At 69.0% G+C, this 50,212-nt stretch carries 47 protein-coding genes (1 of these 47 cut by a window edge); 15 read left to right on the forward strand and 32 right to left on the reverse strand.

Annotated features, from left to right (window positions below):
* From ACCC97_RS06360 to ACCC97_RS06405, 10 genes are all read right to left on the reverse strand, one after another.
* Window positions 1-1,657, reverse strand: the 5' portion of a protein-coding gene (locus tag ACCC97_RS06360) for an amino acid adenylation domain-containing protein (RefSeq protein WP_413331887.1). Its footprint begins 5,840 nt before the window's first position; only the first 1,657 of its 7,497 coding nucleotides appear in the window; it begins with the start codon at window positions 1,655-1,657; its stop codon lies off the left edge, out of view.
* Between the two features lie 279 nt (window positions 1,658-1,936).
* Window positions 1,937-3,667, reverse strand: coding sequence for an acetyl/propionyl/methylcrotonyl-CoA carboxylase subunit alpha (locus tag ACCC97_RS06365; RefSeq protein WP_413331888.1), 1,731 nt, complete (start codon window positions 3,665-3,667; stop codon window positions 1,937-1,939).
* Between the two features lie 10 nt (window positions 3,668-3,677).
* Window positions 3,678-5,270 carry a 5-oxoprolinase/urea amidolyase family protein gene (locus ACCC97_RS06370; RefSeq protein WP_413331906.1) on the reverse strand — a complete coding sequence of 531 codons (1,593 nt, stop codon included), beginning with the start codon at window positions 5,268-5,270 and terminating at the stop codon, window positions 3,678-3,680.
* A 2-nt stretch (window positions 5,271-5,272) separates the two neighbouring features.
* On the reverse strand, window positions 5,273-6,040 hold the full coding sequence (locus ACCC97_RS06375) for a LamB/YcsF family protein (protein ID WP_413331889.1): 768 nt from the start codon (window positions 6,038-6,040) through the stop codon (window positions 5,273-5,275).
* A 99-nt stretch (window positions 6,041-6,139) separates the two neighbouring features.
* On the reverse strand, window positions 6,140-7,432 hold the full coding sequence (locus ACCC97_RS06380) for an MFS transporter (RefSeq protein ID WP_009124776.1): 1,293 nt from the start codon (window positions 7,430-7,432) through the stop codon (window positions 6,140-6,142).
* A 40-nt stretch (window positions 7,433-7,472) separates the two neighbouring features.
* On the reverse strand, window positions 7,473-8,288 hold the full coding sequence (locus ACCC97_RS06385; protein ID WP_413331890.1) for a putative hydro-lyase: 816 nt from the start codon (window positions 8,286-8,288) through the stop codon (window positions 7,473-7,475).
* Between the two features lie 89 nt (window positions 8,289-8,377).
* Window positions 8,378-9,283 (reverse strand): LysR family transcriptional regulator, encoded by a 906-nt coding sequence (locus tag ACCC97_RS06390; RefSeq protein ID WP_009124771.1) that lies wholly within the window; start codon window positions 9,281-9,283, stop codon window positions 8,378-8,380.
* A 19-nt stretch (window positions 9,284-9,302) separates the two neighbouring features.
* Complete coding sequence (gene recG / locus ACCC97_RS06395; RefSeq protein ID WP_413331891.1) at window positions 9,303-11,483, reverse strand: ATP-dependent DNA helicase RecG; 2,181 nt, start codon at window positions 11,481-11,483, stop codon at window positions 9,303-9,305.
* Entirely contained in the window at window positions 11,443-12,936 is a 1,494-nt protein-coding gene (locus tag ACCC97_RS06400) for a TIGR01777 family oxidoreductase (RefSeq protein ID WP_413331893.1), read from the reverse strand. The genes recG and ACCC97_RS06400 overlap by 41 nt, the downstream gene beginning before the upstream one ends.
* Window positions 12,933-13,607 carry a DUF4166 domain-containing protein gene (locus ACCC97_RS06405; protein WP_413331894.1) on the reverse strand — a complete coding sequence of 225 codons (675 nt, stop codon included), beginning with the start codon at window positions 13,605-13,607 and terminating at the stop codon, window positions 12,933-12,935. The genes ACCC97_RS06400 and ACCC97_RS06405 overlap by 4 nt, the downstream gene beginning before the upstream one ends.
* Window positions 13,608-13,733: 126 nt before the next feature.
* Here ACCC97_RS06405 and queA point away from each other — a divergent pair, with 126 nt between their 5' ends.
* Window positions 13,734-14,777, forward strand: a complete 1,044-nt coding sequence (queA, locus tag ACCC97_RS06410; protein WP_413331895.1) for a tRNA preQ1(34) S-adenosylmethionine ribosyltransferase-isomerase QueA — start codon at window positions 13,734-13,736, stop codon at window positions 14,775-14,777.
* Between the two features lie 5 nt (window positions 14,778-14,782).
* Complete coding sequence (gene tgt / locus ACCC97_RS06415) at window positions 14,783-15,955, forward strand: tRNA guanosine(34) transglycosylase Tgt (RefSeq protein ID WP_009124762.1); 1,173 nt, start codon at window positions 14,783-14,785, stop codon at window positions 15,953-15,955.
* A gap of 9 nt (window positions 15,956-15,964) precedes the next feature.
* Here tgt and ACCC97_RS06420 read toward each other — a convergent pair whose 3' ends face one another.
* Entirely contained in the window at window positions 15,965-16,330 is a 366-nt protein-coding gene (locus ACCC97_RS06420) for a hypothetical protein (protein WP_413314022.1), read from the reverse strand.
* 137 nt (window positions 16,331-16,467) lie between these two features.
* Here ACCC97_RS06420 and ACCC97_RS06425 point away from each other — a divergent pair, with 137 nt between their 5' ends.
* On the forward strand, window positions 16,468-17,244 hold the full coding sequence (locus ACCC97_RS06425; RefSeq protein ID WP_413331896.1) for an SDR family NAD(P)-dependent oxidoreductase: 777 nt from the start codon (window positions 16,468-16,470) through the stop codon (window positions 17,242-17,244).
* Between the two features lie 132 nt (window positions 17,245-17,376).
* Here ACCC97_RS06425 and ACCC97_RS06430 read toward each other — a convergent pair whose 3' ends face one another.
* The 7 genes from ACCC97_RS06430 to ACCC97_RS06460 form a co-directional block, all read right to left on the reverse strand.
* Window positions 17,377-17,754, reverse strand: a complete 378-nt coding sequence (locus ACCC97_RS06430) for a DUF3597 domain-containing protein (RefSeq protein WP_009124759.1) — start codon at window positions 17,752-17,754, stop codon at window positions 17,377-17,379.
* Between the two features lie 92 nt (window positions 17,755-17,846).
* Window positions 17,847-18,962: a K+ transporter gene (locus ACCC97_RS06435; RefSeq protein ID WP_009124758.1), complete on the reverse strand. Its 1,116-nt coding sequence runs from the start codon at window positions 18,960-18,962 to the stop codon at window positions 17,847-17,849.
* An 18-nt stretch (window positions 18,963-18,980) separates the two neighbouring features.
* Complete coding sequence (locus tag ACCC97_RS06440; RefSeq protein WP_413331897.1) at window positions 18,981-19,772, reverse strand: DUF2145 domain-containing protein; 792 nt, start codon at window positions 19,770-19,772, stop codon at window positions 18,981-18,983.
* Window positions 19,769-20,227: a hypothetical protein gene (locus ACCC97_RS06445; protein ID WP_413314025.1), complete on the reverse strand. Its 459-nt coding sequence runs from the start codon at window positions 20,225-20,227 to the stop codon at window positions 19,769-19,771. Before ACCC97_RS06445 ends, ACCC97_RS06440 begins: the two co-directional genes overlap by 4 nt.
* A 27-nt stretch (window positions 20,228-20,254) precedes the next feature.
* A complete protein-coding gene (locus ACCC97_RS06450) occupies window positions 20,255-20,761 on the reverse strand; it encodes a YiaA/YiaB family inner membrane protein (protein ID WP_009124752.1) in 507 nt (168 codons plus the stop codon).
* Window positions 20,762-20,911: 150 nt separating this feature from the next.
* Window positions 20,912-22,867, reverse strand: a complete 1,956-nt coding sequence (locus ACCC97_RS06455; protein ID WP_413314026.1) for an MFS transporter — start codon at window positions 22,865-22,867, stop codon at window positions 20,912-20,914.
* 14 nt (window positions 22,868-22,881) lie between these two features.
* Complete coding sequence (locus ACCC97_RS06460) at window positions 22,882-23,745, reverse strand: hypothetical protein (protein ID WP_009124744.1); 864 nt, start codon at window positions 23,743-23,745, stop codon at window positions 22,882-22,884.
* 146 nt (window positions 23,746-23,891) lie between these two features.
* Between ACCC97_RS06460 and ACCC97_RS06465 the strand changes: the two genes are divergently transcribed.
* Window positions 23,892-24,626 carry a helix-turn-helix domain-containing protein gene (locus ACCC97_RS06465; protein WP_009124743.1) on the forward strand — a complete coding sequence of 245 codons (735 nt, stop codon included), beginning with the start codon at window positions 23,892-23,894 and terminating at the stop codon, window positions 24,624-24,626.
* Between the two features lie 105 nt (window positions 24,627-24,731).
* Here the strand turns inward: ACCC97_RS06465 and pyrF are convergent, their stop codons facing one another.
* The 5 genes from pyrF to ACCC97_RS06490 all read right to left on the reverse strand — a co-directional run bounded on the left by pyrF (window position 24,732) and on the right by ACCC97_RS06490 (window position 28,533).
* Window positions 24,732-25,553 (reverse strand): orotidine-5'-phosphate decarboxylase, encoded by an 822-nt coding sequence (gene pyrF, locus ACCC97_RS06470; RefSeq protein WP_009124742.1) that lies wholly within the window; start codon window positions 25,551-25,553, stop codon window positions 24,732-24,734.
* 138 nt (window positions 25,554-25,691) lie between these two features.
* Window positions 25,692-26,477, reverse strand: coding sequence for a uracil-DNA glycosylase family protein (locus tag ACCC97_RS06475; protein WP_009124741.1), 786 nt, complete (start codon window positions 26,475-26,477; stop codon window positions 25,692-25,694).
* Complete coding sequence (gene rimI, locus ACCC97_RS06480; RefSeq protein ID WP_009124740.1) at window positions 26,474-27,016, reverse strand: ribosomal protein S18-alanine N-acetyltransferase; 543 nt, start codon at window positions 27,014-27,016, stop codon at window positions 26,474-26,476. Before rimI ends, ACCC97_RS06475 begins: the two co-directional genes overlap by 4 nt.
* Before the next feature lie 4 nt (window positions 27,017-27,020).
* Window positions 27,021-27,731, reverse strand: a complete 711-nt coding sequence (tsaB, locus tag ACCC97_RS06485) for a tRNA (adenosine(37)-N6)-threonylcarbamoyltransferase complex dimerization subunit type 1 TsaB (protein WP_009124728.1) — start codon at window positions 27,729-27,731, stop codon at window positions 27,021-27,023.
* 34 nt (window positions 27,732-27,765) lie between these two features.
* Window positions 27,766-28,533, reverse strand: a complete 768-nt coding sequence (locus ACCC97_RS06490; protein WP_413314032.1) for a DeoR/GlpR family DNA-binding transcription regulator — start codon at window positions 28,531-28,533, stop codon at window positions 27,766-27,768.
* 79 nt (window positions 28,534-28,612) lie between these two features.
* On the opposite strand from ACCC97_RS06490, the gene ACCC97_RS06495 reads away from it, so the two are divergent.
* The 3 genes from ACCC97_RS06495 (at window position 28,613) to ACCC97_RS06505 (ending at window position 32,362) form a co-directional block, all read left to right on the forward strand.
* Window positions 28,613-29,200: a TrgB like protein gene (locus tag ACCC97_RS06495; RefSeq protein WP_009124720.1), complete on the forward strand. Its 588-nt coding sequence runs from the start codon at window positions 28,613-28,615 to the stop codon at window positions 29,198-29,200.
* 7 nt (window positions 29,201-29,207) lie between these two features.
* A complete protein-coding gene (gene dacB / locus ACCC97_RS06500) occupies window positions 29,208-30,629 on the forward strand; it encodes a D-alanyl-D-alanine carboxypeptidase/D-alanyl-D-alanine-endopeptidase (protein WP_413331898.1) in 1,422 nt (473 codons plus the stop codon).
* A gap of 170 nt (window positions 30,630-30,799) precedes the next feature.
* On the forward strand, window positions 30,800-32,362 hold the full coding sequence (locus ACCC97_RS06505) for an alpha/beta hydrolase family protein (protein ID WP_413331907.1): 1,563 nt from the start codon (window positions 30,800-30,802) through the stop codon (window positions 32,360-32,362).
* Window positions 32,363-32,584: 222 nt separating this feature from the next.
* On the opposite strand, the gene ACCC97_RS06510 is transcribed toward ACCC97_RS06505, so the two are convergent.
* The 3 genes from ACCC97_RS06510 to purE are packed head-to-tail and all read right to left on the reverse strand — an operon-like array spanning window position 32,585 to window position 35,333.
* Entirely contained in the window at window positions 32,585-33,586 is a 1,002-nt protein-coding gene (locus ACCC97_RS06510) for an L-threonylcarbamoyladenylate synthase (protein ID WP_413331899.1), read from the reverse strand.
* On the reverse strand, window positions 33,583-34,785 hold the full coding sequence (locus tag ACCC97_RS06515) for a 5-(carboxyamino)imidazole ribonucleotide synthase (protein WP_007829044.1): 1,203 nt from the start codon (window positions 34,783-34,785) through the stop codon (window positions 33,583-33,585). Before ACCC97_RS06515 ends, ACCC97_RS06510 begins: the two co-directional genes overlap by 4 nt.
* Window positions 34,782-35,333, reverse strand: a complete 552-nt coding sequence (gene purE / locus ACCC97_RS06520) for a 5-(carboxyamino)imidazole ribonucleotide mutase (RefSeq protein WP_007829046.1) — start codon at window positions 35,331-35,333, stop codon at window positions 34,782-34,784. Before purE ends, ACCC97_RS06515 begins: the two co-directional genes overlap by 4 nt.
* A 36-nt stretch (window positions 35,334-35,369) precedes the next feature.
* Between purE and ACCC97_RS06525 the strand changes: the two genes are divergently transcribed.
* The gene (locus ACCC97_RS06525) at window positions 35,370-36,290 is read left to right on the forward strand and encodes a tetratricopeptide repeat protein (RefSeq protein WP_007829048.1); all 921 of its coding nucleotides are present in this window, start codon (window positions 35,370-35,372) and stop codon (window positions 36,288-36,290) included.
* A 132-nt stretch (window positions 36,291-36,422) separates the two neighbouring features.
* Window positions 36,423-36,875, forward strand: coding sequence for an META domain-containing protein (locus tag ACCC97_RS06530; protein WP_007829050.1), 453 nt, complete (start codon window positions 36,423-36,425; stop codon window positions 36,873-36,875).
* Between the two features lie 19 nt (window positions 36,876-36,894).
* Here the strand turns inward: ACCC97_RS06530 and ACCC97_RS06535 are convergent, their stop codons facing one another.
* The 3 genes from ACCC97_RS06535 to ACCC97_RS06545 all read right to left on the reverse strand — a co-directional run bounded on the left by ACCC97_RS06535 (window position 36,895) and on the right by ACCC97_RS06545 (window position 39,674).
* Window positions 36,895-37,800, reverse strand: coding sequence for a phosphoribosylaminoimidazolesuccinocarboxamide synthase (locus tag ACCC97_RS06535; protein ID WP_007829052.1), 906 nt, complete (start codon window positions 37,798-37,800; stop codon window positions 36,895-36,897).
* Window positions 37,801-38,006: 206 nt separating this feature from the next.
* Complete coding sequence (gene fba / locus ACCC97_RS06540; RefSeq protein ID WP_007829054.1) at window positions 38,007-39,071, reverse strand: class II fructose-bisphosphate aldolase; 1,065 nt, start codon at window positions 39,069-39,071, stop codon at window positions 38,007-38,009.
* Between the two features lie 117 nt (window positions 39,072-39,188).
* Complete coding sequence (locus ACCC97_RS06545) at window positions 39,189-39,674, reverse strand: Lrp/AsnC family transcriptional regulator (protein WP_042672759.1); 486 nt, start codon at window positions 39,672-39,674, stop codon at window positions 39,189-39,191.
* A gap of 136 nt (window positions 39,675-39,810) precedes the next feature.
* Here ACCC97_RS06545 and ACCC97_RS06550 point away from each other — a divergent pair, with 136 nt between their 5' ends.
* Complete coding sequence (locus ACCC97_RS06550; protein WP_007829058.1) at window positions 39,811-40,827, forward strand: 1-aminocyclopropane-1-carboxylate deaminase; 1,017 nt, start codon at window positions 39,811-39,813, stop codon at window positions 40,825-40,827.
* 79 nt (window positions 40,828-40,906) lie between these two features.
* On the opposite strand, the gene pyk is transcribed toward ACCC97_RS06550, so the two are convergent.
* The 3 genes from pyk to ACCC97_RS06565 all read right to left on the reverse strand — a co-directional run bounded on the left by pyk (window position 40,907) and on the right by ACCC97_RS06565 (window position 44,634).
* Window positions 40,907-42,355, reverse strand: a complete 1,449-nt coding sequence (gene pyk, locus ACCC97_RS06555; protein WP_007829060.1) for a pyruvate kinase — start codon at window positions 42,353-42,355, stop codon at window positions 40,907-40,909.
* A gap of 88 nt (window positions 42,356-42,443) precedes the next feature.
* Window positions 42,444-43,637: a phosphoglycerate kinase gene (locus ACCC97_RS06560; protein WP_413331900.1), complete on the reverse strand. Its 1,194-nt coding sequence runs from the start codon at window positions 43,635-43,637 to the stop codon at window positions 42,444-42,446.
* Between the two features lie 91 nt (window positions 43,638-43,728).
* Window positions 43,729-44,634, reverse strand: a complete 906-nt coding sequence (locus tag ACCC97_RS06565) for a LysR family transcriptional regulator (protein WP_007829064.1) — start codon at window positions 44,632-44,634, stop codon at window positions 43,729-43,731.
* A 93-nt stretch (window positions 44,635-44,727) separates the two neighbouring features.
* Between ACCC97_RS06565 and ACCC97_RS06570 the strand changes: the two genes are divergently transcribed.
* From ACCC97_RS06570 to ACCC97_RS06590, 5 genes are all read left to right on the forward strand, one after another.
* Window positions 44,728-45,264 (forward strand): VOC family protein, encoded by a 537-nt coding sequence (locus ACCC97_RS06570; RefSeq protein WP_413331901.1) that lies wholly within the window; start codon window positions 44,728-44,730, stop codon window positions 45,262-45,264.
* Window positions 45,257-46,378, forward strand: a complete 1,122-nt coding sequence (locus ACCC97_RS06575) for an alpha/beta hydrolase family protein (RefSeq protein ID WP_413331902.1) — start codon at window positions 45,257-45,259, stop codon at window positions 46,376-46,378. Before ACCC97_RS06570 ends, ACCC97_RS06575 begins: the two co-directional genes overlap by 8 nt.
* 7 nt (window positions 46,379-46,385) lie before the next feature.
* Window positions 46,386-48,038: an FAD-dependent oxidoreductase gene (locus ACCC97_RS06580; RefSeq protein ID WP_413331903.1), complete on the forward strand. Its 1,653-nt coding sequence runs from the start codon at window positions 46,386-46,388 to the stop codon at window positions 48,036-48,038.
* Window positions 48,039-48,150: 112 nt separating this feature from the next.
* Window positions 48,151-49,116: an MBL fold metallo-hydrolase gene (locus ACCC97_RS06585; RefSeq protein WP_413331904.1), complete on the forward strand. Its 966-nt coding sequence runs from the start codon at window positions 48,151-48,153 to the stop codon at window positions 49,114-49,116.
* Window positions 49,117-49,156: 40 nt separating this feature from the next.
* A complete protein-coding gene (locus ACCC97_RS06590) occupies window positions 49,157-50,131 on the forward strand; it encodes a Bug family tripartite tricarboxylate transporter substrate binding protein (RefSeq protein WP_413331905.1) in 975 nt (324 codons plus the stop codon).
* Window positions 50,132-50,212 lie beyond the last annotated feature (81 nt).

Raw genomic sequence — 50,212 nt, forward strand, 5'->3', positions numbered from 1 at the left:
TGAAGGCGATGCGGTCCTGCGGAAAGTCCGGGTCCACCGGCAGGTAGGCCGCGCCGGTCTTCAGCGTGGCCAACAAGGCCACCATCAGCTCCATCGAACGCGGAATGGCCAGCGCCACGGTGCGCTCCGGTCCCGCGCCGCGCGCGCGCAGCAGGTGGGCGAGGCGGTTGGCGCGCCGGTTCAGCTCGTCGTTGCGCATCGCCTCGCCGTCGAAGCGCAGCGCGATGCCTTGCGGATGAGCGGCGAGCTGCGCCTCGATCAGCGCGGCGAGATTCGTGTCGGGCACCGGGCGGGCCGTGTCGTTCCACGTCACCAGCAGCTGCTCGCGCTCGCCGGCTTGCAGCAGGTCGACCTGGCCGATGGCCTGGCCAGGCTGTTGGATCACCGCCGCCATGAAGGCCAGCAGCCGGCGCTGGTGATCGGCCAGCGCCTGCGCGGTGTGCACCGCCGGGTTGGCGTCGAAGTCGATCTGCAGGTCCTGCCCGTTGCCGCGCTCGTAGAGGAAGATGCCCAGGTCCTCGGCCGTGCCGTTGGACAGGTTGCGCGGCTTGGCAGCATGCCCGGCGAAGCGGAAGTCATAGTCGAAGGGCTCGACGTTGACCACCGTGGTGAACAGCTGCCGGTTGTTCACCAGCATGTTCAGGTCGCTGCGCAGGTGCTCGTAGCGGTACGACTGGTGCCGCAGGATCTGCCGCATCTGCCGCCCGACCTCGTGGATCAGTTCCGGCACCGGCAGGTCCGCTCGCATCGCGAGCCGCAGAGGCAACGCATTCGCCACCATCGCCGGCACGCGCCGCATGCGGTCGTTGTGGCGCGCCGTGACCGGAATGCCGATCACCATGTCCTCGGTGCCGGTGGCGCGGTACAGGTAGGCCGCAGTGGTGGCGATCAGGATCTGCGGCAGCGTGGTGCCCAGTTGCTGCGCGATGCCCTGCAAGGCCCGCACGCTCGCGGCCGGCAGGTACGCGGTCTGGCGCAGCAGGCCGCCGACGTTGACCGAGCGGTGCGAGGCGAGGCTCAGCGGATCGGGCGCATCGCCGAAGCGTTCCGTCCAGTACTGGCGGTCGCGCGGAAAGCGGCCGGACTCGCGATAGGCCTTTTCTTCCTCGGCCAGCTGCGAGATGGGCGCGAGGCGCGAAGCCTCGGGCACGTCGGTGCCGGCGATGCGTGCGCTGTAGATGTCCGCGAAACGGCGCGCGATCAGCCCGCCGCCGAAACCGTCCAGCACAATGTGATGGCTGCGGTGGTACCAGATGTGGCGCTCGGGTGCGATGCGGATCAGCGCGGACAGCCACAGCGGCCCTTCCGCCAGGTCGATGTTGCGGCTGAAGTCGGCGTGCATCCAGGCCTGTGCCGCGGCGGCCGGATCTTCATCGCCGCTGAAGTCCAGGTAGGGAATCTCGCGCGTGAAAACCGGCGCGACGACCTGGCGCGCTCCCTGTGCGGTATCGACGAAGTGCAGGCGCGTGGCCTCGGCTTCCTGCGTCACCTGCTGCATGGCCGCCACGAAGACGGCGGGGTCGATCCAGCCTTCTATGTCGATGGCTTCGGCGAGATTGAAGTTGGTGTCGGGCGAGGCGAACTTCGCGCCGAGCCACATGGCCATCTGGCCGGAAGTGAGGGGAGATGCATCGCCCAGGGGATCGACCGTGCTCATGAACTTCTCCACGTCTTGAATGAATCGGCAGCGTTAACTCCGAATCAATGTACAAGCCGTTTCAACAATTTCTGAGACGGTTTTCCGGGTAAAAACATGTCGCACGAGGCATTGAGCGCGAAAGATTTCATCGGGAAGTAATCACCCGATTCGCGCTTTCTGGAATCCGAGCCCTTTCGTCGTATGGCAAGAAAAAAGCGCCACGAAAGCATGTTGCGATGCAACAACTGCGTCAGCGGCGAGTAGGGTTTTCATCGCTGCCCAAGCCGGCTCGCGATGTCAGCCGATGGTTGCAATGGCGGCGCCAGCGGCCACGTATCCACCCGCGGCGACCGAGAAAGCGATGCGCCCCGCCCGGTGCGCGAGCACCTGCATTTCCATCTTCATCGCCTCCATCACGGCGATGACGCTGCCCGCCGCGACCTCGTCGCCATCAGCCACCTTCCAGCCTTGCACCGTGCCCGATACCGGCGCGGCCACGGCGGCGGCGTCTGCCACTGCCGGTTCTGCCGTTGCGATGCCCGCACCACCAGCAGCCGCAGACGACAAACCACTCAACAGCACGGCCGGCAAGCCCAGCGACATCCGCCGCCCATCCACTTCGATCGCCGTGCGCAACAGCGCCGTGCCGGGCATCGGGTCAGGTCGCATCGCAGCGGCCTCGCCATTCGCGAAGTCGGTCTCGATCCAGCGCGTGTGCACCTTGAATGCATCGCCCGACACGAAGTCGGGGTGCGCCATCACGGCGCGGTGGAATGGCAGCACCGTGGGCAGGCCCTCGATGCGGAACTCCTTGAGCGCACGGCGCGCCCGCGCGACGGCCTGCTCGCGCGTGGCGCCGGTGACGATGAGCTTGGCCATCAGCGAATCGAAGGTGCCCGGCACCTGCGAGCCGGCATCCACACCGGCATCGACACGCACGCCGGGGCCCGAAGGCGCATCGAACACCTTGACCGGCCCGGGCGAAGGCATGAAGCCGCGCCCCACGTCCTCGGCGTTGATGCGGAACTCGAAGGCATGGCCGCGCGGCACCGGCGTCTGCCTGATCGACAAGGGCAGCCCCTCGGCAATGCGCAGCTGCTCGATCACGAGGTCGATGCCCGTGGTTTCCTCCGTCACCGGATGCTCCACCTGCAGCCGCGTGTTCACTTCGAGAAAAGAGATCGCACCGCTCGCGCTCAGCATGAACTCGACCGTGCCGGCGCCCGTGTAGCCGGCTTCCGCGCAGATGTCGCGCGCCGACTGGTGAATGCGTTCGCGCTGCTCGTCACTCAGGAAGGGCGCGGGCGCCTCTTCGACCAGCTTCTGGTTGCGCCGCTGCAGCGAGCAGTCGCGCGTGCCGAGCACCACAACGTTGCCGTGCGTGTCGGCCAGCACCTGCGCCTCGACGTGGCGCGGGCGGTCGAGGAACTGCTCGACATAGCACTCGCCGCGGCCGAACGCCGTCACCGCCTCGCGCACCGCCGATTCGTAGAGGTCTTCCACCTCGTCGAGCCGCCACGCCACCTTGATGCCGCGGCCGCCGCCGCCGAACGCGGCCTTGATCGCGACCGGCAGGCCGTGCTTCTCGGCGAAGGCGAGCACCTCGCCAGCGTTCTTCACCGGATCGGCCGTGCCCGCGACCAGCGGCGCGCCGACCTTCATCGCGAGCTTGCGGGCCTGCACCTTGTCGCCCAGCATCGCGATGGCCGCGGGCGAGGGGCCGACCCACGTGAGGCCGGCGTCGATGACGGCCTGCGCGAACGCCGCACTCTCCGAGAGAAAGCCGTAGCCCGGGTGCACCGCATCGGCGCCGCTGCGCGCGGCCACCGCGAGCAGCTTGGCGATGTTCAGGTAGGTGTCGGCGGGCTTGTTGCCATCGAGCCCGTAGGCCTCGTCGGCCATGCGCACGTGCAGCGCATTCAGGTCGGCGTCGGCATACACCGCGACCGATTGCACGCCGTGGTCGGCGCAAGCGCGTGCGATGCGCACGGCAATTTCGCCGCGGTTGGCGATCAGGAGTTTTTTCATCGGGAAGCTCTCACGGTGCAAGGGTTTCAACAAAGCCGGCGTCGGCCATCGGCTTGAAGCGGACGCGCGCATTCACGGGGATCTGCCCCGCGCGGTCCAGGTGATGGGTGGCGACGGAGGCGATCACGGGATAGCCGCCGGTCAGCGGATGGTCGGCCAGGAACAGCACGGGCTGGCCGCTGGGCGGCACCTGGATCGAGCCGCGCGCCGTGCCCTCGCTGGGCAGCTCTGCGTGATTGGCGCGTGCCAGCGGCACCTCGCCCGCGAGCCGGATGCCGACGCGGTTCGATTGCGGCGTGACCGCCCACCGCTGGCTGCACAGAAGCTCGACCGCATCGGGCGTGAACCAGTCGGTGCGCGGGCCGAACACGATGTCGAGCACGACTTCTTCCTGCACGGTGGGCAGGTCCGCCGGCGGCGTTTCGGGCGCACCGACCACGGCGCCGGTGGCGACCGCGCGCACGGGCAGCACGTCGCCCGCGGCGATGGCTGGCGGGCCGACGCGGGCCAGCGTGTCGGTCGAGAGACTGCCGAGCACGGGCGAGATGTCGAAGCCGCCGCGCACGGCGATGTAGCTGCGGATGCCGGCCTGCGGCTCGCCCAGCGCCAGCACGTCGCCATCGGCCAGCGCGATGGGCTGGTAGCGCGGCAGCGGCCACTTCGCGCCATCGGCGCGGGTCAGCGTGACGGGGCCGTCCGCGCCGGTGATGGCGACCACCGCGTCGCCACGGCATGCAAGCTGGAAGCCGCCATAGGCGATCTCCACGCAGGCCATGTCCGATGCGTTGCCGACCAGCCGGTTGGCCGCCTGCAGCGAGCGCTGATCCATCGCACCGGAGGCCGACACGCCCTGACCGGCCTGGCCGTGCCGGCCGCCATCCTGCAGCAGCGCCTGCAGCCCCGCAGCGCGAATCTCGAAGGCGCAGCCGCCATCCACAGCAGCGGGTTGCGAAGGCGCGGACGCCGTGGCCACAGGCACAGCCAGCGGCAATCCGGTGACATCCACGAAGCGCACCGCGTCGCCCGGCTGCAGCAGCGCCGGCGTCTCGCGCGCCAGGTCCCACATCGGCGCATCGGTGATGCCGATGATCTGCCAGCCGCCGGGGCTGGCCTGCGGGTAGACGCCGCTGAAGCTGCCCGCAAGGCCGACCGCGCCCGCCGGAATACGCGTGCGCGGCACCGTGCGGCGCGGCACGTTCAGGCTCGGGTGCCCGCCTGAAAGATAAGCAAAGCCCGGCGCGAAGCCGGTGAAGGCGACGGTGTAGTCGCTGCCGGTGTGGCGGCGAACCACCTCCTCGGGCGCGATGCCCAGCAGACCGGCCACCTCGGCCAGGTCTTCACCGTCGTAGCGCACGGGAATCTCGATGCGCTTGTCGATGCGCGTCTCGCGCGCGTCGAGGCTGCGCCCGCCGACCCGCCGCACGAGTTCATCGGCCGCAATCGCAGCCGGGCGGAAAGTGATCAGCAGCGTGCGCGCGGCAGGAACCAATTCTTCGATGCCCGCGATGGGTTCGGCGCGCAGCGAGGCCAGCAGCGCGAGGGTCTGCGGCAGGTCGTCGAGTTCGACCAGCACCGCATTCAGGTTGACCGGCAGGAAGCGCATCGTCATGCGGCTGAATCCACGAAGGAGCGGATCGTCACGCCTGCCTGTTCGAGCCGCGCGCGCACCTGGCGCGCCATCTCGACCGCGCCCGGGCTGTCGCCGTGCACGCAGACCGACTCGGCCTCGATGCGCACCGTGCTGCCGTCGATGGCCGTGACCACGCCGTCGGTGGCCAGCCGCAGCATGCGCGCGGCCACTTCGTCGGCATCGTGCAGCACCGCGCCGGGTTCACGGCGCGACACCAGCGTGCCCTGCGGCGTGTAGGCGCGGTCGGCAAAGGCTTCGGCCACGGCGCGCAGGCCTTCGCCGCGCGCCCAGCCCAGCAGCGGCGAACCCGCCAGCGCCACCAGACACAGGCCGGGGTCGATCTCGCGCATGGCAGCGATCACGTCGCGCGCCTGGCGCTCGTCGTGGGCGATGGTGTTGTAGAGCGCGCCATGCGGCTTCACGTAGCGCACTGTGGTGCCGGCAGCGGCGGCAAGGCCTTTGAGCGCGCCGATCTGGTAGATGACGTCGGCGCGCAGGTCGGCGCTGTCGACGTCCATGTTGCGGCGCCCGAAGCCCACGAGGTCGCGGTAGGCCACGTGGGCGCCGACGGCAACGCCGCGCTCCTTCGCCTGGCGCAGCGTGCGCAAAATGCCGGCCGGGTCGCCCGCATGGAAGCCGCAGGCCACATTGGCGCTGCTCACGAGAGAAAGCATGGCGGCGTCGTCGCCCATGCGCCATACGCCCAGGCTCTCGCCGAGGTCGCTGTTCAAGTCGATGTTCATGTTCGTCCCGGCGCGCGGTGATGCGCGCTCTCGGTTCAATGCAGGCGGCCTGCCTGCCGGGGGCAGGCGGTCACGCGAACGAAGAGGGAATGCGCCGGATCAGTTTTGGCGCAGATCGCGCCCGCGCGTCTCGGGCAGGCACAGGGCCACCAGGACCACCATGGCGTAGGCGATGGCCGCGCACACGCCGATGGCGGTACCCAGCGGCAGGTGCATGCGGTCGCTCAGCACGCCGACCAACGCGGGGAAGGTGGCGCCGATGCCGCGTCCGAAGTTGTAGCAAAAGCCCTGCCCCGAACCGCGCAGCTCGTTGGGAAACAGCTCGGCCAGGAAGGCACCCGCGCCGCTGAAGATGCCCGACATGAAGAAGCCCAGCGGAAAACCCAGCAGCAGCATCAGGCCGTCCGTAATGGGCAGCAGCGTGTAGGCATAGACCAGCGAACCGGCGCCGACGGCGAACAGGATGAAGGCGCGGCGCCGGCCAAGGCGGTCCGACAGGTAGGCACCGCACAGGTAGCCGATGAAGGCGCCCACGATGAACATGAACTGGTAGCCGCCCGAGCCCAGCACGGTGAGATGGCGCTCGTTCTTCAGGAAGGTCGGCAGCCAGACGCCGATGGCGTAGTAGCCGCCCTGCATGCCGGTGAACAGCAGGCTCGCGAGCACCGTGGTGCCGAGCATGCCGGGCTTGAAGATCGCGAGGAAATTGCCGCTGCGTTCGCCGCGCGCCACGGCAGCTCGGCTTTGCACGTAGATTTCCGGGTCGCGGATCGAGCGGCGGATGAAGACGATCAGCAGCGCCGGCAGCAGGCCCAGCAGGAACATCGCACGCCACGAGATCTCCGCAGGCAGGAACGAGAACAGCGCCATCGACACCAGCACCGCCGCTCCCCAGCCGATGGCCCAGCTGCTCTGCACCAGCCCCACGGCCTTGCCGCGGTAGGCCGGCCGGATCATCTCGGCGATGAGCACCGAGCCCACCGCCCATTCGCCGCCGAAGCCCAGGCCCTGCAGCGTGCGGGCGATCAGCAGTTCCTCGGGCGTGCGCGACAGGCCGCAGGCGAAGGTGAAGATCGCGAACACCAGGATCGTCAGCTGCAGGATGCGCACGCGGCCATACATGTCGGCCAGGATGCCCGCCACCCAGCCGCCGATGGCCGAGGCGACCAGCGTGGCGGTGCCGATCAGGCCGACCTCGGTCTTGCTCATGCCCCACAGCGACAGCAGGATCGGCGTGACCAGCGGCAGCGTGTAGTAGTCGAACGCGTCGACCGCGTAGCCGCTGAAAGACGCGGCGAGCGTGCGCTTCTCGTTGGGATTGAGCGTGCGCAGCCAGTTCTCGCCGGCAGGCGCATCGCCGGCCGCGGGGGCTGCATCGAGGGTGCTCTTCATGGTCGTGGTCTCCTGGGTCTCGGGTGAAAAAAAGGGCAGCCTAGAAGGCCGCCAGGCGGTGGTGCAGCAGGTCGGTAACGAGCATCGCGCCCGGTGCATGGGTGATCGCGAACGGCAGCCGCGCGGCCGCCAGCACGGCCTGGGGCGTCACGCCGCAGGCCCAGAACACGGGGAGCTCGTCGGGCATCACCTCCACGGCATCGCCGTAGTCCGGCACGCCGATGGCGCGGATGCCGATCAGCGCCGGATCGCCGATGTGCACCGGCGCGCCGTGCACGGCCGGAAAGCGCGAGGTGATCTGCACCGCGCGGATAGCGTCGGCCGCGCGCAGCGGTCGCATCGACACCACCATCGGCCCGTGGAACGGATCCGCCGGCACGGTCTCGATCGAGGTGCGGTACATCGCCACGTTGCGGCCCTGCGCGACGTGGCGCAGCGCGATGCCCTCGGCCATCAGCGCATGCTCGAAGGTGAAGGAGCAGCCGATCACGAAGCTCACCAGGTCGTCGCGCCAGAGCGCCCGAACGTCGGTAGGCTCGTCGACCAGTTCGCCTTCGCGCCAGACGCGGTAGCGCGGCAGGTCGGTGCGGATGTCGATGTCCTCGCCGAGCACCGGCAGCGCCGGGTCACCGGCCTCGGACACGCCCAACAGCGGACAGGGCTTGGGGTTGGCCTGGCAGAAGCGCAGGAAGTCGCCGGCATGCGACTTCGGCAGGATCACCAGGTTGCCCTGCGCGTGGGCGCTGGCGAGGCCGCTGGTGTGCGTGTTCAGCGCGCCGCTGCGGGCGGCAAGGCGCACGGCCAGCGCGCTGCTCGAGGGACCGGGTTGTTGTTCGAAGGAATGGCGGCTCGACATGGCGTTCCCGATGCGCAATGCATCGCTGTGTTGTGATGCGCCGGATTGTGGGAATGCGCGCTCACGAACGCCAACGCAAAGTTTCTCGCTCAGCTCATCGATTTTTTCGATGACCCCTGGCGGTGCGAGGCATGCACCACGGCGGAGCCGAGCGCGGCCTCCGGCAGCGGCGACGACGGGTCGTCGCGGTAGCTCGCGTAAATGGGCAGCGGCTCCAGCGTGTCTTCGCACGGCAGCACGCGCAGCGGCAGGCGCCGCGCCAGCGGCTCGACCACCGCGCGCGGCAGCGTGGCGACGCCGAAGCCCGCCTCGACCAGCTGGGCCATGGCCGAGATCGAAGAGATCGCGTGCACGCGCGGCGGCGGGCTGCCGGCCTCGCGGAACAGCTCGAGCAGCGCCACGTGCGGCTGAGAGCCGCGCTGGAAGGTCAGCAGGTCGAGCGACAGCAGGTCGGCCAGGCGGTAGCGCCGTTTCAGGTGCAGCTCGCGGTGGCCGACGAAGCACATGGGCATCGGCGGCACGGCGCGCGTGCGCACGCCGTCGCCGGCGGCGGGCAGCGCGGCGAACACCAGGTCCTGCTTGCCGCGCTGCAGCTGGTCGACCAGCACCGGCGTGGTTTCGACCGTGAGTTCGAGCTCAAAGTCCGGGTGGGTGGCCTGCATGTGCTTGAGCCAGCCGGTGAGCCAGCTGTGCACCACCGACTCGATGGCGCCGACGCGCAGCACCGTCTCGCGCGCCGCGCCCGAGCCCATCTCGGCCTTGATGTGCATCTGCATCTCGAGCAGCTTCTGCGCGAAGGCATGGAAGCGCTGCCCCGCCACGGTCAGGCGGAACTGCTTGTCGCGCCGGTCGAGCAGCAGCACGCCGAGTTCGCGCTCAAGCGCGGCGATGCGGCTGGACAGGGCCGACTGGGTCAGGTGCAGCTTCTCGGAGGCGCGCGTGATGCTCTTGAGCGCCACCGCCCAGTGGAAGGCTTCCACGAATCGAAGGTTCATTTGCGTTGCGATCCCGGAATCAGGCTTTCAGATACTCGGCCTTGGTGCCGAGCCAGCGGTCGATGTGGCGCTGGGCCAGGTCAGGGTGCTTCTGCAGCATCACCGGTGCCAGTTCGCGCGCCCAGTCGAGCAGCAGCGTATCGGTCGTCAGGTCGGCAAAACGCAGCAGCGGTGCGCCCGACTGCCGCGCGCCCAGGAACTCGCCGGGACCGCGAATCTCCAGGTCGCGCCGCGCGATCTCGAAGCCGTCGCCGGTCTCGGCCATTGCCTTGAGCCGCGCGCGCGCCGCTTCGCCAACACGGCCGCTGTCGCCCGGCGCATAGAGCAGCACGCAGGCCGAGGCCGCCGCGCCGCGCCCCACGCGGCCGCGCAGCTGGTGCAGCTGCGAAAGGCCGAAGCGCTCGGCATGCTCGATCACCATCAGCGAGGCGTTGGGCACGTCGACGCCCACCTCGATCACGGTCGTGCTCACCAGCACCTGAATCTCGTTGGCGGTGAATGCGGCCATCACCGCCTGCTTCTCGGCCGTGGGCATGCGCGAATGCAGCAGGCCGACCTGGATGGGCTCGCCGAGCGTGTCGGCCAGCTCGTCGCGCGTTTCGGTCGCGTTGCGCAGGTCGACCGCCTCGCTCTCCTCGATCAGCGGGCACACCCAGTACACCTGCCGGCCCTGCGCGATCTGTGCGTGGATGCGGTCGATGACCTCGTCGCGCCGATGGTCGGCCACCAGCTTGGTGACGATGGGCGTGCGGCCCGGCGGCAGCTCGTCGAGCGTGGAGACGTCGAGGTCGGCGTAGTAGCTCATCGCGAGCGTGCGCGGGATCGGCGTGGCGCTCATCATCAGCAGATGCGGCTCCAGGTGCCCGACGGCCTTGCCGCGCAACGCAAGACGCTGAGCCACGCCGAAGCGGTGCTGCTCGTCGATGATGGCCAGTGCGAGATTCTTGAAGCGAACCTTCTCGGAAATGACCGCGTGCGTGCCGATGACCAACGCGGCCTGGCCGCTCTCCACCGCCGCCGACATCTCGTCGCGCTCCTTCTTCTTCTGGCTGCCCGTGAGCCACGCCACGCGCAGGCCGCGCGCAGCGAGCAGCGGATCGAGCCAGCCGACCAGCTTGCCGAAGTGTTGGGCCGCGAGGATCTCGGTGGGCGCCATCAGCGCGCACTGGAAACCCGCGTCGATGCAGCGCGCCGCCGCCAGCGCCGCCACCACGGTCTTGCCCGAACCCACGTCGCCCTGCAGCAGGCGGTGCATCGGGATCTGGCGGTGCAGGTCGGCCGTGATCTCCTCGCCCACGCGCTGCTGCGCACCGGTCAGGCCGAAGGGCAGCACCGCGAGCAGCTGCGCATGCAGCGAAGTGGCGACCGCCTCGGTCGGCGCAGGCAGCACCGGCGCACGCTGGGCTGCGCGCTCCAGCCGGGCCTGCAGTTGCGACAGTTGCTGCGCCAGCAGTTCCTCAGCCTTGATGCGCTGCCATGCCGGGTGGCTGTGGTCTTCGAGTGCGGCAATAGACACGTCGGGCGTCGGGTAGTGCAGGAAGCTCAGTGCGCTGCGCAGATCCCACGCGCCGCGCAGACCGATCTGCACCGGAATGGTCTCGTCGAGCACCGCGCGCGCCAGGCCCGAACGCACCTCGCGCCGCAGCACCGGCTGCGCGAGCCCGGCCACGGTGGAGTAGACCGGCGTGAGCGCATTCGGCAATGCGGTGCCGGCCGCCTTCACGCTCGGATGCATCATCTGCCGCCCCACGAAGCCGCCGCGCACCTCGCCGCGCACCCGCACCCGCGCGCCGACCGCCAGCTGCTTCTGCTGCGAGGGATAGAAGTTGAAGAAGCGCAGCTGGCAGGTGTCGCTGCCGTCGTCGATGGTCGCCAGCAGCTGGCGGCGCGGGCGGTACACCACCTCGCATTCGGTGATCACGCCTTCGACCTGCGCCATGTCGCCGTCGCGCGTGTCGGCCAGGCGCACGATGCGCGTCTCGTCCTCGTAGCGCATCGGCAGGTAGAGCGCGAAGTCGATGTCGCGCACGAGGCCCAGCTTGCGCAAGGCGCGCTGCACCTGGCTCAGGCCGCTGCCGGGCGGGCCTGCGGGCACCGGCGCGGCGGCACTCGCGGAAGCTGCAGGGGACGGGGCTTTCTTGGGAGGCACGGACGGGCTTCTAGCGCGGGCGGCAAAGGTCCGCCAAGGCGCTGCGGGCATCGGGGAACATGAACTGGAAGCCGGTGCGCAGCAACTGCGCGGGCACCACGCGCTGGCCTTCGAGCAGCAGGTCGGCCTGCTCGCCGAGCAGCAGCCTGACGGGCGCCGCGGGAGTCGGCATCCAGCAGGGGCGGTGCAGCACGCTGGCGGCGACGCGGGTGAATTCTTCCTGGCTCAGCGCACCGGGCGCGGTGAAGTTGAAAGCCTGCGCAGTCGCGGGGGCCGCGGCCCGTTCGGCCACGCTCCACACATGCGCCATCGCGCGGACCAGGTCATGCACATGCACCCACGACAGCCATTGCCGCCCGCTGCCCAGCCGCCCGCCCATGCCGAGCCGGACCGGCATCAGCAACTGCGGCAGCGAGCCCTGGTGGCCGAGCACGAAGCCGAAACGCATGCAGGCCACGTGCACACCGTGCGTGACAGCGGCGCGTGCCGCCTGCTCCCAGCGCTGGCACAGCTGCGACATGAAGATCTCTTGCGGCGGCGCATCTTCGGCGAGTTCGGCGGCGTGGCCCTGCGGCTGGACGCCGTAGTAGCCGATGGCGGAGCCCGAGAGCAGCAGCCACGGCTTGCGTGGCCGCGTGGCGATCCATGCCACCAGCTGCTGCGTCAGCCCTTCGCGGCTCCTGAGCAGCTGCTGGCGTCGCCGTTCGCTCCAGCGCATGCCCAGGATTCGCGCGCCCGCGAGGTTGACGACCACGTCGACATCGTCGGCCGCCGGGACCTGGTGGAGCGATTGCACGCAGCGCACCGCGCCGCCGAAGTCCCAGGCGGCCGAGCGCGCATCGCGCGTCCAGACCGTCACCGCATGGCCGTCGGCCAACAGGTGGCGCACGAGGATCTGGCCGATGAAGCCGGTACCGCCCGTGACCAGCACATGCTGCGGCTTGGTGCCGAAGCGCACCGGCGCCAGGGCATCGCGCGCCTGCGCCTGCTTGTGCTGCCCGAACAGCGCGCGCGCCGCGAAGCCATCGCGCAGGCCCGAGAGACCCACGCCCACGCCGCACAACGCCAGGAACGCGCTGAGCCAGCCGTGCGGCTGCCACACCATCGCGGTCGGCTGCGCGGCCCAGCCGACCGCGCTCATCGCCAGCAGCGCGATGAACGCGCCGGCGTTGATGGCCAGCACCGTGTGCGTGACCCGTTCGGTGGGCGGCAGCAGGCGGCTGCCGTCCTCGACCACGAAGTCCCACAGCGTGAGCACGATCTCGACGCCGAACACCGCGAGCAGCACCCACGCCCACGCGCCGTGCCAGGCCCACGCCGACAGTCCGAGGAACAGCGCGCAGTAGATGGACGAGCGCGTCGCGTGGATCGCCAGCTCGCGCGCCGCCGTGCCGCGCCGCGGCAGCGCCTCTGTGCCCTCGTGGTGGTAGAGCGTGTCGAAAGCGCCCAGCACGCCCTGGGCCGCCATGAGCTGCAGGGCCAGCAGGTGCGTGTCGAGCGTCATGCGGCCACCGCCTGCGGCTCGGCCACTTCCTCGAACACGCCGACCTGCGTGAAGGTGGTGCCCATCAGCCAGTGGCGGATCTCGATGCGGATGTTGAAGCGCTCGGGCGTCTCGTTGTGGTGCCAGAGAAAGGTCTTGCCGGGCGTGAAGACACCGGGCAACGGAATGCGCCAGCCGAAAACGTCCCAGAAATAGCCGTCGCTCTGGAAATGCAGGCTGCCGTTCTCCACGCTCAGCACCAGCTTCATGCCCAGGCCCATGCCGACGTACTCCAGCACCTCGCCGCGCTCGCTCTCGCGCATGAAGCTGGTGAACTGGATCGGCTTGCGCCCGTGCAGGCGGTAGATGCGCTGCTTGTAGATGGCGGGGTCGCCGGGCTTGGCGTAGACCTGGATCTCCACGGGGAAGTGGCTGTCGCTGTAGGGGATCAGCGCGCCCTGGATCATCGGCTGCGTGAGGTGCCCCAGCAGCTTGCCGAAGCGCGAGCAGCGCAACTCGCTGAGCGCGCCCAGGTAATGCAGCGCCTTGCCGGGCGAGGGGTTCTTGTCGAAGCGCCGGCGGATGTCGGGGTGCAGTCCCATCCAGGCGCCGCCCAGGATCTTCTTGAAGAGCTCGCCTTCGGAAGGAGGAGCAGGGGCTGGCGGGACGCGCGCGACGTAGGAATCGACCATGCGTCGATTCTGCCTCGGCAACCCCCTGCCGAGCCCGTGATTCCAGCCCATGGGACAATCGCCCGCTTCCTGCATCCTTCTCTTCCCATGCCTCCTTGGCACGGGCCCGTCCGGCCCTCAAGCACCATGCGCGCCTTCACGCTTTCCGATTTCGATTTCGCCTTGCCGCCCGAGCTGGTGGCGCAACACCCGGCCACCGAACGCACCGCCTCCCGCCTGCTCGACGGCACGGGGCCCGCGCCAGTCGACCGCATCTTCAAACACCTGCCTTCGCTGCTGCGCGCGGGCGACCTGCTCGTCTTCAACGACACGCGCGTGGTCAAGGCGCGCCTGTTCGGCGAGAAGCCGACCGGCGGCAAGCTCGAGCTGCTGGTCGAGCGCGTGCTGCAGGGCCACGAGGTGGTCGCCCATATGAAGGTCAGCAAGAAGCCGCCCGTGGGCACCACGCTCGAGATGGTCGGCGGCTTTCGCGCCACGCTGCTGGGCCGCTGGCCGGACGAAGACGGCGCGCTGTTCCGCTTCGGCTTCGAGAGCGACGCGGGCGAAGACCCGTACGCGCTGATGGCCCGCTGCGGCCACGTGCCGCTGCCGCCCTACATCACGCACACCGATTCGGCCGACGACGAGAGCCGCTACCAAACCGTGTTCGCACGCGTGCCCGGCGCGGTGGCCGCGCCCACCGCCGCACTGCATTTCGACGAGGCACTGCTGGCCGAGCTCGATGCGCACGGCGTGCAGCGCGCCAGCGTCACGCTGCACGTGGGCGCCGGCACCTTCCAGCCGGTGAAGACCGAGAACATCGCCGAACACACGATGCACGCCGAGCGTTATGAGGTGCCCGAGGCCACGCAGCGCGCGATTGCCGAATGCAAGGCACGCGGCGGCCGTGTCGTTGCGGTCGGCACGACCACGGTGCGCACGCTCGAATCGTGGGCCAAGAGCGGCGAAGCCACGGGCGACACGCGCATCTTCATCACGCCGGGCTTCGTGTTCGAACACGTCGACTTGCTGGTGACGAACTTCCACTTGCCGAAGAGCACGCTGATGATGCTGGTCTCGGCCTTCGCGAGCTACGAGCACGTGATGGCGCTGTATGCCCATGCCATCGCCAACGGCTACCGCTTCTTCAGCTATGGCGACGCCATGCTGCTCGCGCGACAAACGGACTGAACGACATGCTGAACTTCGAACTCCTCAAGACCGACCCCGACAGCCACGCGCGCCGCGCCACGCTCACGCTCAACCACGGCAAGGTGCAGACGCCGATCTTCATGCCCGTGGGCACCTACGGCACCGTCAAGGGCGTGATGCCGCGCAGCCTCGAGGAGATGGGCGCGCAGATCATCCTGGGCAACACCTTCCACCTGTGGATGCGCCCCGGCCTGGACGTGATGGCGAACTTCGGCGGGCTGCACCAGTTCGAGAAGTGGGACAAGCCCATCCTCACCGACTCGGGCGGCTTCCAGGTGTGGTCGCTGGGCGCGATGCGCAAGATCAGCGAGGAAGGCGTGAAGTTCGCCTCGCCCGTCAACGGCGACAAGCTGTTCCTCACGCCCGAGGTCTCGATGCAGATCCAGACCATCCTGAACAGCGACATCGTGATGCAGTTCGACGAGTGCACGCCCTATGACACCAAGGGCCATATCACGACGGAGGCCGAGGCGCGCATCTCGATGGAGCTGAGCCTGCGCTGGGCCAGGCGCTGCCAGAGCGAATTCGCACGGCTGGAGAACCCGAACGCGCTGTTCGGCATCGTGCAGGGCGGCATGTTCGAGAACCTGCGCGAGGAGTCGCTCGCCGCGCTGGTCGACATGGACTTCCCGGGCTACGCCATCGGCGGCGTGAGCGTGGGCGAGCCCAAGGAAGAGATGCTGCACATCATGGGCCACACGCCGCACCGGCTGCCCGCGAACAAGCCGCGCTACCTGATGGGCGTGGGCACGCCCGAGGACCTGGTGCAGGGCGTGGCCGATGGCGTGGACATGTTCGACTGCGTGATGCCCACGCGCAATGCGCGCAACGGCACGCTGTTCACGCGCTTCGGCGACCTGAAGATGCGCAACGCACGCCACAAGAGCGATCCGCAGCCCATCGACCCCAGCTGCACCTGCCATGCGTGCGCCGGCACCTCGGGCGTTTCGTGGAACGACGGCGGACGCGAGGGCTTCAGCCGCGCCTACCTGCATCACCTCGACCGCTGCGGCGAAATGCTCGGGCCGATGCTCACGACCATCCACAACCTGCACTACTACCTGAACCTGATGCGCGAGATCCGCGCGTCGCTCGACGCGGGCTCGTTCACCGAGTTCCGCGCGCGCTTCAAGTCGGAGCGGGCACGAGGCGTCTGAGGCCTCTTCTTACTTCGGGGCCTGGATGGGCAGCGGGGTGGCGTAGGGCTCGATACGCAGCGCCTCGTTCTTGAAGACCACGATCTGCCTGAGCGGCGCCTGCACCAGCGCGCCGCCCGAGTCCTTGTGCGAGGCGTACTGCCACAGCGTGAGCTGGCCCTTGGCGGCCAGCTGCGCGGCCAGCCGCTCCACGGCGGGGCCGGAGCCCGCGCCGAGCAGCGCCGCGTCGGCGCCCACGATCACCTCGTCGCGCGGCGAGACCACCTTGAAGAGCTGCACGGGCGCCGGCGCCTGTGCGCGCACGGAACGCACCGCCAGGGCGGCGGGAAGAAGCGCGAGCGCCAGGACGGCGCGGCGGGGAAAGGTGTTCGTCATGGGGCAGGAGCGTAGCCACGCCCGTCGGCGCTGCCCATTCGCCGGAAGCCATACGCCGACCGGCAACCCCGGGCTCGCCGGGGGCCCGCTCATCCGCTACGCTTGCCTTCCGTTTCCACTGCTGTTGCCGCATTCCCATGACCAACGCATCTTCTCCCTACACCGCCCGCTATCCGTCGCTGGCCGGGCGCACCGTGTTCATTTCCGGCGGCGCCAGCGGCATCGGCGAATCGCTGGTGCGGGCCTTTCACGCACAGGGCGCGAAGGTCGGCTTCTGCGACCTCGACACCGCCGCCGGCAACGCGCTCGCGGCGCAGCTGCAAGGCGAGCACCCTGCGCTGTTCCAGGCCTGCGACGTGACCGACACGGCCGCGCTCGACGCCACCATCGACGCGGTGCGCCAACGCTTCGGCCCGATCGCCGTGCTGCTGAACAACGCAGCCAACGACCGCCGCCACGAGATGGCCGACGTGACCAGCGAGGACTTCGACCGCCTCGTGGCCGTCAACTTCAAGCACCAGTTCTTTGCCGCGCAGGCAGTGGCGGACGACATGCGTGCGCTGGGCGGCGGATCGATCATCAACTTCGGCTCGATCAGCTGGATGATCAAGGGCCGGGGCTATCCGGTGTACCAGGCCTGCAAGGCGGCGGCGCGCGGCCTCACGCGCTCGCTGGCGCGCGACCTGGGCAAGCAGAACATCCGCGTGAATTCGATCGTGCCGGGCTGGGTGATGACCGAACGGCAGATCAAGCTGTGGGTGAAGCCCGAATCGGGCGCGGAGATCGATGCGGCCCAGTGCCTGCCGGGCCGCGTGATGGCGGAAGACATCGCGGCAATGGCGCTGTTCCTCGCGGCCGACGATTCGCGCATGTGCACCGCACAGGACTACGTGGTGGATGCGGGCTGGACCTGAAACAGGCTCGCCCCCAGGCTACGCGCACTTCGTGTCGCTTCGCCAACCCCCTACCGGGGGCAACACCTGCGGCCCGGCGAAGCCGGTTCCGCGGTGTTTCTGGAAAAAGAAAATTCCCGGGTACCGATCTTCTTAGTCGCGCAGTTCGGCTGGCAGCGTGCCGCCATTGGCGGCGATGCGGCTCATCACCTGCTTGTGCAGGCCGATGTTCCATTCGGCCGAACCCGGCTCGCCATCGCTGTAGAGAATTTCGCTGGCCAGTTCCTTGCGCGCGGCGAGGCTGCTGTCCAGGCCCAGCAACTTGAGCAGGTCGACGATCGAGGTGCGCCAGTTCAGGCCGGCGGCACCAGGCATCGCGTCCAGGACGGCGGGCACGTCGCCCAGCGGGATCGCAGGCGGCGGTGCGGCAGCGGCCGGCGCGCCCGGTGCAGCCGCCGGCGGTGCGGCGACGACTTCAGCGGCGTTGGCCGACGGAAAAATCTTGGAAAAAATCTTGCCGAAAATGCTCATGGGTGTACTCCGTCAATGTGAATGGGAAAACCCGCGGCACGGCGTTGCGTGCCGCAGCCCTGGGGTTGTAGCACGCCCGTGCGGCGGTTCCGCTACGTGGCCGGCAGAACCGGGGCACCCGGCGTGACCGATTGCGCAGTGCCGGTCACAGGTGTGTGCGGCGACTGCGTCTGCGCGCCCGCCGAGGTTCCGCAGGCATGGCAGAACTTGGAGAACGCGCTCTTGCGCGTCTCGCACTGGCCGCAGTGGTCGAACAGGCCGATGCCGCAGTGCGGGCAGAAGTCGATCTCGTTGTTCTTCAGGTCGACCGGCCGTTCGCAGCCGGGGCATACGCTCTTGCCCAGGCGCGCCAGGGCGACGTCGTAGCTCAGCTCCTCGCGGCGCACCTGGTCGGGCTGCTGCTCGGCGAGTTTCTGGCGCGCCAGGTAGCGGTTGAGCGCGATGATCGCGTAGCGACCCACCAGCACGGTGAGCAGGATGCCCACCACGTAGCGCACATAGCCGCCGTAGCTCGGCAGGTAGGGCACCAGCTCGACGAAGAAGGCGAACAGCGCGAAGAAGATGAAGCCCCACACGAACGGCCACCAGGTGCTCTTGCGCTTCTTCACGAAGAGCCAGCCGGCCACGACGAGCAGCGGCAGCGTGAGCGCCAGCCGGTAGGCGAATACGCGCAGTTCGATGCGGCGGTACTCGGCGTCGAGCTTGAGCTGCGCGTCGCGCTCCAGCACCGACAGCGCTTCGGAGGCGCGCTGCTCGGCCTGGCGCGCGTCGAGCGCGATCTTCTGCTGCGCGTTGACCTTGCGCTGCAGCTCCTCCTCCTTCTGCTTGAAGGCGTCGAGCGCCTTGGTGCGCGCGATGAGCTCGGTGTCCTGATCGGGCTGCGCGGTGGCGCGCCGCGTGGAGATCCAGTTGCCGAAGGTCTCGCGCGCATTGGCGCTGGCCTGCTGCGCGGCGTTGAGCTGCAGGCGGATCTGGTCGAGGTCGCGCGCGGCCTGCAGCTCGGCGGCTTCCGAGGCCTTGACGGTGGCGCGCAGCGGCTCGGCCGCCGGCTTGTCGATGAAGTCGTCGATGCCGCGCACGCGCTCGACCTGGGGCAGGTCGCTCACGACGGTGCTGCCGAGCCCGATGAGGAAGCTCGCGAACACCAGCGCCACCAGCCAGAGGCCGCGGCGGAACCATTTTTCGGAAAGGCGCAAGGATTTGCTCATGTTGTTTTCTCCACGTTCTTATTGAAGCTTCAAGGTCACCGGCGCCGCGCCGAGCCCGGCACGCGGCAACCATGCGAACACAGAATCGACCGTCACGGTCTCGATGCGATCCGAGAAGCGCTTGTCGTTCGGATGGTCGTCGAAGGCCACGTTGGCCGAGCCTACGCGCCCGCCCAGCCGGGTGAGCGGGCCGAGCTTCAGCACGGTCGGCTCGTAGCCTTTGAACTGCAACCAGGCCTGCGCCTGCGCGCGGCTGCCGATGGTGGCGGGCTCCATGGCGGCGGCCAGCGTCTCGACGGCCCACTGGTTCGACTGCTGGTACTTCTGGCCCCAGGCGTAGCTCACGATGCTGTAGGGCGCGGTGTGCAGCCGCACGATGCGCGCGGGCGGTTCGTTCAGCGCGGCCAGCAGCTGCGCCTGCACCTGCGGCGTGGGCACGGCCCAGGCGGCCTCGTAGCGCCACGGGTCGTCGAGAAAGAACTCGCCGAGCCCCTGGCGGTAGACGGCGGCCACTGCGGTCCCGCACTGGTTGAGCTTGTGCACCACGCGCCACGGGCCGGCATCCGTCTTGTAGGCGATGCCCAGGTGCGAGTAGCGCAGGCCGTACTTGCTCAGGTCCTGCCCCGCGCGCGCCAGGATCACGACGCGCGCGCCGCTGGCGTCGAGCGCCTGCGAGGTGCGCTCGGCCAGTTGCATGCCCTTGACGATCACTTCAGGCGCAGGCTTGACCTGCCCGCACGAGCGGCCGGCCTGCGCCTGCATCGGCAGCAAGACCGCAAGCCCGAGCAGCAGCGGCAGTGCCCGGTTCACGACAACCTCTCGTTGTGGAGCAGCGCGCGGCCGATGGCGTTGGGCACGAAGGCCAGCACCTCGCCGGCGGCCGACAGCACCACGCCGGTGCCGATCACGCTGACGAGGACGCTGGTGCCCACGGCTTTCGACACGCCGTCAGCCGCGCGGCCCGCGACCTTGATGCTGGCGCGCGCGCCGTCCGAAGCGCGTTCGAGCAGGTACACCGTGCCGTCGGCAGAGGCTTCGACCGCGATCACGGTGAGCGTCGAGCCGCCCACAGACAGCGCGGCAGGCACGGCGACCGCCGCGGTGGCCGAGGCCCCCACCGCAGAGGCGGCGACCACCACCGATGCCACAGGCATCAGCGAGAGGGCGACCGAGGCGTCGCTCTGCGCCTGGGCACGCAGGGGAGCCGAGATGCCCGCGAAGGCGGTGCAGGCGGCGACGAGAACGGCGGCAATCGACTTTTTCATGATGGGCTTTCGTTGATTGGACGCGGGTTATTCGGCAGCAGAAGCAGCAGCTTCGGCACGGGCCATGCGGCGGCCCTGCAGGCGGGCTTCGGCCATGTCGGCTTCATGGCGGTCGCGCAGCGTCTTGGCCAGCGTGAAGGCCGAGCTGATCAGGAACAGCCAGCTCACGCCCAGGAAGGCCTTGTAGGCCTCGTTGATCTCCATGCGCACGAGGCCCCAGCCGGTCAGGCCCATCGCGGTGAAGAAGCTGCCCCAGACGACCAGCTTCCACATGGGCACGTCGCGCGTCGCTTCGGCGCTGCGCTCGGCGGCCTGCTGGCTGTCGCGCACGAACTTGGCCAGCATGAAGGCGGTGCTCAGGCAGAACACGTAGCCCATCACCATGAACGCCCGGTCCAGCGCCTCCCCCGGCAGCCAGCTCAGGCCGGTGGCGCACAGGAAGACGGCGATCGCGAACGAAGCCCAGGCCTGGAACTGCCAGGCCCGCGTGTCGCGCTGGATGAAGACGGTCGTGGTCGATGAGAGGGGTTGCATGTGTGCCTCGCGGCGTAGTGAAGGTGGGCGAATGATGGTTCGCTCCCGCACCGCGGGGCTTGAATGCTTGCACCAGTTGCGGTTTTCAGCGCCGCCGGTATCTGCAACCGATACTTTCCGGCGCCTTGCGCGCCGGAAAGGAGCTGCGCCTCAGGCGGCCAGCAGGGCGCTCACACGCTGGCGCAGCGACTCGGGCTGCACTTCCACCGGCGGCACAGGACCGCCGACGTTAAGCCCCACGCGGCTGAAGAAGCCGCGGCGAAACGGCTTGGCCATGGCCACGCGCTCGCCGCCGCGCAGCTCGATGCGGCTGAAGTACGAGCCCCAGAGATTGGTCAGCGCCATCGGGATCACCGGCGGCTCGATGCCCTGGGCGCGCGCGCCTTCAAGGATCTTCATCACGCCGCCCTTGAACGGCTGCAGCTCGCCGTCGCGCGTGATCGCGCCCTCGGGGAAGATCGCGAGCAGGTCGCCCTCGCGCAGCACGCCGATCGCCTTGGCAAAAGCCGCTTCGTAGGCCGCGGGGTCTTCCTTCTGCGGCGCGATCGGAATGGCCTTGGCCAGCTTGAACAGCCAGCCCAGCACCGGCACCTTGAAGATGCGGTGGTCCATGATGAAGCGGATCGGCCGCGGGCTTGCCGCCATCAGCAGCACCGCGTCTATGAAGCTCACGTGGTTGCACACCAGCACGGCCGCGCCCTCGGTGGGAATGTGCGACTCGCCCTTGATGTCGAAGCGGTAGACGAAGCGCGACAGCACCCAGGCCACGAAGCGCAGCAGGTACTCGGGCACCAGCATGAAGATGTAGAACGCCACCACCGCGTTGGCGATGCCGGTGAACAAGAAGATCTGCGGAATGGTGAAGCCCGCGCCCAGCAGCGCGCCCGCGATGACCGAGCTGCCGATCATGAACAGTGCATTGAGGATGTTGTTCGCCGCGATGATGCGCGCGCGGTGCGTGGGCTGGCTGCGCAACTGGATCAGCGCGTACATCGGCACGCTGTAGAGGCCCGCGAACAGCGACAGCAGCGCCAGGTCGGCCATCACGCGCCAGTGGGCGCCCTGGCGCACGAAGGCGCCGATGCCCATCTCGGGCACGGCTGGCAGGCCGCGCGACGCAAAGTAAAGGTCGACGGCGAACACGCTCATGCCGATGGCGCCCAGCGGCACCAGGCCGATTTCCACCTGCCGGCGGCTCAGCGTCTCGCACAGCAGCGAGCCGACGCCGATGCCCACCGAGAACACCACCAGCAGCAGCGAGGCCACCTGCTCGTCGCCGTGCAGCACTTCCTTCGCGAAGCTCGGGAACTGGCTCAGGAACACCGCCCCGAAGAACCACATCCACGAGATGCCCAGCAGCGAGCGGAACACCACCACGTTCTGGTTCGCGAGCTTGAGGTTGCGCCAGGTTTCGCTGATCGGGTTCCAATTGATGACCAGCCCCGGGTCGGTGGCCGGCGCCTTGGGTATGGCCTGCGCCACGCCCCGGCCGACCAGCGCCAGCAGCACGCAGCCCACGGCCACGCTCATGTGGCCGATCTGCGGCACCGCCACCAGCAGCCCGCCCGCCACCTGCCCGAGCAGGATGGCGACGAAGGTGCCCATCTCGACCATGCCATTGCCGCCCGTGAGTTCGCGCGCGTCGAGCACCTGCGGCAGGTAGGCGAACTTGACCGGCCCGAACAGCGTGGAGTGCAGGCCCATGAGGAACACGCAGCCCAGCAACACCACCGCGTCGGCCCGCACGAAGCCCCAGGCCGCGAGCACCATGATCGCAATCTCGAGGTTCTTGACGAAGCGGATCATCTTCGTCTTGTCGAACTTGTCGGTGAGCTGGCCGGCCGTGGCAGAGAACAGCAGGAACGGCAGGATGAACAGCGCGCCGATCACCAGCCCCGCCATGGCCGGCGGCATCCAGCCCAGCTGCAGCTGGTAGGTCACCATGACGGTGAAGGCGAACTTGAACAGGTTGTCGTTCGCCGCACCCGCGAACTGGGTCCAGAAGAAAGGCGCGAAGCGCCGCTGCTTGAGGAGGGCGAACTGGTTGGCGTGGGCGTTCGCTTCGTGGGCCACGGGTGTGGCTGCGGCAGCGGCGGGATTTGTCATTCGAAGAGTGCTCCTCAGGCGGCCACGGCGGCGGCGCCCGGATTGTGCCGTAGTGCGGCTTCCCAGCGCATTTCGAGCTTGTGGAGCGCGAGCACCACGGGCAGCCCGGCGAGCGAGGCCGTCAGATGCTTCAGCGTATGGCCCGAAACCGTGTGCCGCGTGAATTCATAAATCTGGTGGTCGGCCAGTTCGAGAGCCTTGGCCAGCACGTAGAAGAAGATGACCCAGCCCAGCTTCAGCCCGACCGACTTGCGCATCGGCGTGGCCAGCGCCAGCGTCACCACCAGCGCCATGCCGCCGAACTGCACCAGCGCCCAGGGCATGACGTTGCCGGTCTCCTGGAACACCTCGGCCGAGAGCAGGCCGGCCGTCAGCGCGAACCAGGCGGCGGGCCAGCCGGCGCGCTGGCTCACCCGCTCGCAGACCGCCACGCCGATCAGCCCGGCGAAGGCCACCGCCATGCCGGCGCGGTCCGCGGCGAGCCGGGGGGCGTCGGGCACGAGGTGGAAGAAGGCCGAGCCCGCGGCGGTGGCGATCAGGCCGGCGAAGAAGAGCCAGGCGCAGTCGAGCGTGTTGTCCGGCGGATCGCTGGCGGGCGGGGCCAGCGGGAACTGCGACAGCGCCTCCTGGTGCGAGCGGTCGATGCGGTTGAGCCGGTACAGGCCCCACAGGCCGATCACGACGAAGGGGATGTTGCTCAGCACGTCCATGGCGTTGGGCAGTCCGTGCCAGGCGCGGTTGTCGGCGAACACCGAGGCGATGGCAACCTCGGCGGCGGGCAGCGCGGGGCCGAAGAAGGCGACCAGAGTGAGCAGCGCGAAAGTGAAAAGCAATCCGCGTTCGCGGCGGCTGAGTCGGCTGGCAAGAGACAGGAGCATGGCGGTCCTCGGTGGGTGGGTCGGTACGGGCCGCAAATTTAGGCGCGGGCCGCTCCACAGGCATCGAGAATCGATACGAGGCACTAATTCACTCCTACCGGTATCTCCAATTGATACTTGCAGGCGCCCGTGTACGCTTCCGGGCCATGAGCACCACCGTCGATCTCGTCCAAGCCCTCAAGAACGAACTCAAGAGCGCCCGCATGACCTACGCCGACCTGGCGCGGTCGCTCGACATGGCCGAATCCAGCGTCAAGCGGATGCTGGCCAAGAGCGACATGCCGTTGTCGCGCGTGGACGCCATCTGCCGCGCGCTGAAGATCGACTTCGCCGAACTGGCGCGCCGCGTGGCCGACGCCCAGCCGCTGCTGAAGGAGCTGACGCACGAGCAGGAAAAGGCCGTGGTCAGGGACAAGAAGCTGCTGCTGGTGGCCATCAGCGTGCTGAGCCAGTGGACGCTGGAGCAGATCGTGGCCGCCTACCGCGTGAGCGAGGCCGAATGCATCGGCTTCCTGGCCCAGCTGGACCGCATCGGCATCATCGAGCTGCGCCCGCTCAACCGGTATCGCCTGAAGCTCGCCAAGACCTTCCGCTGGCGGCCGCATGGCCCAGTGATGGAGTTCTTCCGCGAGAACGTGGTGCTCGACTACTACAAGGGCGGCTTCGACGGCCCGGCCGAGGGCCTGCTGCTGGTGCACGGCCAGATCAGCCGCTCGCTGGCGCCGGCCTTCCTGGAACGCCTGCAGCGCGTGGCGCAGGACTTCGCCCAGCAGCACCAGACCGACCAGAAGCTGGCCGCCAAGGACCGCGAGGGCTACACGCTGCTGCTGGGGATGCGGAACTGGGAGTTCGAAGCCTTTACCCGCCTCCGCCGAGCCTGAGGCTCAATCCAGGAACACCGAGGAACCGGCTTTGCCGGGCCTCAGGTGTTGCCCCCGGTAGGGGGTTGGCGAAGCGACACGAAGTGCGCGGCCTGGGGGCGAGCCTTACTTGGCGGCTTCGAGCGTGTCGCGCATCGTGCGCGCGGCGCTCTTCGCCGCATCGGCGAAGTCATCGCCCGACGACGCGTAGATGATCGCCCGCGACGAGTTCACGATGATCGGCGCATCGGCGCGCCAGCCGGCGCGCACGGTGGCGACCGCATCGCCGCCCTGGGCGCCGACGCCCGGAATCAGCAGCGGCACGGTTGGCGCGAGTTCGCGCACACGCTCGATTTCCGCCGGGTAGGTCGCGCCTACCACCAGTCCGAGTTGGCCGTTGAGGTTCCACGGGCCTTGCGCCAGGCGAGCAACGTGTTCGTACAGGAAGGGCTGCCCCTCGACATCCGCCAGCCGCTGGCCCTGCAGGTCGGAACCGCCGGGGTTGCTGGTGCGGCACAGCAGGAACGCGCCCTTGCCCTCGTGCTTGAGATACGGCGCCACCGAGTCGAAGCCCATGAAGGGCGACAGCGTCACCGCATCGGCGCCGTAGCGCTCGAAGGCCTCCAGGGCGTACTGCTCGGCGGTGGAGCCGATGTCGCCGCGCTTGGCGTCGAGGATCACGGGCACGTGGGGCGCATTGCGGCGCATGTGCTCCATCAGCTGCTCGAGCTGGGCTTCGGCGCGGTGCGCCGCGAAGTAGGCGATCTGCGGCTTGAAGGCGATGACCAGGTCGGCCGTCGCGTCGACGATGCGCGCACAGAAGTCATAGATGCGGCTGGCGTCGCCCTTGAGATGCCCCGGGAACTTGGCCGGCTCCGGATCGAGCCCCACGCAGAGCAAGGAACCGTTTTTTTGCTGTGCGGCGGCCAGCTTGTCGAGGAAAGTCATGGGGTCCGATTTTAAGGATGCCCGCGCACTCGCCCGCCACCTGCCTGCGAACACCGCGGAACCGGCTTCGCCGGGCCGCAGGTGTTGCCCCCTGCAAGGGGGTTGGCGAAGCGACACGAAATGCGCGAAGCCTGGGGGTTAGCCCTGTTCAGCGGCCAGGCAGAGGTCGGCCCAGGCGCGTGCCTTGTCGGCGGGATTGCGCAGCAGGTAGGCGGGGTGGTAGGTCGCCACCACCGATGCGCCGCCGGCGGAAGCCAGCGGCACGGCACGGCCGCGCAGCTTGCCCAGCGGGTCGCCGCTGCGCATCAGGCTTTGCGCGGCCAGCGGGCCCATTGCCAGCACGATGCGCGGTGCGAGCGCCGCGGCATGCTCGTCGAAGGCCTCGTCCATGGCGCGCGGGCTGCCGGGCTGGCCGGCGGCCACGCCGCGGTGGGTGCGCATGAGGTGCACGGGGGTCTTGCCGTCGTGCAGCTTCAGCGCACGCAGCATGTTGTCGAGCAGGCGGCCGGCGTCGCCCGCAAAGGGTTCGCCGTGGCGGCCGTCGGCCTCGGGCGGCATGTCGGCCACGACCAGCCAGCCGCCCTGCGTCGATTCGGCGCCGGCGTCGGCATAGAGACGGCAGGGCGCCTCTACCAGCACGGCGGCGCCTCCGGACAGTGGCGCAGCGGCCGGGCGAACGACCGGTGCGGGGGGCGGCACGGGTGCCGCGACGGACCGGGCCGCGGGCGGCGGCGGTGCGGCCACCGGCATTTCAGCCTGCACGCGCTCGCGGACGACCGCCGCCACCTCTTCGGTGGCTGCTGCGGAAGCCGTTCCAGGCGCCGCCTCGGCGGCCTCGGGCACCGGCCACCAGACCTTCACGCCCATCTCGTCGAGCATCGCGCGCTGGCGGGCGTCGAGCTTCAATGTCTGCACCGCGCTCATCGCAAGGCTCCCCAGGCGCTGCCTGTTTCATTCAAGCGCAGGCTCATGACGACCGCGTCCTCGCGCTTGCCGTCGTGCGCCGGGTAGTAGCCCTTGCGTACGCCGACGCTGCGAAAACCGTTGCGCAGGTAGATGTCGAGAGCGCGCTGGTTGCTGCGGCGCACTTCGAGCCAGAGCCACTGCGCGCCCTCGGCCCGCGACCAGCCGCCCAATGCCTCGAGCATGAGCGGCGCCCAGCCCTGGCGCTGGAAGGCCGGCGCCACGGTGATGTTCAGCAGGTGCACTTCATCGACGCCCTTCATGGCGACGAAGTAGCCGATCAGCGTCTCGCCCAGTTGGGTGAGCGGCGAGCTCACGCCGGGTGCCATGCCGGGCGCCAGCAGGCACTGGCAGTGGTAGCCCACGGCCATGGAGTCGGTGAAGTTGGCGCGCGTCCACGGATGGCTGTAGGCCGTCTGCTCGACCGCGCAGACGGCATCGATCCGCTCGACGGTGAGCGGTTCGAGGCGGGCTTCGACGGGCTGGAGGACGGCACTCATGCGATCAATGGGCTGCGGCTGCGGCCGCCTTGATGGCGGCGCGCTCTTCGGTGGTTTGCGCCACTTTATCGCGAACATAGAGCGGCCAGGCCTGTGCCGCCGGCACGGTGCGCCCGGCCGCGAGCAGCGCGGGGGCGAGCCGCAGCATCGCGGTGGCGCTCGGCAGCGCGTCGTGGCGGGCGGCGGCCGGGGCCAGGCGCGGGCCGTAGGCGGCGAAGGCGTTGCCGGCGAGCGCCCAGCCGGCGGGCACTTCAAGTGCCTCGGGCGACAGCAGCAGGGGCTCGTCGTTTCCGCCAAGCGGGCCGTCGGCCTCGAAGTCGTAGCGCGCGGCGTAAAGCTGGTCCATGCGCGCATCGAGCACGGCGACCACCTGCTTCGCGCCGAAGGCGTGGCGCGCTTCTTCGGCCACGGCGAGCAGCGTGTCGACTGGCAGCAGCGGCACGTTGGCGCCGAAGGCCAGCCCCTGCGCCACGGAGCAGGCGGTGCGCAGGCCGGTGAAAGAGCCGGGGCCCCGGCCGAAGACGATGGCATCGAGTTCGCCCAGCGCGAGCCCGGCTTCGCCCAGCAGTTGCTGGATCAGCGGCAGCAGGGTGGTCGATGCTTGCGCGCCGCCCACGCCGTTGTGGGCGTGCAGCGTGTCGCCGTGCAGCACGGCCACCGACAGGTGCTCGGTGCTGGTGTCGAAGGCGAGCAGCTTGGGCAAGGCGAGGGGCATCCGCCGATTATCGAGGGGCGGCCAATTCCCGGGCTCACGCGCCGTTATCGCTGCGCAGAATCGCCAGCCCCGCCTTGCGCAGCGGCGCCAGCGCCCGGGCCGGCACGTCCGGCGACACCAGCAGGCTGGTGGCCGAGGCCACCGGGTTGACCACCCACGCCGAAGCCGCCCCGATCTTTTCGGACGAGGCCAGCACCACCGTCTCGGCCGCCGACGCCATCAGCGCGCGCTTGATCTCGGCCTCTTCCAGGTCGCCCGTGGTCAGCCCCGCCTCGGCGTGCACGCCGGTGACACCCATGAAGTACGTGTCGGCATGGATGCGCGCAATGGCCGCCATTGCCGCCGAGCCGACCGCCACCACCGAATGCTTGAAGAGGCGCCCGCCGATCAGCACCACCTCGATGCCGGCATGCGCCACCAGCTCGACGGCCACCGACGGGCTGTGCGTGACCACGGTGGCCTGCAGGCTCGCCGGCAGGTGGCGCGCGAGCTGCACGGCGGTGGTGCCGCCGTCGATGAACACCACCTGCCCCGGCTTCACGAGGCGCGCGGCCGCGCGGCCGATGGCCACCTTTTCGTCGGGCGCGAGCTGCTGGCGCCGCGCGAAGTCGGCTTCGGCCGCCGCGACCGGCAACGCACCGCCGTGCACGCGCTGCAGCAAACCTTCGGCCGCCAGCTCGCGCAGGTCGCGGCGGATGGTGTCTTCCGACAGGCCGAGTTCGTCGCTGAGCGCCTTCGCGACGACGTTGCCGTCGCGCTTCAGGACCCAAAGGATGTGTTGCTTGCGCTGGCTGGTGAGCATTGCCCGATGGTACCGGCGTGGCCGATGGACTGCACGTTTTTCATTGTTTTTGCACGAATACGCACGTATGCTCGCAGCCATGACCATCCAAGACCGCGTCCGGGTGCACGAAGTCACCCTCCTTTCCGACAACTGGTACACGCTGCGCACCACCGCCTTCGACTGGCGGCGCAACGACGGCCAGTGGCAGCGCATGCACCGCGAGACCTACGACCGCGGCAACGGCGCCACGCTGCTGCCCTACAACCTCGCGCAGCGCAGCGTGCTGCTGACGCGGCAGTTCCGCTACCCGGCCTTCGTCAACGGCCACGACGGCCTGCTGATCGAAGCCGCGGCCGGCCTGCTGGACAACGCCGCGCCCGAGGAGCGCATCCGCGCGGAGGTCGAGGAAGAGCTCGGCTACCGCCTCGGCGCGGTGCAGAAGATCTTCGAGAGCTTCATGAGCCCGGGCTCGGTCACCGAGAAGCTGCACTTCTTCGTCGCGCCGTACGAGTCCTCGATGCGCATCGGCGCAGGCGGCGGGCTGGCGGAAGAGGGCGAGGACATCGAGGTGCTGGAGCTCGGCATCGACGAGGCGCTGGCCATGGTGGCCGACGGCCGCATCGCCGACGCCAAGACGGTCATGCTGCTGTACCACGCGAAGCTGCACCTGTTCCCGCCGGGATAATCGGCGGATGCCTTTTGCCTTCCGCCGCGCCGCCCTCGCACTGACCCTCGCAACGCTGGCCTCGGCCGGCGCATCCGCCCAGCAGGCCCTCCCGACCCAGGTCGACGCCGCCCTCGCCCGCGCCAAGGTGCCGCGCGAATCCGTGACCATGCTGGTGGCCGAGGCCGACGGCACACGCCCGCCGCGGCTGGCCTGGCGCACGCAGGCGCCGGTGAATCCGGCGTCGATCATGAAGCTGGTGACCACCTACGCCGCGCTGGACCTGCTCGGCGCGGCCTACAGCTGGACCACGCCGGTCTATGTCGACGGCACGGTGAACAACGGCGTGCTCAACGGCAACCTGTACATCAAGGGCCAGGGCGACCCCAAGCTGGTGCTGGAGCGCGTGTGGCTGCTGCTGCGCCACGTGCAGGGGCTGGGCATCACCACGGTGAGCGGCGACATCGTGATCGACCGCGGCGCGTTCGAGACTACGGTCGAGGGCGACCCGTCGGCCTTCGACGGCGAGCCGCTGCGGCCCTACAACGCCTCGCCCGATGCGCTGCTCGTGAACTTCAAGTCGGTCAACATGAGCTTCGCGCCCGACCGCACGGGCCAGATCGCGCGCGTGAGCTACGAGCCCCCGCTCGCGAGCGTGGCGATGCCGCCGACCGTGGCGCTCGTGCCCGGCGAATGCGGCGACTGGCGCGCCGCGCTGCGGCCCGACTTCAGCGACGTGAACCGCATCCGCTTCAACGGCGGCTTTCCGGCCGCCTGCGGCGAGAAGAACTGGGCCGTGGCCTACGGCGACCCGCGCACCTACGCCATGCGGGCCATCGGCGGCATGTGGGCCGAGATGGGCGGGCGCGTAGGCGGGCAGATGCGCGAAGGGCGCGCGCCGGCGGGGCTGAAGCCGGCCTTCGAGTTCGAGTCGCCGCCGCTGGCCGAAGTGATCCGCGACATCAACAAGTACAGCAACAACGTGATGGCGCAGCAGCTGTTCCTCACGATCGGGCTCACGCAAAAGAACCGCGGCACCTTCGAGGCTTCGCGCGCGGCGCTGGGCCAGTGGTGGCGCGAGCGCATCGGCACGGGCGAGGCGCAGCCCGTGTTCGAGAACGGCTCGGGCCTGTCGCGCGACGAGCGCATCAGCGCGGCTGCGCTCGGCAAGATGCTGCAGGTGGCATGGCGTTCGCCGGTGATGCCGGAGCTGATGTCCTCGCTGCCCGCCATGGGCGTGGACGGCACGCTGAAGAAGCGCACGCTGCGCTCGGGCGGCTCGGCCCACCTGAAGACGGGCACGCTGCGCGATGCCTCCGGCGTGGCCGGCTACGTGGACGGTGCGAGCGGCCGGCGCTACGTGCTGGTGGCCATCGCCAACGGCGAGAACGCGGGGGCGGCGCGCGCCGCGTTCGACGCACTGGTCGACTGGGCCTCGCAGGACAACTGACGGCAGGTGGCGGGCCTGCGCGACCCTGCCAGGTACTGAAATCTTCTGATGGCAAATGCCGCTTGCGCGCGGCCATGGCACTGCACAGAATCGGACGGCCGTTCTATTCAGTACAAATCCAACGCAGGAGACATGCCTTGACCAAGCCACGCCCCCACTCGTTCGTCCTGATGCGCAAGACAGCCGCCTGGACGGCGCTCGCAAGCGCAACCTTGCTGCTGCTGTCCGCCTGCGGCGGCGGGGATGGTGGCGGAGTAGGCATCGGCGTTGGCTTTCCGCCGCCCGTAGCCGACACCGGCCGGGGCTCGGTGGTCACCAACCCGCCCGAGCAGACGGCCAAGCTGACCGCCGACCAGTTCAAGGCCAACCTCCAGGCCAGCGACCAGGGCAGGTCGGTGCTGCAGGTGGCCGGCACGCCCAAGTGCGGCATCGACGTGCGCTACCTCGAATACCGCACCATCGGCGCGAAGAACGAGGCGACCAACGCCACCGCCGCGATCATGGTGCCCACGGGCACCGACGTGGCCTGCGGCGGCCAGCGGCCCGTGGTGCTCTATGCCCACGGCACCACCGCCGCCAAGGCCTACAACCTCGCCAAGTGGACCGACAGCACGCAGCCGGCCGCAGGCGAGGGCCTGATGATTGCCGCCATGTTCGCGGCGCAGGGCTACATCGTGGTGGCGCCCAACTACGCGGGCTACGACAAGTCGACGCTGCCCTACCACCCGTACCTCGACGGCGACCAGCAGGGCAAGGACATGGTCGACGCGCTCACGGCCGCGCGCAAGACCTTCTCGGGCATCGATGCGAACGACGCCGGCTCGCTGTTCATCACCGGCTACTCGCAGGGCGGCTATGTCGCGATGGCGGCGCACCGGGAGATGCAGGCGACGGGCAAGACGGTGACGGCCTCGGCACCGCTGTCGGCGCCCTCGGCCATCAGCCTGTTGTCCGACTACACCTACCTGGGCTGGCCGGCGCTGGGCTCCACGCTGTTCGTGCCGCTGCTGTCGACCAGCTGGCAGCAGCAGTTCGGCAACGTCTACAACGCCACCAGCGACATCTACGAAGCGCAGTACGCCACCGGCATCGACACCCTGCTGCCGAGCCTGACGCCCGGCACGCTGTTCTCCAGCGGCAAGCTGCCGCAGCTGGCGCTGTTCCCGGCGAATGCCACGCCGGGGCCGGTGAGCCCCTCGCTGTCGATCTTCTACGGCGCCAACAACCTGATCAAGCAGAGCTTCCTGACGCAAGCGGCCGGCGACATCCTGGCCGCGCCCTGCCCCGGCAACGCACTGCCGGCCACGGCGGCGTCGCTGAGCACGACCTCGCCGCTGGACTGCAAGCCGGCGACGGGTTTCCGCAAGGCGGCCGTCGCCAACGACCTGCGCAACTGGGTGCCGACCCGGCCGATGCTGATGTGCGGCGGCGCCAACGACCCGACGGTGAATTTCCTCAGCACCCGCGCCACCTCGGGCTACTTCCGCGCCAAGGGCGTGCCGGCCGCCGCGCTGGCAGTGGTGGACCTGGAGGATTCGGCCGCGATCGACGCCTACTCGACCGCGCGCGCCGGCTTCGCGCAGGCCAAGGACCTGCTGGCGCAGAACACGCCGGGCAGCGCGTCCGACAAGGCGCAGGCGGTCATGCTCGCGTACCACGGCACGCTGGCGCCGCCGTTCTGCCTGGCATCGGCGCGAGGCTTCTTCCAGGGCGTGCTGGCCGCCGGCGGCTGAGCAAAGGAAGAGCCGGCCCCTTCCAGGAATACCGCGGAACCGGCTTTGCCGGGCCGCTGGTATTGCTCCCTGCAGGGGGTTGGCGCAGCGACACGAAGTGCGCGAAGCCTGGGGGTGAGTTCGAAGCCTTCGCGGAACCGGCTTTGCCGGGCCGCAGGTATTGCCCCCTGCAAAGGGGGTTGGCGGCCACACGAAGTGGGCGAGCCTGGGGGTTAGCCTGGATCAGGCCGCAGATGCGCGCTGCAAGCGATCTCGCACGCCTTCCCACTCGTGCGTGTCGGGCGGCGACTCGACCCAGATCAGCTTGACACCCTGCGCATCGAACTCGCGCAGCACCGCGAACAGCAGCTGGGCGCTCGCCGCCGCGTCGTCGGGCATGCGCCGCAGCACCACGCGCTGCGAGCGGCTGCGCATCGGGGCTCGCGACCAGACGGCGATGTGCGCGGCGTTGGCGCCCAGCACGTCGAGGCCGGCCTGGATGGCCTTGGCGTCCATCAGGCGCACCTTGGCATTCGGGGCGTAGTGAGCCTCCAGCGTGCCCGAGGCCCGCGGGTCGGGTGTTTCGAGCACTTCGCGGTCGGCGAGCTTCTCGCCGCAAGCCGCCTCGATCTGCGCGCGCGTGATCACGCCCGGCCGCAGCAGCACGGGGGCGCCGCGGCTGCAGTCGACGATGGTCGACTCGATGCCGACCTCGCACGCGCCACCGTCGACAACCAGCAACGCATCGCCGAACTCGTCGAACACATGCTGCGCCGTGGTCGGGCTGACCCGGCCGAAGCGGTTGGCGCTCGGCCCCGCGAGGCCGGGCACGCCCTGCTCGGCGCAGGCTTCGAGCAGCGCCTGCGCCACGGGATGCGAAGGGCAGCGCAGGCCGATGGTGTCCTGCCCGCCCGCCGCCGCCGCGCCCACGCCGGGCTGGCGCGTGACGATCAGCGTGAGCGGACCGGGCCAGAAGACCTGCACGAGCTTCTGCGCGAAAAGCGGCAGCGGCTGGGCGAAGCGCGACAGCGACTCGGTGCCCTTGATGCCGGCCGCCACGTGGACGATCAACGGGTGGTCGGCGGGCCGCCCCTTGGCCTTGAAGATGCCGGCGACGGCCATGTCGCTGCTCGCGTCTGCGCCCAGCCCGTAGACGGTCTCGGTCGGGAACGCGACCAGCCCGCCCGCGCGCAGCACGCGCGTGGCCTCGGCGATGGCTTCGGGGGAGCGGCCGTCGAGGATCATGCGAGGTCGGCGGTGGTCACCGCCGGCAGGCCCAGCAGCTGCGCGGCCTGCGAGGCCGTGGTGCGCACGGCTTCGAGCGTGGCGCCGGTGAGCGTGAGGTGGCCCATCTTGCGGCCGCGCCGCGGGTCGATCTTTCCGTAGAGGTGCAGATGCACGCCCGGCAGCGCAAGCACTTCGCTCCAGCGCGGCGATACGGGCTTGGCGGCCTTGTCATCGCCCGCGGGGAACCACAGGTCGCCCAGCAGGTTCAGCATGATCGCGGGACTGTGCTGGCGCGGCGCGGCCAGCGGCAGGCCGGCGAGCGTGCGCACCTGCAGCTCGAACTGCGACACGTCACAGGCTTCCATCGTGTAGTGGCCGCTGTTGTGCGGGCGCGGTGCCATCTCGTTGACGACCAGCGAGCCGTCGGCCAGCGCGAAGAACTCGACGCACAGCACGCCGACGTAGTCCAAACCGTTGGCGATGCTCTTGGCCGAATTGACCGCGCCCTGCGCCACCGTCTTCGGCATGTTCTGCGGATGCACCTCGGTGACGGCGAGGATGCCGTCGCGGTGCAGGTTGCGCTGCGGCGGGAAGTGCACGATCTGGCCGTCGCGGCTGCGCGCGAGGATGACCGAGCATTCGAATTCGAGTGGCAGCATCTTCTCGAGCACGCAGGGCACGCAGCCCGTGGCCTGCCAGGCATCGACCAGTTCGGCGCGCGTCTTCACACGCTGCTGGCCCTTGCCGTCGTAGCCCAGCCGCGCGGTCTTCAGGATGCCGGGCAGCAGGCCGTCGTCGACGGCAGCGAGCTGCGCCGCGGTCTCGATGGCCGCGTAAGGCGCGCAGGGCACGCCGCAGCGGGTGAAATGGGCCTTCTCGGCGATGCGGTCCTGCGCGATGGCGATGGCCGAGGCGCCGGGCGACACCGGCCGCGCGACCGCGAGGTGCTCCAGCGAGGGCGCCGGCACGTTCTCGAACTCGGTCGTCACCGCGTCGGCCAGGCCCGCGAGCCGGGCGAGGCCGTCGATGTCGTCGTAGTCGGTGTGGATGTGATGGTGGCTCACGCGGCCGGCGGGGCTGTCGGTGTCGGGGTCGAGCACCGCCGTGAAGTAGCCCATGCGCTGGGCCGCGTGGGCGAACATGCGCCCCAGCTGGCCGCCGCCGAGCACGCCGAGCGTGGCGCCCGGAAGAATGGGCAGGTCACCGTTCTGGCTCACAGGGCACCTCCGCCTTGCGGCGAGAAAGGAGAAACGGGGGGCGTCTCCGCGGCGGGGGCCGGCGGCAGCGTCATGGCCTCGGCGGCGGCGGTCTGCGCCGTGCGGAAGGCATCGAGCTTCGCGCGCAGCGCCGGATCGTTCACCGCCAGCATCGACACCGCGAACAGCGCCGCGTTGGCCGCGCCGGCATTGCCGATGGCGAAGGTGGCCACCGGCACGCCCTTGGGCATCTGCACGATGCTGTAGAGCGAATCGACGCCCTGCAGGTGGCGGCTGGCCACCGGCACGCCGAGTACCGGCACCGTGGTTTTCGAGGCCAGCATGCCTGGCAGGTGCGCCGCGCCGCCCGCGCCCGCGATGATCGCCGTGAGCCCGCGCCCGGCGGCGCTTTCGGCGTATGCGAACAGCGCATCGGGCATCCGGTGGGCCGAGACCACCTTGGCTTCGTGCCCGATTCCGAATTGCTGGAGAATCTCGACCGCGTTGCGCATCGTCTCCCAATCGGAGTTCGAGCCCATCACTACACCGACCTGAATGGTTTCGTTCATGGTTTCAATTTTACGTTTCACCCTCAGTTGGTTCCGATGATCGACATCACTCTCGAAAATTTCCAGGCCGAACTGATCGAAGGCTCCGTCGCCACGCCGGTGCTGCTGGACATCTGGGCCGAATGGTGCGGCCCCTGCAAACAGCTCGGCCCGGTGCTCGAAAAGCTCGAGGTCGAGTACGCCGGCCGCTTCACGCTGGCCAAGCTCGACGCCGACAAGGTGCCGCAGATTTCTTCGCAGCTGTCGGAGATGTTCGGCGTGCGCAGCATCCCGTTCTGCGTGATGTTCAAGGACGGCCAGCCGGTGGACGGCTTCGTCGGCGCCATCCCGGCCGAGAAGATCCGCGAGTTCCTCGACAAGCACGTGCCGGGCGCCGACGAAGCCGAGGCCGCCTCGGAGGAAGCCGCCGCGCAGGAAGCTCTGGCCGAAGGCGACACCGGGGGCGCCCTCGAAAGACTGCAGCACGCCGTGGCCACCGACCCGGCCAACGACGACGCCCGCTTCGACTACATCAAGCTGCTGCTGCAGGAAGGCCGCCACGACGACGCCAAGGTGGCCTTTGCGCCGGTGATCGCCAAGACCACGCTGGTGCGCCGCTTCGATGCACTGCAGCGCTGGATGGACGCTATCGATTTCGCAGCACCACCTGCAGGCACGGCGCCCGCGATGGCTGATTTCGAGGCGAAGATCGCCGCCAACAAGCGCGACTTCGACGCTCGCTTCGGCCGCGCCCGCCTGCTGATGGCCGCGCAGCGCTGGACCGACGCCATGGACGAGCTGCTCGACATCCTGATGCGCGACAAGACCTGGAGCGAAGACCTCGCCCGCAAGACCTACATCGCGATCCTCGATGTGATCGAGCCGCCGAAGGTGAAGGTGGCCGACGGGCAGATTCCGCCGGACGATCCGGTGGTGGCAACCTACCGGCGCCGCCTGAGCAGCGTGGTGCTGAGCTGATGCGAAAGCGGCCTGCGGGCCGCTTTTTTTCATGGCCTCGCCATGAACGCGGCGGCATTGGCGAGCGGGGCCTCGTCGCATACGATCACGCCCGATTCAACTTGTTGCAAATTCGAAAAGGAAAGACCGGCCATGCGTTCCTTCGTCCGCCTCGCCCGCCGCACCGCGCCCCCCGTTCTCGCCGCGACGGCACTGCTGGCCGTCCTGACCGGCTGCGGGAGCGGCATCAGCCTCGACGAGCCGATCGAAGGGCCCGCCTGGCAACTGGTTCAGCTGGGCGACGAGCCCGTCGCGCCCGGCAGCGGCGCGCAGGTGCAGTTCGACCGCAGCAGCGGACGCCTCAGCGGCTCGGGCGGCTGCAATCGCCTTTCGGGCACGTTCACGCGCAGCGGCATCTCCCTGAAGATCGGCCAGCTGGCCTCGACCCGCATGGCCTGCGCCGACCCGGCACGCGGCGCCAACGAGGCGCAGTTCATTTCCGCCCTGCAGAGCACCGCGAGCTACAGCCTTGCGGGCCCCGAACGCCTTGCGCTGCTCAACGCCAGCGGGCGCGCCGTGGCAACGCTGAGCACCAGCGGGCGCTGAAAGAAGAAAAAGCCCGGAATCAGCCTGTCAGGCGCTCCAGCGCCTCGCGGTACTTGGCCGCCGTCTTCTCGATGACCTCGGCCGGCAGGCGCGGCGCCGGGGGCGTCTTGTCCCAGGGCTTGCCGTTGATCTTGGTGGCTTCGAGCCAGTCGCGCACGAACTGCTTGTCGTAGCTCGGCGGGTTGGTGCCGGCGGCCAGCGCGGCCTCGTAGCCCTCGACCGGCCAGTAGCGCGAGCTGTCGGGCGTGAGCACCTCATCCATCAGCACCAGCGTGCCGGCTTCGTCCAGGCCGAACTCGAACTTGGTGTCGGCAATGATCATCCCCTTGGCCAGCGCGATCTGAGCGGCGGTTTCGTAGATCTCGATGCTGGTCTCGCGGATCTGCTGGGCCAGCTTGGGGCCGACGATCTCGACCACGCGCTCGTAGCTGATGTTCTCGTCGTGCTCGCCGGCCGCGGCCTTGGCTGCGGGCGTGAAGATCGGGCGCGGCAGCTTGCTGGCGTTGGTCAGGCCTTCGGGCAGCGGCACGCCGCAGACCGAGCGGCTCTCCTGGTATTCCTTCCAGCCGCTGCCGGCGAGGTAGCCGCGCACCACGGCCTCGACCGGGATCGGCTTCAGCCGCTTGACCAGCATCGAGCGGCCCGTGACCTGCGGCACCTCGTCGGGCGTGACCGCGCTCTCGGGCGCATCACCGGTCAGGTGGTTGGGACACAGCTGGCCGAGCCGGTCGAACCACCACAGCGCCATCTGCGTGAGGATCTCGCCCTTGCCGGGAATGGGCTCGCCCATGATCACGTCGAAGGCGCTGAGCCGGTCGCTCGCGACCATCAGGATGCGGTCTTCGCCGACGGCGTAGTTGTCGCGCACCTTGCCGCGCGCAAGCAGGGGCAGGCTCTGGATGGAGGAGGTGTGGACGGTGGTCATGAGGCAGTTGCGGTGAAAACGGGATAGCGGAATTCGGATTGTGCGCGCAGAAAAAAGCCACCATCGACGGTGGCCCGCAGATCGCGAAAAAAGCCCCCGATCATTCGGGAGGGCCGCCGCGCACGACCGCCCGAAGCGGCCGGCCCGCCCCCGGTAGGGGGTAGGCGAAGCGACACGAAGTGCGCGCAGCCTGGGGGCGAGCTTGGTTAAATGACTTCTTGCGCCAGTTCGCCCTTGGCGTACTTGGCAGCGACGACTTGCAGGCTGTCGCCCTTGATCTTGGCGCCCTGGCCTTCGCAGCCGAACTCGATGTAGCGCTGCTTGCAGATCTGCTTGGCGGCTTCGCGCGCGGGCTTGAGCCACTCGCGGGCGTCGAACTTCTCGGGGTTCTCGGCCAGGAACTTGCGCACCGCGCCGGTCATGGCCAGGCGGATGTCGGTGTCGATGTTGATCTTGCGCACGCCGTACTTGATGGCTTCCTGGATTTCCTCGACCGGCACGCCGTAGGTTTCCTTCATGTTGCCGCCGTGCTTGCGGATGATTTCCAGCAGGTCCTGCGGCACCGACGACGAGCCGTGCATCACCAGGTGGGTGTTGGGCAGGCGGGCGTGGATTTCCTTCACGCGTGAAATCGACAGGATGTCGCCCGTGGGCTTGCGCGTGAACTTGTAAGCGCCGTGGCTGGTGCCGATGGCGATGGCCAGCGCGTCGAGCTGCGTGGCCTTGACGAACTGGGCGGCTTCTTCCGGGTCGGTCAGCAGGGCCGAGTGGTCGAGCACGCCTTCGGCGCCAATGCCGTCTTCTTCACCGGCCAGGCCGGTTTCGAGCGAGCCCAGGCAGCCCAGTTCGCCCTCGACGGTCACGCCGACCTTGTGTGCCAGCTGGACCACCTTGCGGGTCACGTCGACGTTGTAGTCGAACGAGGCCGGCGTCTTGCCATCCTCGTGCAGCGAGCCGTCCATCATGACGGAGGAGAAGCCGAGGTCGATGGCGCCCTGGCAGATGGCCGGGCTCTGGCCGTGGTCCTGGTGCATCACCAGCGGGATGTTCGGGTACTGCTCGATGGCGGCCTGGATCAGGTGCTTGATGAAGGCTTCGCCGGCGTACTTGCGCGCGCCTGCACTGGCTTGAAGGATGACGGGCGCGCCCGTTTCCTTGGCGGCCTCCATCACGGCCTGGACCTGTTCGAGGTTGTTGACGTTGAAGGCCGGAATGCCGTAGCCATTGGCTGCGGCATGGTCGAGCAGTTCGCGCATCGAGACGAGTGCCATGGGGAAATACCTCGCTGGAATTAGGGGAAGAAGAAGGCGGGAAGACGAGAGAAAACTGCCGCAATTCTACCGAGCCCCCTTGTGGGACGGCACTGACGCCGCTTTGGCGCCCGCACCTCAGATCGGCAGCTGCGTGGTCGACAGCACCTGCTTGAGCACCACGAAGGTCCTGATCTGCCGCACGCCCGGCAAGTACAGCAGCTGCTCGGCATGCAGGCGGTTGAAGCTGTCGCTGTCGCGCGTGCGCACGAGCATGAAGTAGTCGAACTCGCCCGTGACCACGTGGCATTCGAGGCAGCCCGGCACCTTCTGCGCGGCCTTCTCGAAGTCGGCGAAGGAATCGGGCGTGGAGCGGTCGAGCACCACGCCGATCATCACGAGCATGCCGAGGTCGAGCGCATCGGGGTCGAGCAGCGCGACGATGCCCTTGATGAGCCCCGCCGCCTTGAGCCGCTCGACGCGGCGCAGGCAGGCGGCGGCGCTGAGGTTGACCTTGGCGGCCAGTGCCACGTTCGACAGCGAGGCGTCGCGCTGCAGGGCGCGAAGGATGGCGCGGTCGGTGCGATCCAGCTCCGGCGGAATACGCAATTTTGTTGTGCTCATTACTTTTTCTACGGAATAAAAACATTCGATCTGGTCATCGTGCATTTTTTTGTCGATTGAATCCAGAAAATTTCGCAAGCACGTTGCGAGCCGTTCTTCCTACGATCGAAGGCCTCAACGCACTGGAGCCTCCGTCATGAACCTCAAGAAGTTTCCCCGCCACGCCCTGACCTTCGGCCCCTCGCCGATCCACCCGCTGAAGCGGCTGAGCGCGCACCTCGGCGGCAAGGTCGACCTGTATGCCAAGCGCGAGGACTGCAACAGCGGCCTGGCCTTCGGCGGCAACAAGACGCGCAAGCTCGAGTACCTGATTCCCGAGGCGCTCGAGGGCGGCTACGACACGCTGGTGTCCATCGGCGGCATCCAGTCGAACCAGACGCGGCAGGTCGCCGCCGTGGCCGCGCACCTCGGGATGAAATGCGTGCTGGTGCAGGAAAATTGGGTCAACTACTCGGATGCGGTCTACGACCGGGTCGGCAACATCGAGATGTCACGCATCCTCGGTGCCGACGTGCGGCTCGATGCGGCGGGCTTCGACATCGGCATCCGCAAGAGCTGGGAAGACGCGATGGAAAGCGTGCGCAAGGCCGGCGGCAAGCCGTTCCCGATTCCCGCGGGCTGCTCGGAACACCCGCGCGGCGGGCTCGGCTTCGTGGCCTTCGCCGAGGAAGTACGCCAGCAGGAAGCCGAGCTGGGCTTCAAGTTCGACTACGTCGTGGTCTGCTCGGTCACCGGCAGCACGCAGGCCGGCATGGTGGTGGGCTTCGCGGCCGACGGCCGCGCCGACCGCGTGATCGGCATCGACGCCTCGGCCAAGCCGCAGCAGACCTACGACCAGATCCTTCGCATTGCGAAGAACACGGCCGAGCTGGTCGAGCTGGGCCGCGACATCACCGAAAAGGACGTAGTGCTCGACCGCCGCTTCGGCGGCCCCGAGTACGGGCTGCCGAATGACGGCACGCTGGAGGCCATCCGCCTGTGCGCGCGCTTCGAAGGCATGCTGACCGACCCCGTGTACGAGGGCAAGTCGATGCACGGGATGATCGAGAAGGTGCGGCTGGGCGAATTCCCGGCAGGCTCGAAGGTGCTGTACGCGCACCTGGGCGGCGTGCCGGCCCTGAACGCCTACAGCTTCCTCTTCAGAAACGGTTGAGCGCCAGGAACACCGCGGAACCGGCTTTGCCGGGCCGCAGGTGTTGCCCCCGGCGAGGGCGCGAAGCCTGGGGGAGTGCCTAGCTCGCCCTGCAGATCTTGAGCATGTTGGTGCCGCCTGGGGCACCCATGGGTTCGCCGCAGGTGATCGCGTAGACGTCGCCGCTCTGCACGATGCCGCGCTTCTTCAGATGGGCCTCGGCCTGTTCGAGCGCGGTGTCGCGGTCGGTCTGCGAGTCCATCAGCAGCGGGCGCACGTTGCGGTACAGCGCCAGCTTGCGCTGCGTGGCCAGCCGCGAGGTCAGCGCGTACATGGGAATGTGCGCGCGGTGGCGGCTCATCCACAGCAGCGTGGCGCCCGATTCGGTCAGCGCCACGATGGCCTTGGCACCCAGGTGGTGGGCCGTGAACAGCGCACCCATGGCGATCGACTGGTCGATGCGGCTGTAGGTCTTGCCGCTGAAGTCGGCGTCGAGCGTCTTGTCCTCGGCCCCTTCGGCGGCTTCGCAGATGCGGCTCATCTCCTGCACGGTTTCGAGCGGATAGCGCCCCGAGGCGGTCTCGGCCGAGAGCATCACGGCGTCGGTGCCGTCGAGCACGGCGTTGGCCACGTCGCTGACCTCGGCACGCGTGGGCACGGGGTTGGTGATCATCGACTCCATCATCTGGGTCGCGGTGATCACCACCTTGTCCATGTCGCGCGCCATGCGGATCATCTTCTTCTGCAGCGCCGGCACGGCGGCATTGCCGACTTCCACCGCGAGGTCGCCGCGCGCGACCATGATGCCGTCGCTGGCGCGCAGGATTTCCTCCAGCTTCGGAATGGCCTCGGCGCGCTCGATCTTGGCGATCATGCCGGGCTTGTGGCCGAACTCGGCCGCCGCCACGTTGCACAGCTGGCGCGCCATCTCCATGTCGGTGGCGTTCTTCGGGAAGCTCACGGCCACGTAGTCGGCCTGGAAGCTCATCGCGGTCTTGATGTCCTCCATGTCCTTGGCCGTGAGCGCGGGGGCGGTGAGGCCGCCGCCCTGCTTGTTGATGCCCTTGTTGTTCGACAGCTCGCCGCCCAGCTTGACGGTGGTGTGCACGGCCTCGCCCTTGACGGCGTCCACCGTGAGCACGATCAGGCCGTCGTTCAGCAGCAGCCTGTCGCCTGGCTTCACGTCGCGCGGCAGGTCCTTGTAGTCGAGGCCCACGGCATCGGCGTCGCCGGGCTCGGTGCGCGAGGCGTCGAGCACGAACTTGGCGCCCGGCTCCAGCCAGACCTTGCCCTGCGCGAACTTGCCGACGCGGATCTTGGGGCCTTGCAGGTCGGCCATGATGGCCACTTCGCGGCCCGTCTTGCGGGCGGCTTCGCGCACCATGGCGGCGCGGTCGATGTGGTCCTGCGCCGTGCCGTGGCTGAAGTTCAGCCGCACCACGCTGACCTTGGCCAGGATCATCTTTTCCAGCAGTTCCGGCGTGTTGGACGCCGGACCGAGCGTGGCAACGATCTTGGTGGCGTGGCGGGGGATGCGGTCCGTGCTCATGAAGGTAGTCTCCGTTTTGTATTCGCTACTGTATACACTTTGTGTGTCTGACGGAAGTCACCCTCGTGAGATTCCCCGCCCGCCGGGATCAACCCGCCGCGCGCCTGGCCAGGATTTCGAAGGCCGGCAGGGTCTTGCCTTCCAGCACTTCGAGGAAGGCACCGCCGCCGGTCGAGATGTAGCCGACCTGCTTCTCGATGCCGTACTTGGCGATGGCCGCGAGCGTGTCGCCGCCGCCGGCGATCGAGAAGGCGCTGCTGTCGGCGATGGCTTGCGCGATGGCCTTGGTGCCGCCCGCGAACGCGTCGAACTCGAACACGCCCACGGGGCCGTTCCAGACGATGGTGCCGGCTTCGCGCAGTTGCGCGGCCAGGATCGCGGCGGTCTTGGGGCCGATGTCCAGGATCAGGTCGTCGTCGGCCACGTCGTTCGCATCCTTGACGGTGGCGGCCGCATCGGCCGCGAAGGTCTTGGCCGTGACCACGTCCACCGGGATCGGCACGTCGGCACCGCGCGCACGCATCGCCTCGATCACCGCCTTGGCCTGGTCGACCAGATCGGGCTCGGCCAGCGACTTGCCGATCTTCAGGCCGGCCGCCAGCATGAAGGTGTTGGCGATGCCGCCGCCGACGATCAGCTGATCGACGTTGGCCGACAGGCTCTTGAGGATGGTGAGCTTGGTGCTGACCTTCGAGCCCGCCACGATGGCCACCAGCGGCCGCTTGGGCTGCGCCAGCGCCTTGCTGATGGCGTCCATCTCGGCCGCCAGCAGCGGGCCCGCCGCGGCCACCTTGGCGAACTGCGCGATGCCGTAGGTGGTGGCTTCGGCGCGGTGGGCGGTGCCGAAGGCGTCGTTCACGTAGATGTCGGTGAGCGCGGCGAGCTTGCGGGACAGCGCCTCGTCGTTCTTCTTCTCGCCCTTGTTGACGCGGCAGTTCTCGAGCAGCACGACCTGGCCGGGTTTGACGTCGACGCCGTCGACCCAGTTGGCCACCAGCGGCACATCGCGGCCGAGCAGTTCGCCCAGGCGCCTGGCGACGGGGGCCAGCGAGTCCTCGGGCTTGAACTCGCCTTCGGTCGGGCGGCCCAGGTGCGAGGTGACCATCACGGCCGCGCCGGCGTCGAGCGCCAGCTGGATGCAGGGCACGGAAGCGCGCACGCGCGTGTCTTCGGTGATGTTGCCGGCGTCGTCCTGCGGCACGTTGAGGTCGGCACGGATGAAGACGCGCTGGCCGGCGGCCTTGCCCTGTGCGCAGAGGTCGGTGAATCGAATGACGTTCATGGGTCTGGAGGAGGTGGAAGACGGGTCGGCCTGCATTGTAGATTTGGCCCCGTCGCCGCCCTGAGCGGCTGTTACCGCGGGCCGATGCTTTTCAGGCCTCTTGCTGCGCCCTGGCGAACTGTTCGAGGATCTCGACAAAACCCGTGGCGGCCGGCGAAAGGCTGCGCCGCGCCGCGCTGTAGACGCACACCTCGCGGTGGAAGTCGGGCGATTCGAGCCGCACCATCTGCAGGCCATGCGCGCGCACCAGCGGCGCGGAGTAGGTCGGGCACACCGTGAGCCCGAGCCCCGAGGCCACCATCCCAAGCGCGGTGGTCATGTACGACACCTCTTGCGTGCCGGGACGCAGCATGTAGTCGCGCTCGGCCGGCGCCAGTTCGGGCAGCACGCGCTGGCGGAAGTCGCGTGTGGGAGCGATGAAAGTGTAGGGGCCGAGCTCGTGCCAGCGCACCTTGCGACGCTTGGCGAAGGCGTGGTCGGGCGGGCAGATCAGCCAGTGGCGGTCGCGGAACAGGGTACGGCGCTCGATGGCGCCGTCCACGGCCACGTCCTGGCCCACGGCCAGTTCCACGTCGCCGGCCATCACGCCCACCAGCAGGCTCTCGGGCAGCGTGTCGGCCAGGCGCACATCGACGTCGGGGTACTGCGCGCGATAGACCGCGATCACGCGCGGCATCAGCGTGCAGGCCATGAGTTGCGGCGCCGCAAGCCGCAACAAGCCTTTCTTCTTGTCACGAAGATCGGTGACGCCGGCCACCGCGCTCGTCAGGTCGCCGAGCAGACGGTGCACCGACGGCAGGAACTCACGCCCGGCTTCGGACAGCTGCACGCTGCGGGTGTTGCGGTCGAGCAGCTGCACGCCCATTTCGCGTTCGAGTTCGCGCACCAGCACGCTGAGCGCCGACTGCGTGAGGTGCAGCTGCTGCGCCGCGGCGGTGAAGCTGCCGCTTTCGGCCACGGCGGCGAAGGCGCGCAGCTGGCGCAGGGTCAGGTTCATATATATGGTTATTTCATCAATTGATGAATTAATTTCGATTGCATCATAAGACGCCGCATCGCCCAATCGGGGGCTTACCGGAGAACACGAGCCATGCCGACCCCACCACCCGTGCGCGGGCTGCACCATTTCGCCTGGCGCTGCCGCGACAGCGAGGAAACCCGCCGCTTCTACGAAGACCTGCTGGGCCTGCCGCTGGCCCACGTCATCAAGAGCGACCACGTGCCGAGCACGGGCGAGTACTGCCCCTACGTGCACATCTTCTTCCGCATGCGCGACGGCTCGTACATCGCCTTCTTCGATCTGGGCGACGACGTCGCCGCGCTGCCCTCGCCCAACACGCCCTCGTGGGTGAACCACATCGCGCTGCGCGTGGACTCGGTGGCCGACCTGCTGGCCGCCAAGGCGCGGCTCGAAGGCGCGGGCGTCGAGGTGCTGGGCGTGACCGACCACCACATCATCGAGTCGATCTACTTCTTCGACCCCAACGGCATCCGCGTGGAGCTGACCACGCCGACCGTGCCGCAGGCCGAGATGGACGCGCATGCGCTGCGCGCCCATGCGGACCTCGATGCATGGACCGCGCGCAAGGCCGAGCTGCGTGCTGCGAGGGGTGCATCGCATGCCTGATCTGCAACTCGCCGTCATCGACGTGAAGCCCGGCGCGGCCATGGAGAGTCAGTCGGGCCTGCAGCTGCTGCGCCCCCGCATCTACGGCGCCTATCGCGCGCCGCAGGGCCCGAAGAAGATTGCCGCCATCGTGATGCACCCCACGAGCAACTTCATGGGCCACTACCTGATCGGCCCGCTGGCCGAGCGCGACATCTGCTGCATGGGCCTCAACTCGCGCTTCGTGGGCAACGACACCGTGCTGCTGATGGAGCGCGCCATCCAGGACCTGGGCGCAGGCGTGCAGTACCTGCGCGCGGCCGGCTACGAGAAGGTGTTCCTCGTCGGCAACTCGGGCGGCGCAGCGCTCTCGGCCTTCTACCAGGCGCAGGCCGAAAAACTCACGGCCACGCACCTGCCCGACGGTGACCCCACGCACCTGCACCCGAGTGACCTGCCGCCGGTGGACGGCATCGCGCTGTGCGCCGCACACCTGGGCCGCACCCGGCTGATGCGCGACTGGATCGACCCCTCGGTCACCGACGAGCACGACCCGCTCTCGGTCGATCCCGAGCTCGACATGTACGACGCGCGCCATCGCGTGCCCTACGACAGCGACTTCCTCGCGCGCTTCAGCGCCGCGCAGAAGGCGCGGCTCGACCGCATCGAGCAGTGGTGCCTCGACCGCCTCGCGCTGCTGCGTGGCACACCCGGCGCACCACGCGACCAAACCTTCATCGTCTACCGCACGCACGCCGATCCGCGCTGCGTGGACCTCTCGCTCGACCCCAACGACCGCCTGCCCGGCAGCGTGTGGGGCGACGCACGGCAGGTGAACTACTCGGCCAACGCGATGGGGCGCACCACCTCGCTCACGGCCTTTCTCTCGCAGTGGTCCTCGCGCTCGCAGGCCGATGGGCCGACCAACCTCGCGCGCACCACGGTGCCGAAGCTGCTGCTGACCTACACGGGCGACCAGTCGACCTTCCCGAGTACGCGCGACGCGTGGATGGCCGCGGGCGGCTCGCGCATCCGCAACGTCGACATCGTCGGCGGCAACCACTATCTCGCGGGACAGCCGGAGCTGGTTCCGAAGGCGGCGGATGCCATTGCCGAGTTCGCGCACGCGCTGTAGGGCACGCATGGAAAACGTCGCTTTCGCGCCGGCCTACGAACTGCCGGTCTGGCCCTTCACGCCACCGCCCGAGTTGGGCAACACGAAGCCCGCGCGCCATCCGATCGTGATCGTCGGCGCCGGCCCCTCGGGCCTCACGCTGGCCTGCGACCTGGCGCAACGCGGCGTGCGCGCCGTGCTGCTGGACGAGGATGACACCGTCGGCGTGCGCGGCGCCTCATCGCGCGGCATCTGCTACGCGCAGAAGAGCCTGGAGATCTTCGAGCGCCTGGGCATCTACGAGCGCATCGCGGCCAGGGGCATCACCTGGTCCTTCGGGCGCACCTTCTCCGGCGAGCAGGAGGTCTACAACTTCAACCTGCAGGCCAACAGCGTCTCGCGGCAGCCGCCCTTCATCAACCTGCAGCAGTTCTACATCGAGTGGTTCCTGGTCGACCGCATCATCGAACTGGGACTGACCGACCTGCGCTGGAAGAACCGCGTCACGCGCGTGGAGCAGCTCGCCGACGGCGTGCGCCTGGAAGTCGAGACGCCTGCCGGCAGCTACACCATCGAGGCCGACCGGCTGATCGACGCCACCGGTGCCAACAGCGCGATCCGCACGCAGCTCGACATCGAGACGCACTCCTCGCGCAGCACCGACCGCTGGTGCATCAGCGACGTGCGCTTCAAGAAACCGCTGCCTACAGAGCGCTGGACCTGGGTGGACGCGCCCTTCAACGAGGGCCGCGGCGTGTGGCAGCACCTGATGGCCGACGGCGTCTGGCGCATCGACTACCAGATGCCCGAGGACTGCGACACCGCCTACATCAGCCAGCCCGAGGTCGCGGGTGCTCGGCTGCGCGAGCAGCTCGGGCCGGACGTGGAGTTCGAGTTCGTCTGGATCGGCCCCTACGGCTACCGCGACCACCTGCTCGACAGCTTCCGCCACGGCAACGTGTTCTTCATCGGCGACGCGGCGCACGTGGTGAGCCCCTTCGGCGCGCGCGGCGGTAACAGCGGCATCCAGGACGCGGCCAACCTCGGCTGGAAGCTCGCGCTGGTCGCGCAGGGCAAGGCTGGCGATGCGCTGCTCGACAGCTACGACGCCGAGCGCCAGCCCGCCGCGAAGCAGAACCTGCAGGTCACGAGCCGCTCGGCGCGCTTTCTCGCGCCGCGCTCGCCGGCCGAGCACACGCTGCGCCGCGCGGTGGTCGCGCTGGCGACGCGCCATCCCTTCGCGCGGACGCTGGTGAACACCGGCCGCATGTCGGTCGCCAACGACTACCCCGCCGCGCCGCTGCTGCCCGAAGGCGCGCGCTCGGTGCAGAACCTGCCGCTGCGTTGGTCCGACGGCCGCGAGACCACGCTGATGCAGCTGCTGGCCGAGGGCACGCATTGCATCGGCCTGTGGTTCGCGCCGACGCGCGGGCAGGCGATGGCGGCGCTCGACGCCACGGCCTCCTTGCCGCTGCGCCTGCTGGCCGTGGGCGGCGACAGCGGCCTGCCCACGCTGCAGGCCGACGAGAAGCTCGCGGCCCATCTCGGCGCTGGCGACGCGGGCAGCTTCGTGCTCGTGCGTCCCGACGCCTACCGCGCCGCGGTGCTGGCGAACGCCACGCCCGACGCCATCGCCAGCGCCGTACGCACCGCACTGGCCTCCAACGACCGCAATCCATGATCACCGAGCCCCGCATCCCCGACCCCGACGGCTTCTACGCCGCGCTGCTCGCCTGCATCCGCGCGGCAGCCGAAGAAGAACCCACGACGACAACGGACGACCACCACACCCCATGACCACGACCGTTTCCTTCGCATCCGCCTCCGACACCCGCGAGCAGAAGCCCCGGCTGCAGCAGCTCGGCCCCGGCGCCTACGGCTACATCAGCGACTTCGATCCCAACTGCGGCTTCGTCGTCGGCGACGAGCACGTGGTGCTGATCGACACGCGCCCCACGCCGCGCATGGCGCGCGACTTCCTCGCCGCCATCCGCACGGTGACCGACAAGCCCATCCGCACCATCGTGCTCACGCACTACCACGCAGTGCGCGTGATGGGCGCGAGCGCCTTCGCGGAGGTGCGCGACATCGTCGCCAGCAGCGGCACCCTCTACTGGATACGCACGCGCGGCCAGGCCGATTTCGATTCGGAGGTCGGCCGCTTTCCGCGCCTGTTCGCGGGCGTCGAGGAAATACCGGGCCTGACCATTCCCACGACGGTCTTCGATCGCGAGACCACGCTGCCGCTGGGCGGCGGCCGCGAGCTGCGGCTGATGTCGCTGGGCCGCGGCCATTCGGGCGGCGACGCGGTCGCGTGGCTGCCCGACTGCGGCGTGCTCTTCTCGGGCGACGTGGTCGAGAACCGCTGCGGCGTGTATGCCGGCGACGCCTACATCGGCGACTGGGCCGGCACGCTCGACGCGGTGGCGGCTCTGAAGCCGCGCGTGCTGGTGCCAGGCCGTGGCGCGGTGCTGCAGGACGAGGCCGCATGCGCCGAGGCGATCGCGCTCACCAAGGCATTCCTCTCGACGCTGCTGGAGAGTGTGAAGGCCGGCATCGCGGCGGGTGAGACGCTCAAGGGCTGCTTCGCGCGCGCCGAGGCGGCGATGACGCCGCGCTTCGGCGACTGGCCGGTGTTCCAGCACGTGCTGCCCTTCGACGTTTCGCGCGCCTACGACGAGCTGCGCGGCATCGAGCACCCGGTGGTGTGGACCGCCGAACGCGACCGCGAGCTATGGCAAATCTTGCGCGGCGAATGACCTGAACCGATTTCAAAACAAGCAACGGAGACAAGAGACGATGAAGCGATTTTTTCTTCCCCTGCTGGCCTCGGCCTTCGCGCTGGCCGCCGGCCTCGCATCGGCGCAGCCGGCGGCCTATCCCGCCCAGCCGATCAAATGGATCGTGCCCTACGTGGCCGGCGGCGGCACCGATAACCTCGCGCGCACGCTGGCCGAGGCGATGCAGCCGTCGCTCGGGCAGCCGCTCATCATCGACAACCGGCCGGGCGCCTCGACCAACATCGGCGTGGGGGTGATGATGCAGGCCAAGCCCGACGGCTACACCATCATGCAGGCGGAGAACGCCGCGCTGCTCTTCAACGAGCACATGTTCGCCAAGCTGCCCTACAAGCCCGCGAGCGACTTCACCTACATCGGCACCATCGGCCGCTTTCCGGTGGCGCTGGTGGTGCACCCCGACTTTCCCGCGAAGAACGTGGCGGAGTTCGTGCGCTACGTGAAGGCCAACCCCGACAAGGTGAGCTACGCCTCGCCCGGCAACGGCTCGCCGCACCACATGGCGATGGAACTCTTCAAGCAGAAGGCCGGCCTGAGCATCACGCACGTGCCGTACAAGGGCGCCGCGCCGGCCATGACCGACGTGATGGGCGGCCAGGTGCCGACGATGATGCTGGACTTGGCCTCGGGCCTGCCGATCATCAAGTCGGGCAAGGTGCGGGTGCTGGCCATTGCGCTGCCGCAGCGCGCGGGAGCCCTGCCCGAGGTGCCGACCTTCGTCGAGGCCGGCTTTCCCGACGTCAACGCCTATGCCTTCCACGGCCTGATCGGTCCGGCCGGCATGCCGCCGGAAGCGGTGGCGCGGCTCAACGCCGAACTGCACAAGGCGATGAAGGCGCCGAAGGTGGTGAAGCTGTTCGCGGACTTCGGCTTCGAGGCGCTGCCGGGGACGCCGCAGGACTTCTACAAGCTGTCTCGCGCGGAGAGCGAGCGCTGGGGCAACATCATCAAGACGGCCGGCGTGAAGCTCGATTGACGAACCGAGAGCCCCGGCTTTTCACTTCGCTTCGCTACGTGTAACTCCACCCCCGAGGGGGAGGCGCGGGCCGCCTTGGGG

It is taken from the genome of Variovorax sp. Varisp85 (assembly GCF_047304045.1).
Classification (GTDB): Bacteria; Pseudomonadota; Gammaproteobacteria; order Burkholderiales; family Burkholderiaceae_C; genus Variovorax.

What these genes read in the sequence shown, in the direction of transcription:
- purE (WP_007829046.1), bottom strand. Translation starts at nt 35,333, where the DNA reads ATGAACGAAACCATTCAGGTCGGTGTAGTGATGGGCTCGAACTCCGAT.
- tsaB (WP_009124728.1), bottom strand. Translation starts at nt 27,731, where the DNA reads ATGCCCCTCGCCTTGCCCAAGCTGCTCGCCTTCGACACCAGCACCGAG.
- dacB (WP_413331898.1), top strand. Translation starts at nt 29,208, where the DNA reads ATGCCTTTTGCCTTCCGCCGCGCCGCCCTCGCACTGACCCTCGCAACG.
- ACCC97_RS06375 (WP_413331889.1), bottom strand. Translation starts at nt 6,040, where the DNA reads ATGAACATCGACTTGAACAGCGACCTCGGCGAGAGCCTGGGCGTATGG.
- ACCC97_RS06460 (WP_009124744.1), bottom strand. Translation starts at nt 23,745, where the DNA reads ATGCTCCTGTCTCTTGCCAGCCGACTCAGCCGCCGCGAACGCGGATTG.
- ACCC97_RS06490 (WP_413314032.1), bottom strand. Translation starts at nt 28,533, where the DNA reads ATGCTCACCAGCCAGCGCAAGCAACACATCCTTTGGGTCCTGAAGCGC.
- queA (WP_413331895.1), top strand. Translation starts at nt 13,734, where the DNA reads ATGCGCGCCTTCACGCTTTCCGATTTCGATTTCGCCTTGCCGCCCGAG.
- ACCC97_RS06505 (WP_413331907.1), top strand. Translation starts at nt 30,800, where the DNA reads ATGCGCAAGACAGCCGCCTGGACGGCGCTCGCAAGCGCAACCTTGCTG.
- ACCC97_RS06450 (WP_009124752.1), bottom strand. Translation starts at nt 20,761, where the DNA reads ATGCAACCCCTCTCATCGACCACGACCGTCTTCATCCAGCGCGACACG.
- ACCC97_RS06475 (WP_009124741.1), bottom strand. Translation starts at nt 26,477, where the DNA reads ATGAGCGCGGTGCAGACATTGAAGCTCGACGCCCGCCAGCGCGCGATG.
- ACCC97_RS06365 (WP_413331888.1), bottom strand. Translation starts at nt 3,667, where the DNA reads ATGAAAAAACTCCTGATCGCCAACCGCGGCGAAATTGCCGTGCGCATC.
- pyrF (WP_009124742.1), bottom strand. Translation starts at nt 25,553, where the DNA reads ATGACTTTCCTCGACAAGCTGGCCGCCGCACAGCAAAAAAACGGTTCC.
- ACCC97_RS06420 (WP_413314022.1), bottom strand. Translation starts at nt 16,330, where the DNA reads ATGACGAACACCTTTCCCCGCCGCGCCGTCCTGGCGCTCGCGCTTCTT.
- ACCC97_RS06370 (WP_413331906.1), bottom strand. Translation starts at nt 5,270, where the DNA reads ATGCGCTTCCTGCCGGTCAACCTGAATGCGGTGCTGGTCGAACTCGAC.
- ACCC97_RS06535 (WP_007829052.1), bottom strand. Translation starts at nt 37,800, where the DNA reads ATGACCACCGTCCACACCTCCTCCATCCAGAGCCTGCCCCTGCTTGCG.
- ACCC97_RS06465 (WP_009124743.1), top strand. Translation starts at nt 23,892, where the DNA reads ATGAGCACCACCGTCGATCTCGTCCAAGCCCTCAAGAACGAACTCAAG.
- ACCC97_RS06510 (WP_413331899.1), bottom strand. Translation starts at nt 33,586, where the DNA reads ATGATCCTCGACGGCCGCTCCCCCGAAGCCATCGCCGAGGCCACGCGC.
- rimI (WP_009124740.1), bottom strand. Translation starts at nt 27,016, where the DNA reads ATGAGTGCCGTCCTCCAGCCCGTCGAAGCCCGCCTCGAACCGCTCACC.
- ACCC97_RS06565 (WP_007829064.1), bottom strand. Translation starts at nt 44,634, where the DNA reads ATGAACCTGACCCTGCGCCAGCTGCGCGCCTTCGCCGCCGTGGCCGAA.
- ACCC97_RS06575 (WP_413331902.1), top strand. Translation starts at nt 45,257, where the DNA reads ATGCCTGATCTGCAACTCGCCGTCATCGACGTGAAGCCCGGCGCGGCC.
- fba (WP_007829054.1), bottom strand. Translation starts at nt 39,071, where the DNA reads ATGGCACTCGTCTCGATGCGCGAACTGCTCGACCATGCCGCAGCCAAT.
- ACCC97_RS06570 (WP_413331901.1), top strand. Translation starts at nt 44,728, where the DNA reads ATGCCGACCCCACCACCCGTGCGCGGGCTGCACCATTTCGCCTGGCGC.
- ACCC97_RS06560 (WP_413331900.1), bottom strand. Translation starts at nt 43,637, where the DNA reads ATGAACGTCATTCGATTCACCGACCTCTGCGCACAGGGCAAGGCCGCC.
- ACCC97_RS06390 (WP_009124771.1), bottom strand. Translation starts at nt 9,283, where the DNA reads ATGAACCTTCGATTCGTGGAAGCCTTCCACTGGGCGGTGGCGCTCAAG.
- ACCC97_RS06455 (WP_413314026.1), bottom strand. Translation starts at nt 22,867, where the DNA reads ATGACAAATCCCGCCGCTGCCGCAGCCACACCCGTGGCCCACGAAGCG.
- tgt (WP_009124762.1), top strand. Translation starts at nt 14,783, where the DNA reads ATGCTGAACTTCGAACTCCTCAAGACCGACCCCGACAGCCACGCGCGC.
- ACCC97_RS06430 (WP_009124759.1), bottom strand. Translation starts at nt 17,754, where the DNA reads ATGAGCATTTTCGGCAAGATTTTTTCCAAGATTTTTCCGTCGGCCAAC.
- ACCC97_RS06580 (WP_413331903.1), top strand. Translation starts at nt 46,386, where the DNA reads ATGGAAAACGTCGCTTTCGCGCCGGCCTACGAACTGCCGGTCTGGCCC.
- ACCC97_RS06435 (WP_009124758.1), bottom strand. Translation starts at nt 18,962, where the DNA reads ATGAGCAAATCCTTGCGCCTTTCCGAAAAATGGTTCCGCCGCGGCCTC.
- ACCC97_RS06550 (WP_007829058.1), top strand. Translation starts at nt 39,811, where the DNA reads ATGAACCTCAAGAAGTTTCCCCGCCACGCCCTGACCTTCGGCCCCTCG.
- ACCC97_RS06525 (WP_007829048.1), top strand. Translation starts at nt 35,370, where the DNA reads ATGATCGACATCACTCTCGAAAATTTCCAGGCCGAACTGATCGAAGGC.
- ACCC97_RS06385 (WP_413331890.1), bottom strand. Translation starts at nt 8,288, where the DNA reads ATGTCGAGCCGCCATTCCTTCGAACAACAACCCGGTCCCTCGAGCAGC.
- ACCC97_RS06585 (WP_413331904.1), top strand. Translation starts at nt 48,151, where the DNA reads ATGACCACGACCGTTTCCTTCGCATCCGCCTCCGACACCCGCGAGCAG.
- ACCC97_RS06405 (WP_413331894.1), bottom strand. Translation starts at nt 13,607, where the DNA reads ATGGTCGATTCCTACGTCGCGCGCGTCCCGCCAGCCCCTGCTCCTCCT.
- ACCC97_RS06425 (WP_413331896.1), top strand. Translation starts at nt 16,468, where the DNA reads ATGACCAACGCATCTTCTCCCTACACCGCCCGCTATCCGTCGCTGGCC.
- pyk (WP_007829060.1), bottom strand. Translation starts at nt 42,355, where the DNA reads ATGAGCACGGACCGCATCCCCCGCCACGCCACCAAGATCGTTGCCACG.
- ACCC97_RS06495 (WP_009124720.1), top strand. Translation starts at nt 28,613, where the DNA reads ATGACCATCCAAGACCGCGTCCGGGTGCACGAAGTCACCCTCCTTTCC.
- ACCC97_RS06590 (WP_413331905.1), top strand. Translation starts at nt 49,157, where the DNA reads ATGAAGCGATTTTTTCTTCCCCTGCTGGCCTCGGCCTTCGCGCTGGCC.
- ACCC97_RS06530 (WP_007829050.1), top strand. Translation starts at nt 36,423, where the DNA reads ATGCGTTCCTTCGTCCGCCTCGCCCGCCGCACCGCGCCCCCCGTTCTC.
- ACCC97_RS06400 (WP_413331893.1), bottom strand. Translation starts at nt 12,936, where the DNA reads ATGACGCTCGACACGCACCTGCTGGCCCTGCAGCTCATGGCGGCCCAG.
- ACCC97_RS06380 (WP_009124776.1), bottom strand. Translation starts at nt 7,432, where the DNA reads ATGAAGAGCACCCTCGATGCAGCCCCCGCGGCCGGCGATGCGCCTGCC.
- recG (WP_413331891.1), bottom strand. Translation starts at nt 11,483, where the DNA reads ATGCCCGCAGCGCCTTGGCGGACCTTTGCCGCCCGCGCTAGAAGCCCG.
- ACCC97_RS06545 (WP_042672759.1), bottom strand. Translation starts at nt 39,674, where the DNA reads ATGAGCACAACAAAATTGCGTATTCCGCCGGAGCTGGATCGCACCGAC.
- ACCC97_RS06445 (WP_413314025.1), bottom strand. Translation starts at nt 20,227, where the DNA reads ATGAAAAAGTCGATTGCCGCCGTTCTCGTCGCCGCCTGCACCGCCTTC.